The organism is Photobacterium sp. CCB-ST2H9 (assembly GCF_023151555.2).
In the GTDB taxonomy this organism is placed as follows: domain Bacteria; phylum Pseudomonadota; class Gammaproteobacteria; order Enterobacterales; family Vibrionaceae; genus Photobacterium.
Map to the genome: position 1 here is coordinate 230,685 of NZ_CP100425.1, position 57,488 is coordinate 288,172.

The following is a 57,488-nucleotide window of genomic DNA, read 5'->3' on the forward strand; positions in this document are numbered from 1 at the left end:
GGTACAGGATACGAGGGTAATGGTCAGTAGCGAAAAAATGATTTGGCGCAAGTTGCGCTTTTTTTGTACCAGCACCAGAGCGAAAGAACTCAGGATAAAGGCAGTAATTAAAGCCAGCCACACCTGACGGGATTGGGTCACAATCACGCCGATGATGCCCAGTGTGAAAAAGATTGAGGACAGAGTAACCCGAAGTACAAACCGAGATGATCCTTTGCTGGGAAACAGGCCGATGATAAAGCTGGCCAGAACCATCAGACCGAATACCATGCCGGTGTGTTGGGCATTGCGAATGCCAAAATCGACCCGGCGGCCATCAAAGGCACGCAGAAGCTCTGTAAAGCCACCGCCATTCATTGCACAGCCAATCAAAAAGCCGACAAAAGTGATCAGGAGAAGCTGGGTGATACGCTGCTCGCGTCCCGCTAGCCACCAGGCAATGGGGATAAACAAAAACAGTTTTGTCAGCCGGTCAATTTTAGGCCCGCCGGGTGAATACTCTGGCGCTAAATAATATACGGAAATCCACGTCGCTACCGAAGACGTAATCATTAGAATCAGAATGATGACCAAGGGTTCGCGTCGTATGTTTTCCGGATTTTTTATCAGCAGATAAACGGAGGCAAGAGATAAGATCCCTTTAGCAAAATCTGTGAGAGCTGATGCAAAGAAATTCGTGCTGGCGTACAGGACGATTGTGAACAGCATGAACCCCTGAAAGTAACGCTTATTGGAGAGAATATTCGTCATAAGTTAAAAGGGTATCTGTAAATACTTATATGGATTCGGCTCTTGGTTTGGCCGGGTTTTTAACAGACGTAGGTTCCACATGTACTGTGTCGGATACGGAGAGACCATGTTTTCTAAAGCCTCTGCTAACAGAGTCGCATCCAATTGCTGATCGCCAGTTGGAAGCGCATCAATCGGCGGATGAATGTGGATTTCAAATTTGCCAGTCGTTGCATTATAAACCGGCATCATCGGCAAAATTGTTGCACTGGTGATACGGGCAATTTTTCCTAAACCGGAAAATGTTGCTTTTTTTGTCGCAAAAAAGTCAGTAAATTGGCTCTGCTCCGGACCAAAATCTTCATCTGGCAGATAATAGCCCAGATATCCTTCCTTAATCGCTTTAATATATGGCTTGAGCCCTTCTTGGCGTGTGTAGCAGGCACCGCCGTATTGCAAACGTTGTTTGCTGATCAGCCAGTCGTAGATTGGTTGTCGGTGTTGGGGTTTGATCATGCCAACGATGGGTAAATTGACAGAAGCCAGATAAATCGCAGGAAAATCAATTGCCCAGCAGTGCGGCACTAACAGGATAATTTTCTTATCCTGTTCCAGCAGGCGATTGAGATGATTTTCGCCAAAAACTTGCGTACGTTTCTGTAAGTGACGCCGGCTTTTGAGGCTGAGCTCACCCATACCAAGGACGACCTGAGCAGCAACGGCAAACATGTCATCAATCATGGTCTCACGTTCTGCAGGTGTTTGTTCTGGAAAACATAATGTCAGGTTGACCTGAGCTCTCTGCCGCGCTTTTTTTGCAATCCGTCCAATCTGACGGCCGAGAAAAGCTGCAATTGGATCGCGAACTCGCCACGGCAGCAGGGCAAATAACAATAAAAAACCGGTGGCCAGCCAGGTGCCCCAGTGCTTAGGATGCAGGAAATGCCACTGAAACTGTGGATCGTAACCGGAAGGTGGCCGAGGGTCTAATACTCGCAAGGGTATCACCGAATGTTCTCATGCTGTTGCACAACTGCAGCTTGTGCTGCAGTTGTTGATAGGGGAAAGTGGCAATGCACTTTCATTTAGGATTGCTTGGCCAGAATCGCCATATACTCGGCTACGCCTTCAGCGACGGTCTTGAATTCTTCCTGATAGCCGGCTGCCCGGACTTTCGAAAGATCTGCCTGAGTATATGTCTGGTAGCGGCCTTTCAGGTGTTCCGGGAAAGGCACAGTTTCAACATTACCCTGGCCGTGGTGTTTGATGACTGCATCCGCGACGGCCTGGAAGCTTTCCGCACGACCGGTACCACAATTGTAAATACCGGACACACCGTTTTGCCAGAACCACAGGTTCATTTTGCAGACGTCGCCGACATAAACGAAGTCACGCTTGAAGGTTTCAGAACCTTCAAACAGTTTAGGACTTTCGCCTTTTGACAGTTGCTCATTGAGGTGGAACGCAACGGATGCCATGCTGCCTTTGTGCTGCTCACGCGGGCCATAGACGTTGAAATAACGGAAGCCGGTAATTTGCGAAAGAGTTTCACCATGGGCCTCGGCATCCTGCCACAGACGACGGACATAGTTGTCAAACAGCTGCTTGGAATAACCGTAAACGTTCAGGGCACCTTCGTAATTTTTTTCTTCAATGAAATCACGGTCACGGCCGCCATAGGTGGCTGCAGAAGACGCGTACAGGAACGGAATCTCGCGTTCCAGACAGTAGTGCAGCAACTCTTTGGAATACTCGTAGTTGTTGAGCATCATGTATTTGCCGTCCCACTCGGTGGTGGCTGAGCAGGCACCTTCGTGGAAAACGGCTTCAATCGGACCGAACTCATCACCGGCCATGATTTGCGTGATGAAGTCTTCTTTGTCCATGTAGTCGGCAATATCTAAATCCACCAGGTTCGCAAATTTAGTTCCGTCTTTGAGGTTGTCGACGACAAGAATGTCACGATAGCCTTGCTCGTTGAGCGCTTTTACAATGTTGCTGCCGATCATGCCGGCGCCACCAGTCACTATAATCATGGCACTTCCAGTTTTCTGTCAGATAAACTCAGTGGTCAGAGCTCTGCAACATAGCAGAGGAACCGCACCACCGCGTCAATAATTCGTCAATAGATATGATAACATCATCGGGGTTTGTTGATCTTGATTTTGACCCCACAACGTTAACAAACCATGACTGCCAAGGGTGATGCAAGTGAGAGGCCTATGAAAACCCGCGATAAAATTATCCATGCCGCATTGGAACTTTTTAATGAAAATGGTGAACCGAATATCACCACCAACCACATTGCGGCACATATGGGCATCAGCCCCGGCAATCTGTATTACCACTTCCGAAATAAGGAAGAGATTATACACAGTATTTTTGATGAATACGCCCAGGAGTTGCGTGTTCGTTTTCAGCCCCGGGAAGAGGCTGCGCTGTCCTCGGACAGTCTGCTGCAATACCTGGATGCGGTCTTTATGCTGATGTGGCGGTACCGGTTTTTCTACGCCAATTTGCCGGATATCCTGAGCCGGGACCCGGGATTGCAGCATAAGTATCTGCAGGCGCAGGAGAATCTCCATCAGGACATTATGGTGGTGATGCGTCATTTCCGGACCTTGGGTCTGGTTACGCTGGATGATGAGGAACTGCAAAGTCTGGCCAACACCCTCAAACTGGTGGCAAGCACCTGGATTTGTTATCAGACAGCTCAAGCGCCACAGGCCAAAATCACCAAGACTGTTATCTATCAGGGGGTGCTGCAGATTCTCAGTATTATAAGACCTCTGACCAGTGCTCAGGGACGGGAAGTCGTTCTCCAACTTGAATCACATTATTGTGATCAAGTAAGACGGGATGTTTCATAGTTGTCGACGATACAGAGTTTAGCTCTTAAAATTTGGATAACTTTGTAACATTGTAGCGATTAACGGCTAAATTTTTAGTATGTTGTTCGTCGAAATTGGCAAAAACGCCTTTACAAGTTTGGAGAGCAAAATGTCAGCTGCCTTTTATCAACAGATCGCCGATCAAATTCAGGAAGTGAAAGCGGAAGGATTATACAAAAGCGAGCGTGTGATCACTTCAGCACAGCAAGCCGATATTGAGATCACCTCAGGTGATCACGTATTGAACTTCTGTGCCAACAACTATCTGGGTCTGGCGAACCACCCGGCGTTGATTGAGGCTGCCAAACAAGGCATGGATGAGCACGGTTTTGGTATGGCTTCAGTGCGTTTTATCTGTGGTACGCAGGACGCACATAAAGAGCTGGAGAGTAAGTTGTCAGCCTTCTTAGGCACGGAAGACACCATTCTTTACTCTTCTTGTTTTGATGCAAATGCCGGTCTGTTTGAGACCATTCTGGGCCCTGAAGACGCCATTATTTCAGATGCGCTGAACCACGCGTCGATTATTGACGGTGTTCGTCTGTGTAAAGCGAAGCGTTTCCGCTACGGCAATAACGATATGGCAGAGCTGGAGCAACAGCTGATTGCTGCAAATGAAGCCGGCGTACGTCATAAACTGATTGTGACCGACGGTGTCTTCTCAATGGACGGTGTGGTGGCAAACCTGCCTGCAATCTGCGATCTGGCCGATAAATATGATGCCCTGGTGATGGTTGATGATTCCCATGCCGTGGGTTTCATGGGTGATAACGGTCGTGGTACGCACGAATATCATGATGTGATTGACCGCATTGATATTATCACCGGAACGCTGGGTAAAGCGCTGGGCGGAGCGTCCGGTGGTTATACCGCAGGTAAGAAAGAAGTGATTGACTGGCTGCGTCAGCGCTCACGTCCATATCTGTTCTCAAACTCCCTGGCACCAGCGATTGTATCGGCTTCGATTCGGGTGCTGGATCTGCTGGCTGAAAGCAGTGATTTACGTGCCCAGCTATGGAAAAATGCTGAGCATTTCCGTCGCCGTATGTCAGAAGCTGGTTTTACGCTGGCAGGCGCTGATCATGCAATCATCCCGATTATGCTGGGCGATGCCAAGCTGGCGGCAGAGTTTGCTGAGCGCGCACTGAAAGAAGGCATTTACGTGGTGGGCTTCTCTTACCCTGTGGTACCGAAAGGCCAGGCGCGCATCCGGACGCAAATGTCAGCGGCTCACAGCACAGAGCAGCTGGATCGCGCAATTGATGTCTTTATCCGTATCGGCCAAGATATGGAAATTATCTGAACAACAATGATTTTGCGGCAGAGGCGTGAGGGTACGCCTCTGAGCATCGAGTGGATAGCAAGATGAAAATTAAAGCACTTTCCAAACTGAAGCCCGAAGAAGGCATCTGGATGACCGAGGTCGAAAAGCCTGAAATTGGCCATAATGACCTGCTGATCAAAATCAGAAAAACTGCAATCTGTGGTACTGACGTTCATATCTACAACTGGGATGAGTGGTCCCAGAATACGATTCCTGTTCCGATGGTGGTCGGCCATGAATATGTGGGCGAAGTTGTGGCCATTGGCCAGGAAGTCCGCGGTTTTGAAATTGGTGATCGCGTTTCCGGCGAAGGCCACATTACCTGCGGTCACTGCCGTAACTGTCGTGGCGGCCGGACACACCTGTGCCGTAACACCATCGGTGTGGGCGTGAACCGTGAAGGTGCTTTTGCCGAGTATCTGGTAATCCCGGCGTTTAACGCGTTTAAGATCCCGGATAATATTTCCGACGATCTGGCATCCATCTTCGACCCGTTTGGTAATGCAGTGCACACGGCGCTGTCTTTCGACCTGGTAGGTGAAGATGTGCTGATCACCGGCGCCGGCCCGATTGGGATCATGGCTGCTGCAGTGGCGAAGCACGTCGGTGCCCGTCACGTAGTGATTACCGATGTTAACGAATACCGTCTGGAGCTGGCACGCAAAATGGGCGTGACCCGTGCGGTGAATGTGGCTGAGCAGAAGCTGGAAGATGTGATGGCCGAACTGGGCATGACAGAAGGTTTCGATGTCGGTCTGGAAATGTCTGGCGTACCTGCCGCCTTTAACAGCATGCTGTCGAGCATGAACCACGGCGGTAAGATTGCGATGCTGGGTATTCCGCCATCAAACATGGGGATTGACTGGACTCAGGTCATCTTCAAAGGCTTGGTGATCAAAGGCATCTACGGCCGTGAAATGTTTGAGACCTGGTATAAGATGGCCAGCCTGATCCAGTCTGGTTTGGATCTGACGCCAATCATTACTCACCACTACAGTGTGGATGATTTCCAGAAAGGCTTCGATGTGATGCGTTCCGGCCAGTCAGGTAAAGTGATTCTGAGCTGGGACTAACCCTGAGTTCGGAATGTTGAAGAAGCGGTGTGCGCAGGCACGCCGCTTTTTTTGTGCCTGTTATCCGGCTGGCGTAAAGAGTTCCGATAAACGGACCAGAGTGACCTCTTGCTGCATTTCCGGCAGCATGGCTGTAATGGTTGCTAAGGTCACCGGGTGAGGATGCCCGATGGCAATGACGGCGCCCTGTTTCTGGGCTTGCTGGATGGCGCGTCTGAGCTGACGGCGGATGAAGTCTTCTGTCGGGATATGATCAATGAAAACATGACGGCGAAGCGCCGGGATATGGGCGGCTTGCGCCTGGTGTTCAGCCACCGATTTGGGCGTGGTCCGGCTGTCGAGAAATCCCAGGTGCTGCTGTCTGAGCACTTCCATCACCCAGCGCATGGCTGTCGGATTTTCAGTCAGCAAGCTGCCCATATGATTGTTCATTCCAATCGCACCGGGCACCCGGGTCAGCGCATGACGCAGTCTGGCCTGCAGCTCATCTTTTTTCATCGCGGCGGTCAGTGTTGTCAGTTCGAGCGGTGCCGGGCGGCTTGGCTGCATTGGCATGTGGAGCAAGACATCCCTTTGTTCCTGTTGCGCCTGACGGGCCGTTTGCTGGTCGAAGGGCGTGTCCGGCAATACGGACACGCTGATTTGCGGCGGCAGGGCAGACAGAGGAGAGGGCATCAGCTGATAACCGAGGTCATCAATCACAATGGCCAGTCTGGCTGCCTGAACACCGCAGGGCAGTATCAGCAGCCAGATCAGACTGAAACGAACAAACCACTTCATGTGAACCATCCTTGTCCTCTTCGTGGAATAAACGACGTCAGTGGCCTCTCTGAAATTACCGGATCAGCCAGGGACGCGGGTTGGTGGGCGTTCCTTTTCGCCGGATTTCGAAATAGAGTCCCGGCGCTTCCTGTCCGCCACTGTCACCGACCAGTGCAATGGCTTCATTGGCCCGGACGGTATCGCCGACCTTTTTCAGCACTGTCTGGTTATAGCCGTAAAACGTCATATCGCCGTGTCCATGGTCAATGGCCACCATCAGACCGTAGCCGCGCAACCAGTCGGCAAAGACGATTTTTCCGTCGTGAACCGCTTTTACCTCACTGCCGATGGACTTACTGATCACCATGCCTTTCCATCGCAGCTCGCCTTTGAGCGGACTGCCGTAGCTGTGAACCACATTACCTTTCACCGGCCAGGGCAGTTTGCCTTTAAATGTGTTCAGGCCATTCATACTGACCCGGGTGCGACGCGCAGCTTCTTCTGCAGCTTTTCTGGCTTTGGCGATTTCACTGACCAGACGTGTTTCATTGTCTTTCAGCTCGGTCAGATAACGTTTATCAGCACTAAGCTGTCCTTGCAGTTGCCTCACGGTCCCCTTACGGGCCTGCTGACTGCTGAGCAGCGATGCGCGGTCTTTTTTCAGCTGACTGAGCAGGGTTTGCTGGGTATTGCGTTGTTCCGTGAGCTGATGTTTCTTGAGCTGGAGCTCGGTATCCGTTGCGGCCAGTTCATCCAGCGCCCGGCTGCGTGCCTGACTCAGACGGGCAGCATATTCAGCCATGCGCTCCATTTGTGATGCGTCATTTTCGCCCAGCAAGTTGGCCAGCGGCGATGACTTCCCCAGTTTATAGTGGCTGGTAATCAGGGCTTTCAGTTGTTCCCGCTGGCCGATCTGGCGCTGAAGCAGGGCTTGTTGTTCTTTTTCCAGATGGTCGATGGAGCGGGTCAGCGTGTCGACTTTCTGCTCCGTATGGTGAATGTTTCCGGCAGCTCTGGCAATCGCCAGTTCCTGCTGTTTCAGATTTTTCTGTACTTCATTCAGCTGCTGTTTTTTTTGGCTCAGTTGCTGTTGCTGACGGGCGATTTCCTGTTTCATGCCTTGCAGCTGATTTTGATTATCAGCCAGCACAGGAGTGTTAAACGCCAGACATAACAAAGCGCCAGTGCCGAAGGCACTGGCGCGCAGAGTACAGTAGGTACGATAAAATAATGCCCGCATGTCTGGGATTATTTCAGATCGTACAGCACCTGACCAGTCATCTCTGACGGGATTTGAAGCCCGGTCAAGGACAGCATGGTTGGTGCCAGATCTGACAACTTGCCGCCTTCTTTCAGGGTAATTGCTTTGTCACCGACGTAAATCAACGGCACAGGCAGGTTGGTGTGTGCTGTGTGCACGCCGCCGGTTTCCGGGTTGATCATCATTTCTGCATTCCCGTGGTCGGCAGTGATCAGCAGCTGGCCGCCGGCTTCGCGAATTGCTTCAACGACGCGGCCGATGCTTTCATCAATGGCCTCACAGGCTTTCACTGCGGCATCGTATACGCCGGTGTGACCAACCATGTCACCATTCGGGTAGTTACAGATGATCATGTCGAACTCGCCGCCTTTGATCGCAGCAACCAGTTTGTCGGTCAGCTCAGGTGCGCTCATTTCAGGTTGCAGGTCGTAAGTTGCAACTTTTGGTGAGGCGACCAGCGCGCGAGATTCACCGTCAAACTCGTTTTCTACACCGCCATTGAAGAAGAAGGTGACGTGCGCATATTTCTCCGTTTCAGAAATACGCAGTTGTGTCTTGCCTTGCTTCGCCAGCCACTCACCCAGCGTGTTTTCCAGACTTTCCGGCGGGAAAGCTGAAGGCAGGTTAATGTCTGCCGCATATTGGGTCAGCATGACGAAGTGCAGTGCAGGGAACTGCTGACGGGCAAAGCCAGTGAACTCCGGCAGGAAAGCACGGGTGATCTGACGGGCACGGTCTGCACGGAAGTTCATGAAGATCAAGGCATCGCCATCTTGCATCGCAGCATCCGGCTGGCCTTCCGCACGAAGTACGGTCGCTTTCACGAATTCATCGTTTTCTTCGCGGGCATAAGCGGCCTGCAGGCCTTCCACTGCAGAAGCTGCGGTAAAGTCACCTTTGGCTGCAGTCAGCAGATTGTAAGCGGATTCAACGCGTTCCCAGTTGTTGTCCCGGTCCATCGCGTAATAACGGCCAACCAGAGAGGCGGTGCGGCCTTTGCCCAGTTGAGCAAACAGGGCATCAAAGCGCTCCAGCGAAGCCTGTGCACTGCGTGGCGGCGTATCACGGCCATCCAGGAAGCAATGCAGATAGATGTGCTCAGCACCACGCTCAGCAGCCATTTTCACAGCGGCTTCAATGTGATCTTCATGGCTGTGAACACCGCCCGGTGACATCAGACCCATGATGTGAACAGCTTTTCCGGCAGAAATTGCGCTGTCCATCGCTTTGACCAGGTTTGGGTTGTCCTGGAATTCACCGTCGGAGATCGCTTTGGCAATCCGGGTCAGATCCTGATACACCACACGGCCTGCGCCGATATTGGTGTGGCCGACTTCTGAGTTCCCCATCTGACCATCCGGCAGGCCGACGTCCAGACCTGAGGCAGAAATTAACGTGTTGGCTTCGTTTGCCATCAGGTTATCCAGAACCGGGGTATTGGCGTTGGCGATCGCGTTGTTGGCTGTATCTTCGCGATAACCCCAACCGTCGAGAATTACCAGAGCCAGTGGCTTCTTAGCAGACATATGCTGTCCTCTCCATCAATATGAACAATCTGAAAAATGTAGACCAATTACCTCAACAACCGGTGTTGTCCGTCTACCAGGGCGCTCAGGTAAGGAGTCAGGTCGGTAATTTTACTACAAAAGAACCGACATTTTGTAGTTCAGATCAAACATCGCTGTAAATGGTTTGTTATCTTTACGACATAAAATATATTCAATTTGGTCCTCTGGTGTAAGAGCACAGCCTGCGTTTTTTACTATTCCAGCGATAGGTATGGCCTTGCGACACCGGGATGACGATACAGAAAGCAGTGAGCCGTGACGCGTAAATGCGGCGGGCGGGTGTACTTCATTTCGGCCGGAGGTATACTCAGTTTCCTTAATTTTGGTTGAATCTTGCCGCTGGCCGTTTTCCGGACAGTCGGTGAAGGTGGATAGAGCGAAAATCATGCAGCAATTCATAGAGTTTGTTACGAGTAATCCGATGTTGTCTCTGGTCTGGGTTGGTCTGGTTGTGGCCCTGATCTCTTCAATGGTGAAGCAGAAAACAGCGGGTTATACCGTGGTCACCCCGAACCAGGCGACAGTGATGGTCAATCGTGAAGACGGCATTTTTGTCGACATTCGAAACAAAGATGAGTTTCAGCGTGGCCATATTGCTGGTGCACTTCACATTTTGCCAAGCGAAATCAAAGCCCAGAACCTGGGACCGCTTGAAAAGTATAAGTCAGCCCCCATCATTGTGGTGTGCAAAACAGGTCAGACGGCGCAGGAAAGTGCCAACCTGTTACATAAAGCGGGTTTCAGCAATGTGAAACTGCTGAAAGACGGTTTGATTTCCTGGAACGAGGCCAACATGCCTCTGGTGACAGGAAAGAAGTAAAGTTTTGAACTCTCGGGGAGCCGGATGATCCGGCTGCTATTTTTATTCAGGCCGGGCGGCTCCCGGCACAATGACAGATTTCCTAGCGCGAAATCCTCAGAAAAAGGACAATATCATGGCTGAAGCAGCGAACCACGAAGCGCAACAGAACTTCCAAATCCAACGCATTTTCCTGAAAGATGTCTCTTTCGAAGCTCCGAACTCTCCGGAAATGTTCCAGAAAGAATGGAACCCGGAAGTGAAGCTGGATCTGGATACGCAAAGTCGTGAGCTGGCAGAAGGCGTTTATGAAGTCGTTCTGCGTCTGACCGTGACTGTGAACAATGACGCGGACTCTGCTTTCCTGTGTGAAGTGCAGCAGGGTGGTATTTTCTCTGTTTCAGGTATGGAAGCTCCTCAGCTGGCACATTGCCTGGGTGCTTTCTGTCCGAACATCCTGTTCCCGTACGCGCGTGAAACGATCTCCAGCCTGGTCGTGAAAGGGACTTTCCCGCAACTGAACCTGGCACCGGTCAACTTTGACGCGCTGTTTATGAATTACCTGCAAAGTCAGGCTGAAGGTAACCAGGAAAGCTCTGAAGCCTGATTGGCGGGAACGCATGACTTCAACCACTGAAAACGCAATTTCGATGTCAGTCCTGGGTGCCGGTTCTTACGGCACCTCACTGGCGATTTCACTGGCCCGGAATGGTGCCAATGTGATTTTGTGGGGCCACAATCCGGTCCATATCGCACAGCTGGAAACCGACCGGGCCAACGAGGCGTTTTTGCCGGGTGTGGCTTTTCCAGAGTCGTTGATTCTGACTGCCGACCTGGAAGCTGCGGTGAAAGCCAGCCGGGATTTACTGCTGGTGGTGCCGAGCCATGCTTTTGCGGATGTGCTGAAACAGATGAAGCCATTCCTGCGCGATGACTCCCGGATCTGCTGGGCCACCAAAGGTCTGGAGCCGGAGACTGGCCGTTTGCTGCAGGACGTCGCCCATGAAATTCTGGGTGACAACATCCCGCTGGCTGTTTTGTCCGGACCGACGTTTGCGAAAGAACTGGCTGCTGGCCTGCCGACTGCAATTTCGGTTTCCTCTCCGGATTCCGGTTTCGTGAAGGATCTGCAGGATAAAATCCACTGTGATAAAAGCTTTCGGGTTTACAGCAACAGCGATTTTATCGGTATGCAGCTTGGCGGCGCAGTGAAGAACGTGATTGCGATTGGCGCAGGGATGTCTGATGGCATCGGCTACGGAGCGAACGCCCGAACTGCACTGATCACCCGGGGACTGGCAGAAATGTGTCGCCTTGGGGCAGCGCTGGGTGCACAGCCGGAAACCTTTATGGGAATGGCCGGACTGGGCGATTTAGTGCTGACCTGCACCGATAACCAGTCCCGGAACCGTCGTTTTGGTCTGGCGCTGGGTCAGGGTAAAGCCGTAGATGAAGCACAGCAGAATATCGGCCAGGTGGTGGAAGGATACCGCAACACCAAGGAAGTCTGGGTACTTGCGCAGCGCTATGGTGTGGATATGCCGATTACCGAACAGATTTATCAGGTGCTTTATCAGGGCAAAGATGCCCGGGAAGCCGCCAGGGATCTGCTGGCCAGGGCGAAGAAAGACGAATAACGTCCTCCAGGTAATTGAATGAAAATGAAACAGCGCGGGCAAGAAAGCCCGCGTTGTTTTTTTTGCTGAGAAGTTTAAAGTTATACCCATACTCACTGTCAATCAGCCGGACATTGGACGGAGGCAGTAAAATGGTGCATACACATGAAGGATATACAGGGGACGACGTGAGGGAGTGTCAACAGAAAGCCGTCTGGAAAACTATCAAGCAGGAAGCCATCGTGCTGACGGAACAGGAACCGATGCTGGCCAGCTTTTACCATGCCACGATTATCAAACACGATAATCTGGGGGCCGCGCTCAGTTATATTCTGGCCAATAAGCTGGCGACGCCGTCGATGCCTGCGATGGCTGTGCGTGAGGTGATTGAAGAAGCGTATGCAGCAGACCGGATGATTACAGAGTCCGCCGCCTGTGATATCCGGGCCGTCGTGGAACGGGACCCGGCGATCAACAAGTTCTCTGTCCCCTTACTGTATCTGAAGGGCTACCACGCCTTGCAGGGCTATCGGGTGGCCAACTGGCTGTGGAAGCAGAACCGGGAAGCACTGGCGGTTTATCTCCAGAATCAGATTTCCGTCAGCTGTCAGGTGGATGTTCATCCGGCGGCCCGGATTGGACAGGGGATCATGTTTGACCATGCCACAGGTATTGTGATTGGTGAAACGGCCGTGATCGAAAATGATGTGTCGATTCTGCAGGATGTGACTCTGGGTGGTACGGGTAAGGAATGTGGCGATCGTCACCCGAAAATCCGTGAAGGGGTTATGATCGGGGCCGGTGCGAAAGTCCTGGGCAATATCGAGGTCGGTGAAGGTGCCAAGATTGGCTCCGGTTCAGTTGTGCTGTCGCCGGTGCCGGCACATACGACGGTTGCCGGGGTTCCCGCGAAAATTGTCGGTCGCCCGAGCTCGGATAAGCCATCCATGGATATGGATCAGCAGTTCAACGGTGTGTATCAGACTTTCATTGCCGGTGATGGCATCTGACAAAATGTCATCGCCAGAGCGGAAAGGGGCCAGAAGGCCCCTTTCGTGTTTTCAGCCGGGGTTATCTGGCTCCGGCAAAATCAAACTGGCGCCAGGCTTCATACGCAATAATGGCCGCGGCATTGGACAGGTTCAGACTGCGGCTTTCCGGATGCATGGGAATGCGCAGGCGTTGTTCCATGGGTAAGCTTTCAATGACTGTCATGGGCAGGCCCCGGGTTTCCGGGCCAAACAACAGAATATCCCCTTCCTGAAAACGGGCTTGTGTGTGGTACTGGGTTGCCTTGGTTGTACAGGCAAACAGGCGTCGTCCGGCAGTCGCCGTCAGAAAGGCTCCGAAATCTGCGTGGCGATGGACATGGGTCAGATCGCGGTAATCCAGTCCGGCACGGCGCAGTTTTTTCTCTTCCAGATCAAATCCCAGCGGCTCAATCAGATGCAGGTTTGCGCCGCAATTGGCACACAGGCGGATAATGTTGCCCGTATTGGGCGCAATTTCAGGTTCGTACAGGGCGATATCAAACATGCTCAGACTTCACAACGGCAAAAGCGTTATTGTAGCCTGTCTGGAGGCGGGCAAACCAGTCTGGTAATCAGTAGCGTGACGATTGGAAAGGCCGCCCCCGGATTGTTTCAGGGGGAGGCCGTCTGTGATTATGCGGGTTCAGGGGAAACTTGTGGTTGCCCATGGGGAGCCAGCGGCAGGATCAGTGTGACCTTCAGGCCGCCCAGCGGGCTGCGACTGGCCGTGATGCTGCCATTGTGCTGGCGGATGGCATTTTCCGTGATAGCCAGTCCGAGCCCGGTACCGCCGCTGTGACGATCTCTGGCTGTAGATACCCGGTAAAAAGGCCGGAAGATATCTTTTAACTCTTCATCCGGCACCCCGCTGCCGTTGTCATCAACGGTGATGGTCAGGTTATGGTCATTGGCACTGAACTGGACGTCGACCCGGTCTTTGCCATAGTAGATGGCATTTCGGACCACGTTCTCCAGCGCACTGATCAGCAGTTCGGCATTTCCGGTCAACGGCCAGGGCAGCAGAGGACCACAGGTCAGCGACTTCTGGTGCTGGCTGGCTTCGAACTCAGCATCATCCAGCATATCTTGCCACAGGCTGATTGCATCACTCTGTTCCCGGGCTTCCTGACCATGGATCTGCATGCGTGACAGTTCCAGCAGCTTGGCGATCATGGCTTCGAGTCGTTCGGCTTCGGTGTCAATCCGGTCGAGCTCCGGACTGCCGCCCTGCTTGCGCTGGGCCAGCGCCGTGGCCATCCGAAGCCGGGTCAGCGGCGAGCGCAGTTCGTGGGAGATGTCTGACAGCAGCCGCTGCTGACCATTGATCATCTGGTTCACTGAACTCACCATCTGGTTAAAGCTGGCCCCGGCCTGACGAAATTCCTGCGGCCCGGAGGTTTCCAATGTCGGGTCCTGCGTGAACTGTCCGCTGGCAACACGTTGCGCGGCATGCTGGAGCTTTCGGGCCGGGCGGCTCAGCGCCCAGGCTAACCACAGCAATAACGGAGTGCTGACCAGCATTGTCAGCAGTAACAGATGAAACGGCTGGTCGAGAATGCGCAGGAAAAACGGCGGTGGGCGGTGAGTCACCCGACCGACATACATCAGTGCGTTCTGTCTCTGATCGCCGACCAGAAATGGCCCGGCAACCATCCAGCGGCCATAGAGTTTCTGTCTTGGGTTATCCGGACTGTCGGCACTGGTGATGAAGTTGCGCAGGGCTTTGGTCCGCTCATGCGGAGTCAGCAGTTCGCCTTCGAGACTGGTGAAATAGAGTTGCATGCCTTTGTGGCGTTTCGGATCGGCCAGCGGCAGCAGCTTTTCTTCCAGACGACCTGGCCGACGGCTCAGGCGTTCGGATATTCGTTCAGCCGCGGCCTGATAGCGATCCAGTTCCGGTCGGGGAATGGTGTGCTGCGCCCTGGGATCCAGGTGGGGCAATAACAACAGCACCAGGACTACCAACATCAGGGTCAGCCAGAAAATCGCGAAGATCCGGCTGGACAGCCGGTTGAGTACCGGCAGCTTCATCCGGCCTCCACGAAGAGGTAACCCTTGCCGCGCAGAGTTTTGATCCGTGGTTTACCGTCTTCTCTTGGCGGCAGTTTTTTGCGCAGATTCGATACATGCATATCAATAGCACGGTCAAAGGGGGCCAGGCGTTTGCCCAGAACTTCCAGACTGAGTGTATGTTTGGTCACAACCGTGCCCGGGTGGCGGATCAGGTGGCTCAGCAGGGCAAGCTCGGTCGCCGTCATTTCTACCAGTTCACCGTTACAGGTTACTTCCTGGCGGCCGGGAAAAATGGTCAGGTCGAGATAAGTGATACAGTCGGATTCCAGTGGGGTGTCCTGTACCAGACGGGCGCGACGCAGGATTGCACGCATCCTTGCCAGCAGCTCGCGGTCACTGAATGGTTTGGGCAGATAGTCGTCTGCACCCAGCTCTAATCCTAACACCCGGTCAATCTCTTCGCCTTTCGCTGTCAGCATGAGCACCGGGGTACTGCGGGTTTCACGGAGTTTTCGCAGCATTTCAATGCCGTTCATTGCCGGCATCATGACATCAAGCAGGATCAGATCGGTATCGTCGTCAGCCATCTGCAGGCCCTGCTCGCCATTATGAGCGATCCGGACGGAGAATCCTTCCAGCTGAAGAATGTCGCTGAGCAGTGCCGTCAATTCGTTGTCGTCATCGACTAAAAGTATATTTGCCATACCAATCTTCGTGTCAGTTCACTATAAGTTTAAGTATCTCTTATGGCCGTATGCAGGCCAAGCAGGATAACAGTGCTTTACCCAGCTTTACGTTTTCACGACAACCCTTTACCTGATGAGGCGTAGACTCAGCGGTAACAGAGACCAACAGAGTGAGACAAATGATGAACAAGATGATGAGCAAAACAATGAAACGTAGTGTCGCGATTGTCCTTGCAATGCCTTTGATGCTGGGGTCTGTGTATGCGATGGCTGATAATCACAAAGGTCATCACGGAGACCGTGATGATTGCGGAGGTCCGCGCGCAGATCACGGTATATTCCGTTCGCTTGACCTGACTGATGCCCAGAAAGAAAAGATGCGCAGCTTACGTGAGAGTAACAGAGATACCATGCGTGAGCAGATGATGCAGGGCCGTGAGGCAATGCAGGCAAACCACGACAAAATGCAGGCACTGATGCTGGCAGATAATTTTGATGAAAATGCCGTACGGGAACTGGCGAAACAAATGTCGGATCAGCAGATTGATCGCCGGGTGGCCATGATGAAGAAACGTCATGACATGCTGAATATTCTGACGCCGGAACAAAAAACTCAGTACAAGAAATTAAAGGCTGAGAGACAAGCAGAATGCATGGCGAAATGGAAAGAAAAAAGCGGTGAATAATTCTGTTTTTATTGAATGAAGCAGCAGCCACAACTTTATGTTGTGGCTTTTTTTGTTGTCATTCCATGCTGAACTTGTCAATTTTGTTATTAAATTTCATCATAAAACCGCTATACTGCGGATAAGATTTATCTGGCCATGTGGCTGAAAACAGCCATTTTCAGGGAATCCGGTGACGGAGCGGCTGAGATTGCAAACTGAGGATATACTTAGTGGCATAAAGCTTGGCTGCGTCTTCCCGTACAAAATGAACGATGGATTCCAGTCTGCGGAAAAGTCTCTCGGCGCATGGCAAGTTAACGTGATATGAATCAATACATCATTTTTCTAAATTGTAATACTCCTACATTAGTAGGAAAGTTACAGTTTACGCGAGCCGTAGCCCAGAGGGTGCGTGGCGGAGTCGGTGACTAAGGCCAGCTCGTGCAGGAAAGGATTTTTCATTTCCCAAAGTCAGAGGGTAACCATGATTAAAAAGATTGGTGTTTTGACCAGTGGCGGTGACGCCCCAGGTATGAACGCAGCGATTCGCGGTGTAGTGCGTGCCGGTTTATCGGAAGGTCTGGAAGTCTACGGTGTATACGACGGTTATCAGGGCTTGCACCAGAACCGTATCGAAAAGCTGAGCCGTTCCAGTGTATCTGACGTGATCAACAGGGGTGGTACCTTCCTTGGGTCTGCACGCTTCCCTGAATTCCGTGACGAGAAGGTCCGGGCTCAGGCGATCGAGAACCTGAAAGTTCATGGCATTGATGCGCTGGTGGTGATCGGCGGTGACGGTTCTTACATGGGGGCGAAGAAACTGACCGAAATGGGTTACCCATGCATTGGTCTGCCTGGCACCATTGACAATGATGTCGCGGGTACGGATTACACCATTGGCTTCATGACCGCGCTGAATACTGTGATTGATGCGATTGACCGTCTGCGTGACACATCGTCTTCTCATCAGCGTATTTCTATTGTGGAAGTGATGGGCCGCCACTGTGGCGACCTGACACTGATGGCGTCGATTGCCGGTGGCTGTGAATACATCATCACACCGGAAACCGGTCTGCACAAAGAAGAACTGCTGGCCAAGATTAAAGAAGGCATCTACAAAGGGAAGAAGCACGCGATTGTCGCGATTACCGAGCTGATGACCGATGTGAATCAACTGGCGAAGTACATTGAATCTGAAACCGGCCGCGAAACCCGCGCGACGGTTCTGGGTCACATCCAGCGTGGTGGTCAGCCAACGGCATTTGACCGGATTTTGGCTTCGCGCATGGGTGCTTACGCGGTGGATCTGCTGATTCAGGGCGAGGGTGGTCGTTGCGTGGGTGTTCAGAACGAGAAGCTGGTGCACCACGATATTATCGATGCGATCGAGAACATGAAGCGTCCGGTCCGCAAAGATCTGTATGCGGTTGCAGACAAGCTGTTCTGATATCACAGAACTGAAGCTGAACTAAAAAAGCCGACTTGAAGTCGGCTTTTTTGTATTCGCAGTGTGACATCAGATGCAGCAACGGCCGCACCTGATGGCAGATGTCTTATTTCTTCGCTTCAGCAGCTGCTTTTGCAATTGCAGCAAAACCTTCTGCATCCAGCGCTGCGCCGCCAACCAGAGCACCGTCGATGTCTGGCATCGCGAACAGCTCAGCAGCATTGCCAGCTTTCACTGAACCACCGTACTGGATCACAACGTGCTTCGCGACGTCTTCGCTGAAAGAAGCGATGTGCGCACGGATCGCTGCGTGGATTTCCTGTGCTTGTTGTGCTGTTGCAGCTTTACCTGTACCGATCGCCCAGATTGGTTCGTAAGCGATGATGGCACCGTTCAGCGCTTCAACGCCCTGAGTTTTGATCACTGCATCCAGCTGGCGGGCACAAACGGCAACGGTTTCACCGGCTTCGTTTTGCGCTTCGGACTCACCGATACACAGGACAGGTGTCAGGCCGTACTCTTTCAGGAAAGCGAATTTTTTCGCAACAAACTCATCAGATTCGTTGTGGTATTCACGACGCTCAGAGTGGCCGATGATGATGTGGCTGGCACCGAAATCTTTCAGCATTTCCGGAGAGATATCACCGGTGAATGCGCCGCTGGCGTTCACATCAACATTTTGAGCACCCAGAATGATTTTGCTCTTGCTCTGGCTGATCAGACGCTCTGCCAGATCCAGATACATCACAGGTGGCGCCACGGCCACGTCAACTCCCTCAACGCCAGCCAGCGCGGCATCCAGACCTGTCAGCAGGTTGGTGACCATCTCTTTGCTGCCGTTTAGTTTCCAGTTACCCATAACTACAGGATGACGCATACGATTTTCTCCATATCTATGTGATGTCTAAAGTCAGACTAAACTGAGCACACCACTACCGTGCTCAGCAGTGTGTTCAGTGTAGTCTGCCTGTCAGGGACGTCCTGATGCCGATGGCAAAAACGTCCTCAGTATACGTCGGATAGACGTAAACTTCCTTAATCTTGAGCAAGGCTATGGCTGTTTGTACCGATTTCAGGGCCAAAAGTGAACTCTGAGCTGTAACTTTTTTTCATTCCCGGAATAGATGCGTGAGTTGATTCCAATGGGAAAAGTGATCCGCAGAGGATTTCAGAACAGTCCGGTCGCCTGGGGCAGTAAAATCAGCTAATTTAGGCTGGTATTCAAGGAAATGACAGGCCGGGCCTGTTGAGCAAGGAGAGTTGTATGCCACACCTGAAACTGGAATTTGCCGATCCTGTCGCAGAGCGGGTGAATGTCGCTGCACTGCTGGAGGATCTGCATCAGTCGTTACTGACGTGCGGGGTTTTTGAGCCTGCATCGGTGAAATCCCGAGCTTACCCATGTCACCAATGGCAGGTTGGGGAAGGGGGCGACGCCCGGAATTTTATCCATGTGGAGCTGGCATTGTTGTCCGGTCGTGACAATGACTGTAAGCGCGGACTGGCAGAGCGTCTGATGCCGCTGCTGGAGCAGCATGCCGCGACCATTGACAGTCTGACGATTGAAATTCGGGATATGGCAAGTGAGACTTATCTCAAGGCAAAACGCTGACGGTGTAATCACGCCGGATGACAAATACAAACGGGCCGTCAGATGACGGCCCGTTTGTGTCTGAAGACAAGACTATGCCTGACGCCGGAAAGGCATAATCTCTGCCTGCTGTTCGGTCAGCGTTTCCGGTGCAGTCAGTGACTGGGCGAAGCGCTGAAGCTGTTGTTGTAATTCGGCCCTGAGCAACATGTTGGTGTGAATCGGATTTTTGCCACGGGCGATGATCTGGTTGATATGGCTCAGCTGTGCCCGCAGCCTTGGCTGCATGGCCGGACTCGCATTCCGGATGACTTCTTCGCTCATTCTCAGTCGTAAGGCTTCCAGCTCTTCCGGAGCGGTTTCTGCCAGTTTTTTGAGCTCATCAAACGGTGGTAAAGTTTGCATAACCCATTCCCCTTACAGCCAAAAAGGCCAAAACTGTGACATCCTTAACACTAGATGGCGGGGAAATAAAAAAGCGTCTCATTGATGAGACGCTCAACAATTGGGTAAACCCGGCTGTCCGGAAAGTCAGGCGAATTACCAGTAATGCTCGACGGTGATCTGACCGGGTTTTCGGCGCAGGTTTTTAATAAAGCCGCGTGCTTCAAGCACGGCTTTGGTATCTTTGACCATGGCCGGGTTACCGCACAGCATCAGCTGGCAGGTTTCAGGATGGAGCGGGATCCCGACATGGCGCTCCAGCATGCCATCGGCAATGGCTTGCGGAATCCGTCCGGTAAGTGCCAGCGGTGCGGGTTCACGGCTGACAAAGGGCTGGACAATCAGCTGCTCGGGATATTTGGCCTTGAGTTCATTAATTTCGGCCTGATAACTGAGGTCGGCGGCGAAGCGGACCGCATGAACCAGGACAATTTTACGAAATCGTTTCCAGGCGAGCTCCTCACGCAGAATCGACAGATAAGGTCCCAGCGCCGTGCCGGTTGACAGCAGCCAGAGGACTTCGCCTTCAGGCACTTCATCTAACGTAAAGAAGCCATTGGCACGGGCCGTGATAAACACTTCATCCCCTTCTTCCAGCACATGCAGCCGAGGTGAGAGCAGGCCGTCGGCGACCCGGGTGGCATAGATTTCAATCTGATCGCTGGTGGGCGGGTTGACGAAGGAGTATGCACGCTGGACCATTTTGCCGTCGCATTCCAGCGCCAGCTTGGTAAATTGCCCGGCTTTGAAGGGTTCAATATTTGCCGTCAGCGTCAGACTGAACAGTTCGCTGTTCCAGTGACGGTTTTTGATAACCTTGGCAGGGATCCAGTCGGCCATTGTGCTCTCCTTTTACATAATCAGATTCTCAGGTCGGATATATCCGGTAGCTGCAGCGACGCTGACCCGCAATGATGTGTTCGCTGCGCTCAATCGCTACCCCGTCGCCCAGCAGACGCTGGAAAACGGCCAGTTCAGATCGACATAAAGAGGGGCAGCGTTTGGCGGCATGGCAGATGGGGCAATGGTTCTCGATGAGAATGAAGCCGTTGTCATCCGACTCCAGCTGTGCCATGTAACCTTCCTTTTCCCTCAGTGTAGTCAGGATCTGAAGTTTTTCTTTTAAATCTTCTGCCTTTGCGATGGCCTGTCGGTACTGACTGAGCGTGTTTTCTTCACGCTGATTCAGTATTTTTTGCAGTCCTTCCTGACCGAACAGATTTTCCACCGAATCCAGCATCTGGATGATGAGATCACCATGGCGGTCGGCAAACTGCTCATGCCCTTTGGCCGTCAGGTGCCAGTGACGGGTCGGCCGGCCGACTTTGGCTTTGATATCTTCAAAGCCCACCAGGCCATCATCTTCCAGCCCTTGAAGGTGCTGGCGGACGCCCATGGTGGTCAGTTTCAGCTCTTCGGACAGTACTTTGGCGGTGACCGGTCCGTCCTGCTTCATGCGGTGGAGAATTTTATCTATGGTTTTCATGGTTGTATTGCTTGTGTTCATTCGGTCTATTATGTCGCCGACTCAGTATATAAAGCAACGGCTTTACTAAATAGCATAGTCCAGTTTGCGAGAGAATACCGTGAAAGTCTGATGATGATCAGGGTGTTATCTCCCGGCCTCCGGGGAACTCAGGCCGGGAAACAGGCAGGGTTTATAAGATGTGAGGCAAAATTGCCGGATCTTTGCGGTCGAGATAGTGAATCGATTTAATGCGACGGATGGTCCGGCATTTTCCCCGGATTAACAGGGTTTCCGTGGTGGCAATATTGCCTTTGCGGCTGATGCCATCGAGCAAATCGCCTTTAGTGATGCCTGTGCCGGCAAAGATGACGTTATCGCTTTTTGCCATCTGTTCCAGTGGCAGTACCTGATTGGGCTCGATGCCCATTTCACGGCAGCGATCCATTTCTAACTGACCCATACGATAGTTATCGTCACTGCCGCCTTTGACCAGAAAACGCGGCAGCAACCGGCCCTGCATGTCACCGCCCAGCGCACGGATGGCGGCCGCAGAGACCACGCCTTCCGGCGCACCACCGATGCAGTACATCACGTCGACTTCGCTGTCCGGCATACAGGTCAGAATCGAAGCGGCCACATCACCATCCGGCACGGCATACACCCGGATTCCCAGCCCCTGCATGCGGGTAATCACTTCGTCGTGACGGGGTTTGGCCAGCGTGATGACGACCAGTGTCTCCAGCGTTTTGCCCAGTGCGGCCGCGATATTGTTCAGGTTTTCTTCCAGCGGCAGGCTGAGATCGATATGCCCTTTGGCTGCCGGGCCGACCACCAGTTTTTCCATGTACATATCCGGCGCTTTGAGAAAAGCACCTTTCTCTCCCGCAGCGAGAACAGCCAGGGCATTGTTCTGACCCATCGCGGTCATTCGGGTGCCTTCAATCGGATCGACGGCGATATCTACGGCGTCACCGCCGGCACCGACCTTTTCACCAATATAAAGCATCGGCGCTTCGTCGATTTCGCCTTCGCCGATCACAATCTCACCGTCAATTTCAGTTTGATTGAGCAGGGTACGCATTACCGCTACCGCAGCGCCGTCTGCGGCGTTTTTATCGCCCCGGCCCAGCCATTGATAACCAGCCAGTGCGGCACCTTCGGTGACACGGGAAAAAGCCATCGCCAAATCGCGTTTCATGGGAACTCCAGAATCAGACAACTACAGATGATGAAAATCTGCGCAATTGTAACACAAACAGCAGGAAATCGTTTTCCTGTTGTGAACATCAGAGAATAAGCATTGAAAGAAACAAGCCTGCCGGAAGGGCAGGCTTGTTTGTCAGTCGAGCGATAGGACGTTGAGATTACTCTTCTTCGTCGATAGCCCAGCCTTTCGCACACTCAACAGCACGTTTCCAGCCGTTGTAGCGGCGGGTGCGCTTGCTGTCATCCGTGCATGGCGTGAAGCTGCGATCCAGTACGGCTTTGTCTTTCAGCTCATCAATGCTGTCCCAGAAGCCCACGGCCAGGCCCGCCAGATAACCAGCACCCAGTGCGGTAACTTCAGTGATCACCGGACGGTGCACTTCAGTGTTCAGCAGGTCGGACTGGAACTGCATCAGGAAGTTGTTGGCAACGGCACCGCCGTCGACTTTCAGGGCAGCCAGGTGGATACCGGAATCTGCCTGCATTGCATCCAGCACATCGCGGGTCTGGTAGGCGATACTTTCCAGCGTGGCACGGATCAGGTGGTTGCTGTTCACACCACGGGTCAGGCCGACAATCGCGCCGCGGGCATACGGATCCCAGTAAGGGGCACCCAGACCGGTGAAGGCCGGTACAACGTAAACGCCGTTGGCACTGCCGACTTTCTCGGCAAAGTATTCAGAATCTTTGGCATCGCCCAGCAGTTTCAGTTCGTCACGCAGCCATTGAATGGATGCACCTGCCATGAACACCGCACCTTCCAGCGCGTAGGCCGGTTCGCCTTTCGGGCCGCAGGCGAGGGTTGTCAGCAGGCCGTTTTGCGAGGTGACTTTTTCTTTGCCGGTATTCATCAGCAGGAAGCAGCCAGTGCCGTAGGTGTTTTTCGCCTGACCGGCTTCCACACACATCTGACCGAACAGTGCAGCCTGCTGGTCACCGGCAATCCCGGCGATTGGCACACGGGTGCCGCCTTTACCGCCGATGTTAGTCTGACCGTAGACTTCAGAAGAGGCTTTGACTTCCGGCATCATTGACAGCGGGATATCCATGGCTTTCAGCAGTTTTTCATCCCACTCCAGAGAGTTGATGTTAAACAGCATGGTCCGGGAAGCGTTGGTGTAGTCGGTGACGTGCACACGGCCCTGGGTCAGTTTCCAGATCAGCCAGGTATCGACAGTACCGAACAGCAGGTTACCGGCCTCAGCCTGTTCGCGGGCGCCTTCAACGTTGTCCAGAATCCACTTGATTTTGGTCCCGGAGAAATACGGGTCCACCACCAGACCGGTGTTCTCGCGGATATAGTCTTCCAGTCCTTGCTCTTTCAGCTGCTGGCAGATATCGGCGGTACGGCGGCATTGCCAGACAATGGCGTTGTAAACCGGCTTGCCGGTATTTTTGTCCCAGACAATGGTAGTTTCACGCTGGTTGGTGATCCCAATGCCGGCGAGCTGGTCGGTGCGGATGCCGACTTTCGCGAGCGCTTCGACCATCGTCGAGCTCTGGGTGGCCCAGATTTCCATTGGGTCGTGTTCAACCCAGCCGGCTTTCGGATAGATTTGGGTGAATTCGCGCTGCGCGGTGCAGACGATGTTGGCGTCGTGATCCATGATCACGGCGCGTGAGCTGGTGGTTCCCTGATCGAGTGCGACGATGTACTTTTGTTCTGTGGTCATCTGAGTGTCCTCTTATCTCTGATAATTATAGGTATATCGGGGAGTCGCGCCGCAATCAGGCTTGCGCGGTTTCTTTTTCTTCATCACTTTCACATTGGTTCGGCAGGGTACAGCGGTTACCCGGCAGATAAACGGCAATGGCTTTCGGGTACAGCCAGGCACCGAAGCAAGCGCCGGCAATCGGTGCAAGAATCGGGATGATGAAATACGGAATATCCTTACCGCCAGTCAGGGCCATGTCACCCCAGCCTGCCAGATAAGCAAAGAATTTCGGGCCGAAGTCGCGGGCCGGGTTCATGGCAAAGCCGGTCAGCGGACCTAAGGATGCGCCGATCACTGCAATCAGCACACCAATCAGAACCGGGCCCAGCGGACCACGTGGTGCGCCATTTTGCTCATCCCCAATCGCCAGAATGGCAAACATCAGGACCGCAGTAATCACAAACTCCACTGCAAAAGCTCCTGAAAATGAAAGACTTGGGTTTGGATAGGTTGAGAAGATCCCTGCAGTGGCCAGACTCTCTACGCTGCCGCGCAGAATGCCATGCGCGTTTTCGAAATCGACGAACAGGTTGCTGTAAAGACTGTAAACCAGCGCCGCGGAGCAGAAAGCGCCCGCCAGCTGGGAAAGAATGTAAGGCACAACCTTGGCCTTATCGAAACCATGGAACAGGGCCAGCGCAATGGTGACTGCCGGGTTAATGTGAGCGCCGGAAACGCCTGCCGTACAGTAGATCGCAATGGTGACACCCAGACCCCAGGTCAGGCTGATTTCCCATTGTCCAAAGTTAGCACCTGCTAACACTAAAGCAGCTACACAGCCTACACCAAAGAAAATCAGCAGTCCGGTGCCAATAAATTCTGCCAGGCATTCACCGAGCAGCGTTGGGGGTTGTCGTTTGGTCATTTGCCAGTCCTTTTGTCGAGTCGTAGGTAAGTAAGATGTTATCGTGATGTAATCAAAAAATACTCGAATGATGATTTTCTGGAAAGTTAATCGAATAAAAAATGTGCGTTCGAGCATGTTATTTGTGTTTATGGTCAATATCGAAGGTCAAACGACAAGGGTGTGTTGAGCAAAAACTCTACTTTTCCCGGCGCTGGCGCGAACACTAGCATGCACTTTTTTCCACCGCAAAATCCGGAACGGAAATCTGAGCGGTTGCTAACAGTTCAGGCCCGGACTGCACTGAAACGGCGCGTGCTTTCGTAAAATTTTGTGGAAGTTTGCATAATTTTTACCCGTTTGTGATAAAGCGTGGTATTTGTAGATGCCAGACGTATAAGGCCTAGTTAGAATAGGGCCACATTGGATTTGTAATTTGCCTGGTAGTCGCGGTGATATCCCCGAACGAATTGGTGTTGCAATGAAGCGGTATGTGGAAATCAGGAACAGCGTGGCTTATCGGTACGATGTGATTGAACGAGCGTTCGCCGTCAACTGTTGTAACTCAAGAAGGAAGGGATGCTGTGGTCTTGCGCAGGTGCTGATAGGGTGAAAACTATGTCTTTAGAGATGCTGGAACAGCTGGAAGCCAAAGTGCAGATGGCCGTCGACACCATTTCCCTGCTGCAGATGGAAGTGGAAGAACTGAAAGAGAAAAACGAGAACCTGGCGAATCTGGCTCAGGAACTGCGTGCGGATCGTGAATCACTGGTTCAGGACAACGAAAAGCTGCGTCATGATCATCAGGCATGGCAGGAGCGCGTTCGCGCACTGCTGGGCAAGATGGACACGGTAGAATAAATCTGCTGCGTGCACCGGAAACGAAAACAGAGCCTACAGGCTCTGTTTTTGTATCTGGCGAATGAGAACACGCGAAAGGGTTATTCGATATCCAGCGGTTCTGGTGACAGAATAACTCCCGTATTGTCGGCATACAGGTGATCTTCCGGCAGGAAAGTGACGCCACCAAAATTCACCGCAACATCCACTTCGCCGCTGCCTTGTCTGTCGGCCCCGACGGGAATTGAGGCCATGGCCTGAATCCCGATATCCAGTTCATCCAGATCATCGACATGGCGGACACAGCCGTAGACAATAATGCCTTCCCATTCGTTCTGTACCGCGAGCTGAGCCAGCTCAGCATCGATCAGCGCCCGGCGCAGCGAGCCGCCGCCATCAATCAACAATACCCGGCCAACGCCGGATTCTGCCAGTACAGTGTGAAGCAAACCGTTATCTTCAAAGCATTTCACTGTGGTGATCTGCCCCCCGAAAGAGCTGCGTCCCCCGTATGAGCTGAACATTGGCTCAACCACATCGACCTGGTCGAGATAAATATCACAGAGTTCAGAGGTATTGTATTCCATAAGTTCGCTTCTTTGTTGGCAAGTAAAAGTGTCCAGCCTGAACCAGATGCCGACCCGTACGCCAGAGGTGTGACAACCGATGATGGGTTCCCTTGGCGCAGTACCTGACCGGATAAATCTGTCATCTGTGCTGATAACTTGCTGAAAGTATAACCAGCTCAGGCGGCATTGCAATCCCGATGCAATGCTTTAGCGGTCTGCAATCAGTCCGATGGCAAACAGCAGATTCGTCAGCATTGCGGCCCGGATCAGCGAGGCAAACATGGGACGCAGGGCTCTTCCGTCCGCTGCCGCCAGCACCTGAGCCCCATGGGTCAGCAGAAACGGTGCCGCCAGCAGGAAAAGCCAGCGCCATGCCGACTCAGGAGTGAGTAAGCTGTAACACGCAAAGCCAAGCAGGCTGGCAATCAGAAGACCCAGATGATACCAGCGTCCTCCTGTCGGGCCGAGCCGGGCAGCGAGAGTGATTTTGCCGCAGGCACGGTCGTTGTCGATATCCCGCAGATTGTTGAGGTTGAGCACCGCGACAGCCAGAAGCCCGCTGGCGGTGGCCGGCAGTAAGATCGTGAGCGAGAACTGGTGGCTCTGCAAATAGTAGCTGCCACCGACCGCAACCCAGCCGAAGAATATCAGGACCGCCGGATCACCCAGACCGCGATAGCCGTAAGGCCGGGTGCCCAGCGTATAGGCCAGAGCAGCGATGATTGAAGCGATCCCCAGACCGATGAAGGTCAGCAAAACGGTCAGGGAAGGCTGAGCAATCAGAAGCAGAGCGATTCCGCTGATGGTGGTGAGCAGCAGGGTCAGCGTGATGGCCGAGCGCATGGCGGTCAGCGTGATGGCGCCGCTCTGCAAGCCTCTGACCGGTCCCAGTCGTTGGGGGTTATCTGTGCCTTTTTTGACATCGCCATAGTCGTTTGCAAGATTCGAGAGAATTTGCAGAAGCAGGGCGGTCACTAGCGCCAGCAGGGCGACTGCCGGTGAAAAATGGCCTTGTTCGGCAGCAAGTGCGTTACCACACAGCAAAGCTGCAATGGCCAGAAGCAGGGTTTTGGGTCGAGTGGCATCAAGCCAGACAGAGCGATGAGATAACAGCATGGTTGCCCGCAATGTGAATAAGAATGAATACATTATGGCAGCGGGGCGGAGAAGAACTTTGTTTTGGCGCAAAAGGAAGGGAAAAACGGGATACCTGTCATAAACAGGTATCCCGGGAAGAGATTACAGAATGAAGCGGCTGAGATCTTCGTCTTCGACCAGTTCGTCCAGATGGGCCTGAACGTAGGCTTTGTCGATCACCTGCGCTTTGCCACCTTGCTCGGAAGCGTCATAAGACAGTTCTTCCATCAGGCGTTCCATGACAGTGTGCAGGCGGCGTGCACCGATATTTTCGGTCCGCTCATTGACCTGCCAGGCCGCGTCAGCAATCTGGGCGATCCCGTCTTCGGTAAAGCTGATGTTCACGTTTTCTGTCGCCATCAGTGCGCAGTACTGTTCCGTCAGTGAAGCATTCGGCTCCGTCAGAATACGCTTGAAGTCCTCACTGGTCAGGGCTTCAAGCTCAACCCGGATTGGCAGACGGCCCTGCAGTTCAGGGATCAGATCGGACGGACGTGACACCTGGAAGGCGCCGGATGCAATGAACAGGATGTGGTCGGTTCTGACCATGCCGTGTTTCGTCGAGACCGTAGAGCCTTCGACCAGCGGCAGCAGGTCACGCTGAACACCTTCACGGGAGACATCCGGGCCGGACGTTTCACCGCGCTTACAGATTTTGTCGATTTCGTCGATGAATACGATACCGTTGTTTTCAACCGCGTGAATTGCCTGCTCTTTCAGCTCTTCCTGGTTGACCAGCTTGGCTGCTTCTTCTTCAGTCACCGCTTTCAGCGCATCTTTGATTTTCATCTTGCGCTTTTTGGTGGTGTTGCCGGCCAGGTTCTGGAACATGCCCTGCAGCTGGTTGGTCATTTCTTCCATGCCAGGAGGAGCCATGATTTCCACGCCCATTTGCGGTGCCGCAACATCAATTTCGATGTCTTTGTCGTCCAGCTGGCCTTCGCGCAGCTTCTTACGGAAGGACTGACGGGTCGTTGAGTTGTTATCGCTTTCTTCGTTCTGGCCCCAGGCATCGCGTGCTGGTGGCAGCAGGACGTCCAGGATGCGGTCTTCAGCCAGCTCTTCAGCACGGAAACGGACTTTTTCCATCGCCTGCTGATGCGTCATTTTCACGGCAACATCGGTCAGATCGCGGATAATAGTTTCCACTTCTTTACCCACATAACCCACTTCGGTGAACTTGGTCGCTTCGACCTTGATGAACGGGGCATTTGCCAGTTTGGCCAGACGGCGGGCAATTTCCGTTTTACCGACCCCGGTCGGACCGATCATCAGAATGTTCTTCGGCGTGACTTCGACACGCAGCTCTTCCGGCAGTTGCATCCGGCGCCAGCGGTTACGCAGGGCGATCGCAACAGCGCGTTTAGCCTTGTCCTGGCCAATAATATGGCGGTTCAGTTCATGAACGATTTCGCGAGGAGTCATTTCAGACATGGGGAATCCTTACTGGGTATCGAGTTCTTCAACAGTCTGGAAGTCGTTGGTGTAAACACAGATATCACCAGCAATTTTAAGCGACTTCTCAGCAATGGTGCGAGCATCCAGCTCGGTATTTTCCAGCAGCGCACGGGCTGCTGACAGGGCAAAGTTACCACCGGAGCCGATGGCAATCAGGTCGTTTTCCGGCTGTACCACATCCCCGTTGCCTGTGATGATCAGGGACGCTGTTTCATCCGCAACGGCCAGTAAGGCTTCCAGCCGGCGCAGGCTGCGGTCAGTTCGCCAGTCTTTTGCCAGCTCAACGGCGGCTTTCATCAGGTGACCCTGGTGCATTTCCAGCTTGCGCTCGAAACGCTCGAATAGAGTAAAGGCATCTGCCGTACCGCCGGCAAAACCAGCCAGCACCTGATTGTTATACAGACGGCGGACTTTACGGGCATTGCCCTTCATCACGGTGTTGCCCAGTGAGACCTGGCCATCACCTGCGATGACGACTTTTCCGTTGCGACGTACAGAGACTATAGTTGTCACGGTATTACCTCTTAGCATCAATCCGGCTTGTCAGCCGGTATGGGTATTACGCAGATCTGGGGATGGTGGTACCGGATTTCAAGGCAAAGGGAACATCTGCGTGCGTACAGGGAATAAAAAAGGATGCCGATGGCATCCTTGGGTCAATTGAGACGGCTTCTGTCAGTGTAGCAGCCTGTTACCGGCTGCCAAACGGTCAGGATTCCCAGTACCAGATCGCACAGGGTTCGATGCCTGCTCGGCGCAGCATGTTGCGGTCGCTCTCGGCTTTTCGTTTTTGCGGGTAAGGGCCCAGCACCACGCGGTACCAGCTGCCTTTGTCGCCCTGCGAAACTTTGATCTGACTGCTCAGCCCCTGGAAGGCGATCATTGCCTTGCGTTCCTCGGCCTGTGCCGGTGTCCGGTAAGCGCCGCACTGCATCAGATACGGCCGGTTGGGCGTGTCCGGTACTTTCTTGGCTTCAACCTGAACTTCTTTGTTTTCCAGCTCTTCAATATAGCGCCACTTCTCGGCAGGCTTCGGCGGCAGTTTTTCCTGCGGTTTCGTCGTCGTGACCGGTTTCGGCTCAGTCTTGGGTACCGGTTCGGTTTTGGGTTTGACGGCCGGTTTCGGGCTCTCTCTCTGAACCGGCTTAACCGGCTGCTCAGGAACTGGCGTCGCAGGTTTGGGAGTGCTGGACAGGAAATAGAGGCCGTATCCCATGCCGACAACCAAGCACAAAGCAATCAGTGCCCATTTTATCGGGAACTGTCCTTGAGGCTGGCTGCTGCGGGAACGGGTTTTTCTGGCCGGTTTCTTCGTCGCCCGGCCTCGCTTGACGTAATCTTTGGTTGCCACAATTTTTGATTATTGCTGAACGATTGGACGGATATGGTACAAAGAAGTGTTCGGACTGGCTAGTGTCGGGAAGCCTCAGCCAGTGTCGGTGAGTGTGCTTCCCGATGATTCTGTGACCTTTTGCTCAATATTTCACCGCGTTGCCGCGTCAATACTTGTTGGCTGGCGGCGCGGCACTTTCGCGGATCACCAGTTTGGCATCCAGCAGTCGTGAGCCGGCGGTAATGTCTTTGCCCTGCAGAATTTCCAGCAGCATCAGCATCGACTGACGGCCAATCTCGTAACGCGGCTGAGACACCGTTGTCAGCGGAGGATCGCAGTATTCCGCAAACTGAATGTCATCGAAACCGACAATCGACAGATCCTGCGGCACCTTGATACCCAGACGTTTGGCCTGCTGCATGGCACCGATAGCCATGACATCGTTGTGGCACAGCAGGGCGGTGGGCGGCTCGGGCAGCGACAGCAGCGTGGTGACGGCACGGGCGCCGCCGGCAAAAGTGAAGTCGCTTTTAACCGTATAAGCAGGGTTCAGCTCGATTCCGGCGCGGCGCAGGGCCTGTTGGTAACCCTGAGCCCGGAACTGGCAGAGCATGGCGCTGTCCGGTCCGGTGACCTGCGCAATGTGCTTGTGCCCCATCTGGGTCAGATAGTTCACGGCTTCGAATGCGGCGGTCAGGTTGTCTATGTGAACGGTCGGCAGCTCCAGTTCAGGCGCAAATTCACAGGCCATGACCATCGGCGGCAGGTTTTTCTGTTCAGGCTTACTGATGTCAAACGGTAAATCCGTGCCCAGCAGTAGCATGCCGTCAGCCTGTTTGGTGAAGACCAGGTTGACGAAAGAGTTTTCCCGGCTTTTCTGCTGGCCGCTGTCGCCCAGCAATACCAGATAGCCGTGCTCCATTGCGGCTTCTTCAATACCGCGGATAATTTCGGTGAAATAGGGATCGCAGATGTCCGGCACAATTGCGACAATGGTTTTCGATTCATTGCGTCGCAGGTTTCGCGCCAGGGAGTTGGGGGAATAGCCAGCGTCCATGACAGCCTGTTCGACTTTTTTACGAGTCGAGGCCGACACTTTTTCCGGGTTCATCAGCGCGCGCGATACCGTCGCGGTTGAAACTCCGGCCAGCTGGGCAACATCCTTCATTGTCGCCATAAGTTGTTCCTCTCTAGATATTTCTCTCAATAATGCTGGAGGATCGTGTCAAATCGGGACAGAAACCTGATCCAGCAAGCCTGTTATTGTAGGCACTTTGAGCAGGTTTAAACATGTGCGCAATAGCATAAATTACATTGGGCTTGTGATCCAATTCGCATTATTTATTTTATCTTCATCCCAAATCCTGAGGCTCAACATCCAGTGACCAGCGAACTTTTCGGGCCAGCGGCAACAGCTGAATTGCCGGACGGGCAACCGTCAGCAGTTGTTGCAGAGTCTTGCGGTCCGAAGCCTGGAGCAGCAGTTGCCAGCGATAGCGGCCGGCCCGGCGTGAGAGGGGAGCCGGGTTTGGGCCCATGACCATTGTCTGGTCGCTGAACAGCGGGCTGGCTTCGAGAATGCCCCGGACCTGGAGCAGAAACTGCTCGGTAACATCGCTTTGCTGGGCTTCAGCCCGGAATAAAGCCAAATAGGTGTAGGGCGGCAGCATCGCCTGCCGGCGCTCCGTCAGTGCCTGACCGGCAAAATGGTCATACCCCTGATACAGCAGGGCCTGAAGCAGGCTGTGCTCCGGATGGTGCGTTTGCAACAGCACTTCGCCCGGTTTGCTGGCCCGTCCGGCCCGTCCGGCAACCTGAATGAAAAGTTGTGCCAGCCGTTCGGGCGCCCGGAAATCGTTGCTGAACAGGGCACTGTCAACGTCGACCAGTGCGACCAGGGTGACATCCGGAAAATGATGTCCTTTGGCCAGCATCTGAGTCCCGATCAGGATCTGATATTCCTTGTTGCGGATGGCTTCCAGATAAGTGTCCAGGCTGCCCTTACGCCGGGTGCTGTCACGGTCGATGCGCACGGTTTTGAATTCGGGGAACAACTCGGCCAGCTGATGTTCCAGCTGTTCGGTGCCGACTCCGACGGTCTGAAGCTGGGTTGAACCACATTGCAGGCACTGCGGCATCACCGGCCGCTGGGTCTGGCAGTGGTGACAACGCAGCTCTCCGGAATGCTGATGATAGGTATAGTAGGCATCGCAGCGTTTACACTCGGCGAGCCAGCCGCACTCGTGACACATCAGGGCCGGGGCGAAACCGCGCCGGTTCAGAAACAGCATCACCTGATTTCCCGCACTCAGATGCTGGCGCATCCGGGCGATCAGCGGTGCGGAAAGCCCCGCATCCAGATACAGGCCTTTTACGTCCAGCACACCGTGGCGAGCAGCCTGAGCATTGCCGGCGCGGCGGGTCAGGTGCAGGTGATGGTATTTGCCGGTGCGGGCATTGTGCAGGGTTTCCAGAGCCGGCGTTGCTGAGCCGAGCACGATCGGAATATTTTCCTTATTTGCCCTGAGCACGGCCATATCCCGGGCGTGGTAGCGCAGGCTGTCCTGTTGTTTGTAGGATGCGTCATGCTCTTCGTCGACGATAATGATGCCCAGACTGGCAAACGGCGTGAACAGGGCAGAACGGGTTCCGATGATGATCCCGGCCTGATTGTCGCGCCCGGCCAGCCAGGCGCTCAGGCGCTCGGTATCATTCAGGCCGGAGTGGATGGTGTACAGCGGCACATTGAAACGGCGCTGGAAGCGGTTAATGGTCTGCGGCGTCAGGCCGATTTCCGGCACCAGCACCAGCGCCTGCTTACCTGCGGCCAGCACAGGTTCCAGCAGGTTGAGGTAAACTTCGGTTTTACCTGAACCGGTCACGCCCTGTAGTAAATAGCAGCCGTAGCCGGGATTGGCGTTGACACTGGCAATCGCCAGGGCCTGTTCCTCATTCAGCCGGGGCTTGTCTTCGGTAATCGCAAATTCATTCTGCCAGCGCAGGCTCTGAGGGACGGCTTGATAGCTGTGGATCCAGCCTTTCTCCGTCAGGGTTTTCAGGGTTGTGCTGCTGACGTCTTCTTCTAATAAAGCTTCGTGGCTGAGTTCACCGTTGCGCAGCAGAGTCAGGATGCTGGCTTGTTTGGGGGCTCGCTTCAGGGCGGATAAAGGCTGCTCTTTTCCTTTTTCTGTCAGTTGCCAGAAACGAATCTCGGCATTGGCCGGTCTGCCTTTACGCAGGGCTGACGGTAATGCATTGGCCAGGGTATCGCCGAGCGGGTACTGGTAGTAGCGACTAGTCCATTCCAGCAACTGAAACAGCGGCGGCTGCCACAGGGGTTCACTGTCCAGCACGGCTCTGAGGGGCTTGAGTTGCTCAAGAGGAAAATCCGAAGTGTCTGTGAGGGCGATGACGATACCGGTGAGCTGCTGACGGCCAAACGGGACACGGACCCGACCACCTATGACAGGCTGTGTACCGGCCGGGATCAGATAGTCAAAAGTTTTGTCCAGCGGAACAGGCAGGGCAACCCGGGCGATGGTGGCAGTCATAGGCTTCACTTATACTTACAGATACATGGCAGTGTACCCTGCACAATGAACAAGGCAAAGCGGGAAGGCTCGGTGATTGCTGTTGATCTGAGTGAGCTGATTGATTATCATACGCCGCCTGTTTGTCCGGAGCTGTTGGCCCGGCATTATTTATTAACCACGTGTGGTGCCCGGCTTTGGATCGGGAGAGCGACACGGCCTTAGCTATGAGGTTTCCCCATGAAACAAGGTATCCACCCAGAATACACTGCTGTAAACGCTCGTTGTTCTTGCGGCAACACTTTCGTCTTCAACTCAACTCTGAGTAAAGACGACATCAACCTGGATGTGTGCGACAAATGTCACCCATTCTACACTGGTAAGCAGCGTCAAGTGAGCACCGGTGGCCGTATCGACAAATTCAACAAGCGTTTCGGCGCTCTGTCTAGCAAGTAATTGCTCGAAGACACTGTCGAGAAAAGGGACGCTGCGGCGTCCCTTTTTGCATTTATGCGCCCCGTTTCTTAATCATTTCCCCCTCAGTTCCCGCCTCCGTCACTGCCCGGCATTTTTCCGGCCCGCATCCGTGATTCCCTTGGTATTACCAGCTTGCGCGAACTAGGATTTTGTGCTGCTATCGAATATGATCCATTGTTCAATACCGAACCGAACATCCATCCATTCAGGATTCTAATAACTATGTCTGAAGATTTTCGTCAACAAGCACTTCATTACCATGCTTACCCTGTCCCCGGGAAAATTTCGGTTGAACTGAGCAAGCCTGCCAACACAGTAGAAGATCTCGCCCTGGCGTACAGCCCGGGTGTGGCCGAACCTGTGCGGGAGATCGCCCAGAACGCAGAAAATGTTTATAAGTACACTGGTAAAGGCAATATGGTTGCCGTGATCACCAATGGTACGGCCATTCTTGGTCTGGGTAATCTCGGCCCGCTGGCATCCAAACCAGTGATGGAAGGCAAGGCGCTGCTGTTCAAGCGTTTCGCGGGCCTGGATTCGATTGATATCGAAGTTAAACACCGCACCATCGACGAGTTCGTCGATACGGTCGCAAACATTGCCGACACCTTCGGCGGGATCAACCTGGAAGATATCAAAGCACCTGACTGTTTTGAGATTGAAAAGCGTCTGATTGAACGTTGCCAGGTGCCGGTCTTCCATGATGACCAGCACGGTACCGCAATTGTAACTGCAGCCGGGATGCTCAATGCACTGGAACTGCAGGGCAAAGATATCAATGAAGCGGTGATCGTCTGTCTGGGTGCGGGCGCGGCGGCAGTTGCCTGTATGGAACTGCTGATTAAGTGTGGTGCCCAGCGTGAAAAGATCTACATGCTGGACCGTAAAGGTGTGATCCACACCCGTCGTGACGACATTAACGAATACAAGCAGCTGTTTGCTAACAATACCGACAAGCGTACTCTGGAAGACGTGATTGAGGGTGCCGACATTTTTGTGGGCGTGTCTGGTCCGGATCTGCTGTCTGCTGAAGCACTGAAGCTGATGGCTGAAAAGCCTGTTGTGTTTGCCTGTTCTAACCCGGATCCGGAAATTAAGCCGGAGCTGGCTCATGCCGTGCGTGATGATCTCATCATGGGGACCGGCCGTTCGGATTATCCGAACCAGGTGAACAACGTGATTTGTTTCCCGTTCATTTTCCGCGGTGCGTTGGATGTGCGTGCCAGCGAGATTAATGACGAGATGAAACTGGCTGCGGTTCATGCCATCCGTGAACTGGCGAAAGAAAAGGTTCCGGCGGAAGTGGCCAAGGCGGCTGGTGTTGAGAAATTGGAGTTCGGTCCTGACTATATTATTCCTAAGCCAATGGATCCGCGTTTGCTGCCTCGCGTTGCGAAAGCGGTCGCTGTTGCTGCGGTAGAGTCAGGCGTTGCCCGCATCGAAATGCCTGTGGGTTACATGGAAGTGTAAAGAGACATCATTTTGCGTTTTGCATTGAAAACCAGCCGTCAGGCTGGTTTTTTTTTACTTCGGCCGACTATCTTTTTTATTCGTTAATGTCTTCGTATTCGATGCCTAGGCTTTCCATGATGGCCTTCGCTTCTGCAGGCAGATCGTCTGGACGGTCCTTCCGGATGTCGTCATCGGTTGGTAATGGCTGACCGGTATAAGCATGGAGAAATGCTTCACACAGCAGTTCGCTGTTGGTGGCATGCCGCAGGTTGTTCACCTGACGACGGGTGCGTTCATCCGTGAGGATCTTCAGAACCTTTAATGGGATAGAGACAGTGATTTTTTTGACCTGCTCATTTTTCTTGCCATGTTCCGCATAAGGGCTGATGTACTCACCGTTCCACTTTGCCATTGTTTACCTTCTCAGCGATATAGGGTTTTGAAATATTGTATGGGGGAATTTTAGCGGGATTTACTGCCACAAGCAAAGACATATAGACGTCTGGAAGTGTTGACGTCTTTTTTAAATATAGCTAAGGTTGTGGGAATTTGATGACCGTCGGCCCCGGCCACCCCAAGGAACAAGGAAGCTAGAAGATGAGCGACAAGAAAACAGCAACAATCGCTGTACGCAGCGGCATTGAAACGGATCAGCCTTTTCGCGCAGTGGTCCCACCGATTTACTTGACCTCAACCTATGGCTTTCCTGAACTCGGGACGTTGCCCCAGTACGATTATTCCCGCTCGGGCAATCCGACCCGAAACCTGCTGGCGGATACGCTGGCGGAGCTGGAAGGCGGTGCCGGGGCCGTGGTGACCAGTTGCGGGACTGCGGCCATCAACCTGCTGGCGACCGCCCAACTGGGACCGGAAGATCTGGTTGTGGCACCGCATGACTGCTACGGCGGGACTTACCGCTTGTTTAATACCCGGGCCGGTAAAGGGGATTTCAAGGTGCAGTTTGTCGATCAGGGCGACGCCCAGGCGCTGGCTGCGGCACTGGCAAAAAAACCGAAGCTGGTCTGGGTTGAAACACCTTCTAACCCTTTGCTGCGTGTGGTGGATGTGGCTCAGTTATGTGAGCAGGCCCATGCGGTTGGCGCGCTGGTCGCCGTCGATAACACTTTCCTGTCTCCGGCCCTGCAACAGCCGATTGCGCTGGGCGCGGACTTCGTCGTGCATTCGACAACCAAGTACATCAATGGTCACTCCGATGTTGTGGGCGGGGTGCTGATTGCCAAAGACAGCGAGCATGCTGAAAAACTGTCCTGGTGGGCGAACTGTATCGGTGCCACCGGCGCGCCGTTTGATGCGTATCTGACCCTGCGCGGGGTCCGGACTCTGGTGCCTCGGATGCGCATGCATGAGGAAAACTCAGCCCGTTTGCTGGCCTATCTGCAGACCCAGCCGCTGGTGGGTAAGATTTATCATCCGAGTCTCGCGGATCATCCGGGGCATGACATTGCGGCGAAGCAACAGGCGGGTTTTGGCTCTATGCTGAGTTTCGAACTGGCGGGCAGTATGGAGCAGCTGAAAGTCTTTGTGGCTGCGCTGGAATGTTTCTCGCTGGCGGAATCGCTGGGGGGAACGGAAAGTCTGATTGCCCACCCGGCCAGCATGACCCACCGGGCGATGTCTGATGAAGCTCAGCTGGAGGCTGGCCTGCTGCCGTCTCTGCTGCGTTTGTCAGTGGGACTGGAAGATGCGGAAGATCTGATTGCCGATCTGGCGCAGGCCTTTGCTAAAGCTGCGGAGATCAGCGCATGACCCAGGGACGGCAGTTACACAAATTCGGCGGCAGCAGTCTGGCGGATGCCGGTTGCTTCTGGAATGTTGCTGACATTTTGCTGCAGTATTCTGATGCAGAAGATCTGATTGTGGTCTCGGCGGCCGGGAAAACGACGAACCGGCTCATTCAGTGGCTGTCGCTGCTGAATCAGGATGGTCGTCTGGCGCATGAGAGCCTGCAGGACTTGCGAAATTTTCAGCAGCATCTGGTTGAAGAGCTGCTGGATGGCGGGGAAGCTGATGAGCTCCTGACAGCCCTGCATCTGGAATTCAGTGCACTGGGCCAGCTTTCCGGCAGTGATATGACCCCGGCCAGACAGGCCTGGGTACTGGGTCACGGCGAGCTGTGGTCATCACGGTTGCTGGCTGCGTTGTTGTCTCAGAAAGCAATGGCGGCACGGGCACTGGACTCACGACTGTTCCTTCGGGCCGAACGGGCAGCTCAGCCGGAGGTTGATCGCGGCCGTTCCCTGCCGCTGCTTCAGAATGAACTGGCGCAGCACAGCGGTCACCGTCTGGTGATGACAGGATTCATGGCCGCGAATCAGGGCGGGGAGACCGTACTGCTGGGCCGAAACGGCTCTGACTATTCTGCGACTGTCATCGGTGCGCTGGCGGGTGTCTGCCGGGTGACAATCTGGAGTGACGTCGCCGGGGTATACAGTGCCGATCCGCGCGTAGTCAACGATGCCTGTCTGCTGCCATTACTGCGTCTGGATGAAGCGGATGAACTGGCCCGGCTGGCTGCGCCGGTTCTGCACAGCCGTACGTTGCAGCCTGTGGCTCAGAGTGCGATTGACCTGACGTTACGCTGCAGCCAGCAACCTGAATCCGGTTCGACCCGGGTTGAGCGGGTGCTGGCTTCCGGCCGCGGGGCCAAAATTATTACCTCTCTGGATGACGTCTGTCTGCTCGAGTTGTCGGTGAGCGGTGCCCGGTCGTTGACTCAGCTGACGCAAACGCTGGCAAGGCTGTTACCTCAGGAGCAGGCACTGCCGCTGGCACAGCATGTTGAAACGGATACCGGGCGGATCCAGCTGGCTTATACCGCCGAGGTTGCCAATGGCGTGCTGCTGCTGTTACAGGACAGTGGTATTCATGCCGAGATCCGCCTCCGGGATGGCTTTACCATGGTTGCCGCCGTGGGAGCTGGTGTGGTGAATAATCCGGTCCACTGCCATGGCTTCCAGCAACAGCTGAAAGGGCAGCCGGTTGAATTCGTTACTGAGGCTGAATCCGGTCTCAGTCTGATTGCTGTGCTGCGTCAGGCCGACACTCAGGCACTGGTTCAGCAGATCCACCAGAGTCTGTTTCAGGCTCAGAAGCGTATTGGTCTGATCCTTTGCGGTAAGGGCAATATCGGCAGCCGGTGGCTGGAACTGTTCGGGGAAGAGAAGGCGACGCTGGAAAAGCGTCATGGCATGAGTTTTACCCTGATCGGGGTCGCCGACAGCCGGCGTTTCTGGATTGACCTGCAAGGTATTCCGACAGAGCGTGCGCTGACCCAGTTTGACAACGAAGCTACCGATGGCAGCGACTGGTTGCCTGCGTTGGGTCAGCATGATTACGACGAGCTGGTGGTCCTGGATGTGACGGCCAGCAAGGCGCTGTCTGAACGGTATTCTGACTTTGCCAGCAGTGGCCTGCATTTGATCTCAGCCAATAAAGTGGCCGGCTCCGCACCGGGAGACGTCTATTGTGCCGTGGTCGATGCCTTTGAGAAAAGCAGCCGTCACTGGCTGTATAACGCGACGGTCGGGGCCGGGTTACCGGTGAACCATACGGTGAAAGACCTGCGTGACAGCGGCGATACTATTATTGCCGTGTCGGGGATTTTCTCCGGGACCCTGTCCTGGCTGTTCCAGCAATTTGACGGCAGTCTGCCGTTCAGTCAGTTACTGGAGCAGGCCTGGCAGCAGGGGCTGACGGAGCCGGATCCCCGGCATGATCTGGATGGCAGTGATGTCATGCGGAAGCTGGTGATTCTGGCGCGAGAGTCCGGTCTGGCACTGGAGCCTGAACAGGTGAAAGTGGAATCACTGGTGCCGGAGGAATTGGCCGGTCTGAGTCTGGATGCCTTCTTTGAGCAGGGGCCTGTTCTGGATGAACGGCTGCAGGCTCGCCTGACCAAAGCTCAACGGGAAGGGAAGGTGCTGCGTTATGTGGCCCGGCTGGATAAAAATGGCCAGGCCGCTGTGGGACTGGATGCACTGGAGCCGGAGCATGCCCTGGCCAACCTGCTGCCTTGTGACAATATTTTTGCCATTGAAAGCCGCTGGTACCGCGAGAATCCGCTGGTGATCCGCGGCCCGGGCGCAGGGCGTGACGTGACGGCCGGTGCCTTGCTGTCCGATCTGAATCGTCTGGCGAACCTGTTGTAAGATTTTCGGGTGATGAGATAGATCGAAAGGGCAGTTTTCCGCTGCCCTTTGTTGTATTTGCTATCTTCACAATACAGTGAGTACGCGGGCTGAACGGGAGCCTAAGGTGCTAAATTCCGAACTTGAAGAAAGTGGGATTTGATGTTGAGAAAAATTCATGTTTATGCGGTTGACATTAAATTGGTTACAAGACATTCTGTGGACATATAGACGTCTAAATGGTTATTCGGCGTCAGAGTTTACAGGGAAGGCCGCAGGCCATCAGCAGGAAGGTTTCAATTATGGGTTACTCTTACGCCAATCATCTGGATGCTTTAAATCAGAACATCGCCGATCTGAACGGTGCGATCAATGTGTCATTTGAATTCTTCCCGCCAAGTACGCCTGCGATGGAGGAAACCCTGTGGTCCTCGATTCATCGTCTGAAAACGCTGAAACCCAAGTTTGTCTCGGTCACTTATGGTGCCAACTCCGGTGAGCGGGATCGGACTCACTCGATCATCAAAGATATCAAAGATCAGACCGGTCTGATTGCAGCCCCCCATCTGACCTGTATTGATGCTTCCCGTGATGAGTTACGTTCCATTGCCCGTGATTACTGGAAAAACGGGATTCGAAACATTGTGGCCCTGCGTGGCGACCTGCCACCGAACGGCGGGAAGCCGGATATGTATGCCGTTGATCTGGTGGAACTGCTGCGAGCAGAAGCCGATTTCGACATTTCGGTGGCGGCTTACCCTGAAGTGCATCCGGAAGCGAAAAGTGCGCAGGCTGATCTGATTAACCTGAAGCGTAAAGTGGATGCTGGTGCAAACCGTGCGATTACTCAGTTCTTCTTTGATGTGGAGAGCTACCTGCGCTTCCGCGACCGTTGTGTGGCTGCCGGCATTGATGTTGAGATTGTGCCGGGGATCCTGCCTGTGGTGAACATGAAGCAGGCAAAGCGATTTGCCCAGACCAATAACGTGAAAATTCCGAACTGGCTGGAGAAGCAGTATCAGGGACTGGACGATGATTTGCTGAGTCGCCAGATGGTCGGCGCCAGTAATGCGATTGATATGGTTCGTGTACTGAGCCGTGAAGGCGTGAAGGATTTCCATTTCTACACCCTGAACCGCGCAGAGCTGACCTATGCAATCTGCCATACGCTGGGTGTCCGCGCTGAAGCGGAAGCGGCCGTCTGAGCAAGCCTCGGGGAACCTGACAGAGACCAAAAAGAAAAAGCCGCGAAAGCGGCTTTTTTGATGAAAAGATGATGGTGTACCTGTTTATGGCGGTACATCACGGACTCCCGGTCCGGGAGTCGTGGTCTTTACTCAGCGCTCAGAGCAACGCTGCTTTCAGAGCTGTCCATATCTTTCAGTTCTGCCAGTACTTCTTCTGCCCAGTCAATCCAGGCCTGGCGGTTGTGGATGCCACGACGCAGGGTCAGGCGATCCAGACGAGATTGGCGATCCATGTCTTTGTAGTTGGCGAAATGGACTTTCTCCAGCTCATGGTAATGGTTCATCAGTGTGTGAGATTCTTCGATCAGTGCTTCCAGCTGTTGCTGCATTGGCTGCGAGTTGTGTACGCCGCAGACCAGCAGTTTGGCAGAAAACTCATCACGGATGGTTGGATTACGAGCGGGTTCCTGGAACCACTCAAACAGCGCTTGCCGGCCCAGATCGGTAATGGAATATACCTTACGATCCGGTTTACCCTCCTGAGGTTCAAGTTTACAGGTAACCTGATTGTTGGTGGCCATTTTGTTCAACTCGCGGTATACCTGCTGATGACTGGCTTTCCAGAAATAGCCGATACTGTGAGAGAACTCTTTCGTAATGTCGTAGCCGGTCGCATCACGCGAACTCAGCACGGTCAAAATGACGTGTGGTAGTGACATCTCTTCTATCCGTTAAAATACTACAAAAAAAATAAATCGACCGGGTGTTACGTTACCCATCCGCTCTTAGGCGTTTTTATAATCGTATTGTTGCAGTGCCCGGCCGAGATCACATAGGATATCATCAATTGAATCACTGCAACCAGCAGAAGCATAAATATTCTGTGGTGAACAGTGAGCAATTAGTTATCTTGTGACGTTTGTCCAATTATGCGGACTGCATGCAGTGCACAAAGTTTCCTTCATGTTGATTCACTGCACGTATATAGACCATAGCTGAAATTCGGAATTTCGTATTGTCTTAATTGCGAACAAAAAACAGGCCACCCCGAAGGTGGCCTGTTTTGATTTGGAAATGCGGGATTTAGCCGGTGTTGCGCATACCGGCAGCGATGCCGGCAATCGTGACCATCAGGGCTTCTTCCAGCATTGGCGAGACTGTTTCCTGCTGACGGGTCCGGTGCAACAGCTCAGCCTGAAGCATGTTCAGCGGCTCAACATAAACATTACGCAGGCGGATAGATTCAGCACCCCAAGGGTCTTGTTCCATCAGGTGATCGCTGTTCTCGACGTTCAGGACGACCTTGATATCGCGCTGTAACTGGTCGCGGAGTTCTTGTCCCAGCGGCCACAGACTTTCGTCGGTCAGGCGCTGATCGTAATACTCTGCAATCTGAATATTGGTCTTGCTGTAAACCATTTCCAGCATACCCAGTCGGGTAGAGAAGAATGGCCATTCACGGCACATATCTTCCAGAAGTGATGCTTTCCCCTGATCAATCACATGCTGAATTGCTTTTCCTGCACCCAGCCATGCTGGCAGCAGCAGGCGGTTCTGACTCCAGGCGAAGATCCATGGAATTGCACGTAAACTTTCAACACCGCCTTTCGGATTCCGCTTCGACGGACGGGAGCCCAGTGGCAGTTTACCCAGCTCCATTTCCGGCGTGGCAGCACGGAAGTAAGGGACAAAAGATTCATGACCACGAACCACAGCGCGGTAAGCGCCGCATGAGATATCAGACAGATTGTCCATGACATCCCGCCACTCCTGCTTTGGTGCCGGAGGCGGCAGCAGGTTGGCTTCCAGGATCGCGCTGGCATAGAGATTCAGGCTGTTGACTGCCACATCCGGCAGACCCAGTTTGAAGCGAATCATTTCGCCCTGCTCCGTGACACGCAGGCCGCCTTTCAGGCTGCGTGGCGGCTGAGACAGCAGGGCAGCGTGAGCCGGCGCACCACCACGGCCGATACTACCGCCACGACCGTGGAACAGCGTCAGTTCAACACCGGCGTCATCGCAGACATTCACCAGGGCTTCCATGGCGCGGTACTGTGCCCAGCCAGCCGCGGTCACACCGGCATCTTTGGCGGAGTCGGAATAGCCAATCATGACCATCTGGTGGTTCTGAATAAAACCGCGGTACCAGTCGATATTCATCAGCTGGGTGATGACAGATTCCGCGTTGTTTAGATCGTCCAGGGTTTCAAACAGCGGACAGACATCCAGGCGGAAAGGACATCCGGCTTCTTTGAGCAGCAGGTGAACAGCCAGAACATCGGAAGCTGTCCGGGCCATGGAAATCACATAGGCACCCAGCGCCTGTCGGGATTGCTCAGCAATGACGCGACAGGTGTCCAGAACTTCCTGAACTGGCTCTGAGGGTTGCCAGTCACGAGGCAGCAGTGGGCGTTTTGAAGCCAGCTCGCGGACCAGGAAAGCCACTTTGTCCTGTTCACTCCACTGGTCGTAATCTCCCAGTCCCAGATAGCGGGTCAGTTCTGAAATCGCATTGGAGTGACGGGTACTTTCCTGACGGATATCCAGACGTACCAGATGGACGCCAAAACACTGGACGCGACGCAGCGTATCCAGCAGCAGGCCATCAGCAATGATGCCCATGCCGCATTCGTGCAAAGACTGGTAACAGGCATGTAGTGGTGCCCAAAGCTGCTCGACATCTTCCAGAATCGCAACTTTCGGCACATCATGGCCTTTGATTTTTGCATCCAGCACGTCACGGGTCTGGGTCAGCAACGTGCGAAGTCCTTTGACGATTTCACGATACGGTTCATGGGCGCCATGAGCCAGCTCTCGGACTTCGTCATTACAGGCAACCATTGACAGCTCACTGACCAGTTCCTGGATATCGTTCAGGTACAGATCTGCTGCTTTCCAGCGTGAAAGCAGCAATACCTCACGGGTGATCTTGGCAGTGACGAACGGGTTCCCGTCACGGTCTCCCCCCATCCAGGAAGAGAATTTCACAGGCGCGGCGTCCAGCGGCAGGCTTTCACCCAGGTGCTGATGCAGCTTTTCATCAAACTGGCGCAGGAACTCCGGGACGGCTTCCCATAATGAGTTCTCAACGACGGCAAAACCCCACTTGGCTTCATCGAGCGGGCTGGGGCGTTGCTTACGGATCACATCGGAGTGCCAGGCCTGAGCAATCAGTTGCTCCAGACGGCGTTCTGCTCTCTGGCGCTCCCGGTGAGACAGCTCGTTCAATTCAAGCTGGGACAGACATTTATTGATTTGCACCAGCTTGTGAATCATGGTGCGACGGGCGATTTCCGTCGGGTGTGCGGTGAGCACCAGTTCGATGTTGAGTTCACGAACAGCCTGCAGCGAGTCCAGCTCAGTGATGCTTTCATCTTTGAGCTTGGCAAAAAGACTGTCCATTTCATCCGGACTGCATACCAGATCTTCGCAATGGCGGGAAATCGTGTGGTATTGCTCGGCGATGTTGGTCAGGTTCAGGAACTGACTGAACGCATGGGTAACAGGCAGCAGTTGATCATCTGGCAGGTTCTGCAGCTCGGTAATCAGTTTTTCCCGATCGTCACTGTTCCCGGCGCAGGCCGATTTTGACAGTTTTCGAATGGTTTCAACTTTATCCAGCAGTTCGCTGCCGTGGACATCCTTGATGGTGTTACCCAGCAAGTGGCCAAGCATACTGACATTGCTTTTTAACGCACTGTACTTTTCGTTCATATCGCATCCATATCGTAATTTTGTTACATCCAATCGCCAAGGCGTTGCCAACAATCTAGCCTTCATTGGGGCGAAAGGTCAATAAGTAGGCCCTTTTTAGACAAAAATCCTATCAAACGACGTGCATGAATCCTGCGGACTCTATCTGTTCTGTAATTTACTTTCTTTATTTTTACAGCCAGAGCATGACGTATCACCGTGCAGCCGTCACGAAGCATACTTTTTTCTGCCGTCTGGCTTGACATAAAAAACCGAAAAGGGTAAATATAAAAATTCATAATTAATGAATAAAAATCTGTTTATTTGGTTTGTATGTGAATAACAAAACAAGTTTGATGTCATGCAGCAAACAGATAAACGGTATGTCGCAAGACGTCTTTTATGATCAACCAGAGGCCATCAGCAGCAGTATGAACCAGGCGATGAACCACAAGCAGCATTCCTTCCGACGACGCTAAGTCTCTATCGCCCGGTGTCTCTGGCACCTTCCATGACGCGCCTGCCTGGCGTCACGCGCTGAAACATACAGCAGTTATATTTTCTTGATAGTGAATTTCACAACGATGACAACAGGATCTTATATGTTGAATACCTCTATCATTGGTGCCAGCGGCTATACCGGTGCGGAACTGGCAGCCATGGTACTGAAACATCCGCATTTGCAGCTGGCCGGTCTCTATGTGTCTGAAAACAGTCTGGATGCCGGTAAAGCCATCAGCGAACTGCACGGGCAATTACGCGGACTGGTCGATTTACCACTTCAGCCGCTGACTGATGCAGCTGCGGTCGCTAACTCTTCCGATATCGTGCTGCTGGCCACGGCGCATGAGGTGAGCCATGACCTGGCTCCGATTTTCCTGGAAGCTGGCTGTCAGGTCTTTGATCTGTCCGGGGCTTTCCGGGTGAAAGGCGATGATTTTTATACCCGCTATTATGGATTTTCACATCAGCATGCCCAATGGCTGGACGAAGCGGTCTACGGTCTGGCTGAGTGGAACGGCGATGCTATTCGCCAGGCGCAGCTCGTTGCTGTTCCCGGGTGTTATCCGACAGCTTCTCAGCTGGCCCTGAAACCATTGCTGGCAGCCGGGCTGCTGGATACTCAGCAATGGCCGGTAATCAATGCCGTGAGTGGTGTCTCCGGCGCCGGACGCAAAGCCAGCATGACCAACAGTTTCTGCGAAGTCAGCCTGCAGGCCTACGGTGTGTTTACCCACCGTCATCAGCCTGAAATTTCGGCGCATCTGGGAACTGACGTCATCTTTACCCCGCATCTCGGCAATTTTAAGCGCGGCATCCTGGCCACAATCACGGCCAGACTGGCTCCGGGGGTGACCCCCGAAGCCGTCTCGGCGGCGATGTCAGCAGCTTATCACCAGTCTGGCGAACAGGCGGTGCGTCTGCTGGGCAATCAGGCAGCACGTTTGCAGGATGTGGTAAATACTTGCTTCTGTGACATCGGTTGGCAGGTGCAGGGGCAGTACGTCATCCTGACCTCAGCCATCGACAATTTACTGAAAGGTGCATCGTCTCAGGCGATGCAATGTATCAATATTCGTAATGGTTTTGCGCCGTTGACTGCGCTGGTTGGCTAAGTCTGGCTGTTGAAAGGAGAAGCGGGATGGAACAGTCGCCGTTAGTGATCAAATTGGGTGGAGCCGTATTGTCGTGCAGCGACACGCTCGAGAAAGTCTTTGGAGCCATCAGTGCATATCAGGCGAAGGCGAATCGTCCTTTGCTCCTGGTACATGGCGGCGGTTATCTGGTGGATGACCTGATGAAAAAGCTCAATCTGCCAACGGTGAAGAAGCAGGGGCTGCGGGTGACCCCGGTGGATCAGATTGGCGTGATTGCGGGCGCACTGGCAGGGACTGCCAATAAGATGCTGCAGGGCCATGCGATAAAGTGCGGTGTGAAAGCGGTCGGTCTGGGGCTGGCTGATGGTGGTCTGTGCCAGGTGACTGAGCTGGACCCGGAACTGGGTGCTGTCGGTAAAGCCGCACCGGGTGACAGCAGTCTGGTGGCCGGTCTGATGGCATCGGGTTACCTGCCGATTATCAGTTCAATTGGCCTGACAGCTGACGGTGAACTGATGAATGTCAATGCCGATCAGGCCGCCGTGGCCGTCGCCGCTGCACTGGATGCTGAGCTGGTCCTGCTGTCAGATGTCAGTGGCGTGCTGGATGGCAAAGGCCATCTGATTGAATCGCTGACTGAAGTTAAAGCGGATGCGCTGATCCAGCAAGCGGTGATTACCGACGGCATGATTGTAAAAGTGAAAGCAGCGTTTGAGGCCGCCAAAGGTTTAGGACGTCCGGTCGAAATTGCGGGCTGGCGTTATCCGGACAAACTTCTGGCGCTGTTTGAAGGGGAACAAATCGGAACCCGATTTGTGCTCTGAGTCAGCAGATTTGCATCCGGACGCTGGCGCAAAATCCGGGTTCGGATATAAAAATTAACCCAATTGAATTTGTCGTTTCAAACATCAAGATTGATACCGCCTGAACGGGATGACCGTCGCGCAGGCAACGAAGGAGAGTAACAATGAGCAAGGTAAACAAAGTCGTATTAGCTTATTCCGGCGGTCTGGATACTTCGGCCATCATTCCATGGTTGAAAGAAAACTATGACTGTGAAGTCGTCGCCTTTGTGGCCGATGTGGGTCAGGGTGAAGCTGAGCTGGAAGGCATTGAAGAAAAAGCACTGGCCTCGGGTGCATCTGCCTGCTACATCGCAGACCTGAAAGAAGAGATGGTCAAAGATTACATCTACCCAAGTCTGAAAACCGGTGCGGTATACGAAGGCAAATACCTGCTGGGCACGTCGATGGCGCGTCCGATTATCGCGAAAGCTCAGGTAGAGTGTGCGCTGGAAGTGGGTGCCGATGCCCTGTGTCACGGTTGTACCGGTAAGGGGAACGACCAGGTCCGTTTCGAAAGTGCTTATGCAGCGCTGGCACCTCAGCTGACTGTGATTGCGCCTTGGCGTGAGTGGGACCTGCGCAGTCGTGAAGCCCTGCTGGATTATCTGGCAGAGCGTAAAATTCCGACCACAGCGACCTTAGAAAAAATCTACTCCCGTGACGCCAATGCTTGGCACATCTCGACCGAAGGCGGTGTACTGGAAAATACATGGAATCAGCCAAATGAGCTGTGCTGGGTCTGGACCAAGGATCCGGAAGATGCCCCGAATACGCCGGAGCAGGTATCGGTCAAAATTGAAAAAGGCGAGATTGTCGCGGTTGATGGCAAAGCCATGTCACCTTATGAAGCTCTGGTGTATCTGAACGCGAAAGGTGCTGAGCACGGTGTCGGTCGGATCGATATCGTAGAAAACCGTCTGGTTGGGATTAAATCCCGCGGCTGTTATGAAACCCCGGGAGGCACCATCATGATGGAAGCCCTGCGTGCGGTGGAACAGCTGGTACTGGATAAAGATTCCTTTGAGTTCCGTGAAAGCCTCGCGCTGAAAGCTTCACATCTGATTTACGATGGCCGTTGGTTTACGCCGCTGTGCCGTTCATTGCTGGCTGCGGCTGATGAGCTGGCGCAGGACGTCAATGGCGAAGTGGTCCTGAAGCTGTACAAAGGCCAGGTCACCGCAGTTCAGAAGCGCTCACCAAACAGTCTGTACTCAGAAGAGTTTGCGACCTTCGGTGAAGATGAAGTGTACGATCACAGCCATGCCGGTGGCTTTATCCGCCTGTACTCGCTGGCCAGCCGTATCCGTGCACTGAACGAGCAAAAAAAATAATTCTATCAGCGTAAAGCGCATTACCAATCAAGATATGTGAGCAAAGTCGGTCGTACCGGAAAGGAGAAGTACCATGGCACTATGGGGCGGACGTTTTAGTCAGGCAGCAGATACTCGGTTCAAGCAGTTCAATGATTCCCTGCGATTTGATTACCGCCTGGCGGAGCAGGACATCGTTGGCTCGGTGGCCTGGTCGAAAGCGCTGCGTCAGGTCGGGGTACTGACCGAGGCGGAACAGCAGAAGCTGGAACTGGCTCTGAATGAGCTGAAGCTGGCGGTGATGGAGGATCCGCAACAGATTCTCCAGTCCGACGCTGAAGACATTCACAGCTGGGTGGAGCAACAGCTGATCCACCGGGTGGGTGATCTGGGCAAGAAATTGCATACCGGCCGTTCCCGGAACGATCAGGTGGCGACCGACCTCAAGCTGTGGTGCCGTCAGCAGGGACACCAGTTGCTGATGATGCTGGATCATCTGCAGAGTCAGCTGACAACGGTTGCCCGTGAGCATCAGACCACGGTGCTGCCGGGCTATACCCACCTGCAGCGTGCGCAGCCGGTGACTTTTGCCCACTGGTGTCTGGCGTATGTCGAGATGTTCGAGCGGGACCACTCGCGTCTGAGTGACGCACTGCACCGGCTGGACACCTGTCCGCTCGGCTCGGGTGCGCTGGCCGGTACGGCTTATCCGATTGACCGGGAAGCGCTGGCACACAGCCTGGGTTTTCACCGGGCGACTCGCAACAGCCTGGATTCAGTTTCGGACCGGGACCATGTGATGGAACTGCTGTCGACGGCGTCGATTTCCATGCTTCATCTGTCTCGTCTCGCGGAAGATATGATTTTTTATAACTCCGGTGAGTCGAATTTCATTGAACTGGCCGATACCGTGACGTCGGGCTCTTCCCTGATGCCGCAGAAAAAGAACCCGGATGCGTTGGAGCTGATCCGGGGTAAGTGCGGCCGTGTCTACGGTTCGCTGGCCGGGATGATGATGACGGTCAAGGCCCTGCCGCTGGCGTACAACAAAGACATGCAGGAAGACAAAGAAGGGTTGTTTGACGCGCTCGACACCTGGCATGAATGTATGGAAATGGCGGCGCTGTGCTTTGATGGTATCAAGGTCAATAAAGACCGGACGCTGGAAGCGGCAATGCAGGGCTACTCCAATGCGACCGAGCTGGCCGATTATCTGGTGGCGAAAGGGATTCCGTTCCGTGAAGCGCACCATATCGTCGGGGTGGCCGTGGTGGCTGCCATTGAGAAGGGCTGTGCGCTGGAGGAGTTGTCACTGGCCGAAATGCAGGCTTTCTCACCGGAGATCGACGCAGATGTCTATCCAATTCTGACCATTGAATCCTGTCTGGAGAAACGCTGTGCCCTTGGCGGGGTTGCGCCGAATCAGGTGGATCATGCGATCGCTCAGGCTGAAAAACGGCTGTCAAAACGTCATGCGCCGGGTGTGAAAGTGCGGGGTGCCCGTCTGACCGATTTGGATGCGATTGAAGGAATGGTAGCTTACTGGGCCGGACTGGGCGAGAACCTGCCGCGTCCGCGGAACGAACTGGTGCGAGATATCGGCTCATTTGCTGTTGCCGAGACTCAGGGGATCGTGACTGGTTGTGCATCGCTTTATGTCTATGACTCGGGTCTGGCGGAAATTCGCTCTCTGGGCATTGAAGCGGGCTGGCAGCATCAGGGGCAGGGTAAGGCACTGGTGCAGCATCTGCTGGAAAAAGCCGGTCAGATGGCGATTAAGCGCGTGTTTGTGCTGACTCGTGTGCCGGAGTTCTTCATGAAGCAGGACTTTATTCCGACCTCGAAAACCCTGCTGCCGGAGAAAGTCATGAAAGACTGCGATATGTGTCCGCGTCAGCATGCCTGTGACGAAGTGGCACTGGAAGTGCGGCTGGATCAACAGCATGTGATTCCCAGTGTGAACGTTGCCTGATTTTCTGGTTTATCCCAATCTGGTTTTCCCAATAAAAAAGCGCCGGTTACCCGGCGCTTTTGCTTTCCCGTTTATCATCGAAGGCTGATTAACAGCCCGGACCGCAGTCCAGACAGTGTTTGATCATTTCCGGCCCCAGATGCAGTTTGGCGTTCAGATCCCGTAGTGCTGTCCGGACACCTTCTTCAATCACCGGATGATAGAACGGCATATCCAGCATCTGCGCGATGGTCATCTGATTCTGATGCGCCCAGCTCAGTAGGTGCGCCAGGTGCTCTGCATTCGGGCCAATCATCTCGGCGCCCAGAAAACGACCGGTGCCGTGTTCACCATAGACATTCAGAATGCCCTGATTGCGCAGCATCACCCGGGAACGGCCCTGGTTTTCAAAGGATACAGTGCCCACTTCGTAACAGCCGCAGTTCCCCAGACGCTGAGTGATTTCCCGGCGGCTTTCGCCGACCATGGCGATCTGCGGCTCGGTGAAGACCACAGAAATCTTCGAGCGGCGCAGTCCGGCACGGATATCCGGGAAACGACCTGCATTGTCTCCTGCAATCCGGCCCTGATCGGCCGCTTCGTGCAGCAGCGGCAGCTGGTTGCTGGCATCTCCGGCGATAAAAATCGTGTCAACCGAGGTCTGCAGCGTAAAGTGGTCGGCCACAGGCACCCCGCGTTCATCCAGCGTCAGACTGGTGTTTTCAATCGCCAGTTTGTCGACGTTCGGGCGACGTCCGGTTGCGGCCAGAACATAGCTGAAGTATTGCGTCTCCAGTTTGCCGGTTTGGTTGATGAACTGAATTTCGACTTCATCGCCAACCCGCTTCATGCTCTCGACTTTGACATCGGCATCCAGGTACAGCTCGTCATTGAAAGTCTTGTTGGCATACGCCATGACTTCATCGTCAGTCAGCGGACCCACCTGGCCCCCCAGACCGAAGATTTTCACGTCAACGCCGAGGCGGTGCAGTGCCTGACCCAGTTCCAGTCCGATCACGCCCGGACCAAAGACGGCGACAGATGCCGGTAAGTCGTCCCAGTCAAAGACATCATCATTGATCACCAGACGATCACCCAGCTCATGCCATGCTGCCGGATAGGCAGGACGGGAGCCGGTGGCGATTACAATCCGCTTGGCTTCGATGCGGGTGTGGCCGTCGACTTCGAGTGTGGTGTCATTGATAAATTTTGCAAAACCGCTGATTTTATCTTCAGCTGGGATTTCATCCACGCTTTCCAACACGAAGCCGACAAAGCGGTCACGCTCGCGCTTCACGCGATCCATCACTTCTCGGCCGTTGATGCGAATCTCACCCTGAGGATGAATGCCGAAGGCTGGTGCTTTTTCAATGTTGTGCACACTTTCGGCAGCGGCAATTAACAGCTTGGAAGGCATGCAGCCGACACGGGCGCAGGTGGTGCCATAAGGGCCGCCTTCAATCATGACAACACTGTCGGTATGTGCTTTGGCTGCCCGGTAAGCTCCCAGGCCAGCCGTACCGCCGCCGATGACAGCAACTTCAACGGTCAAGGTTTTCATTCTACTTCTCCAATGACATTCAGTTCAGGGCGTGGTGGAGGGCAGGGCTGTCGCCCTGCCTTGAGTCGGGAATTAGCCCAGGTAGGTTTCCAGTGCTTCACTGCCGCCGATATGACGACCGCCGATAAAGACCTGTGGCACGGTGCTCTGGCCAGTGATGGCACGCAGACTGACGCTGGTGGCATCTTTGCCCAGAACCACTTCCTCAAACTGCAGACCTTTGTCGATCAGATTCTGTTTCGCTTTGGCACAGAATGGACAGCCTGGTTTGGTGAACACAGTGATCGATTCCTGCAACTGATAGTCAGGGGCGATGTAGCTCAGCATCGTATCGGCGTCGGAAACCTTGAACGGGTCGCCCGGTTCGTCGTTTTCAATAAACATTTTGGTCACGATGCCGTTTTTCACCAGCATGCTGTAGCGCCATGAACGTTCACCGAAGCCCAGATCGTGTTTCTCAACCAGCATGTCCATGCCCTTGGTGAACTCACCGTTACCGTCCGGGATGAACGTGATATTTTCTGCTTCCTGATCGGCTTTCCACGCGTTCATCACGAAGGTGTCATTGACGGACACACACAGAATGTCGTCTACACCATGCTCTGCAAAAACAGACGCCAGTTCGTTGTATCGTGGCAGGTGGCTTGAAGAGCAGGTCGGGGTAAATGCACCCGGCAGGCTGAAGACCACGACGGTTTTGTCCTGAAACAGTTCATCTGTAGTGACGTTGACCCACTGATCGCCCTGACGGGTCGGGAAAGTGACTTGCGGGATGGCCTGGCCTTCTTTTGATGTAAACATATTGCGCTCCTGTTGGAAGTTTTTCATTTCATATAACTGTGGGACTTTTTTGTGTTGTCCCTGTCGATGGATGTAGTATCCGAAATACAGATTGATAGCTCCAATCGTTTACTGTTATCTTATTAATCGTTTATTTCTATTAAATATTTTGGGAGCGCATGCATGAACATCCGGGATCTTGAATATCTGGTGGCACTGTCTGAGCACCGGCATTTCAGGAAAGCCGCTGAAGCCTGCTATGTCAGTCAGCCGACGCTGAGCGGGCAGATCCGTAAACTGGAGACTGAGCTGGGGGTATCGTTGCTGGAACGCACCAGCCGCAAAGTTCTGTTTACCGATGTCGGACTGAATCTGGTCAGCCAGGCGAAAAAAGTGCTGCACGAGGTCAAGGTGCTGTCGGAGATGGCCAGTCAGCAGGGGGAGAGTATGGCCGGGCCGCTGCATGTCGGTTTTATTCCGACGGTCGGGCCTTATCTGCTGCCCTTGATTATTCCGGCGCTCAAGCGGGCGTTTCCTCAACTTGAACTGTACTTGCATGAAGCACAGACGCATGTGCTGGCGCAACAGCTGGAAGAAGGCAAGCTGGACTGCATCATTCTGGCGGCGGTGAAGGAAAGCGAGCATTTCAAGGAACTGGCGTTGTATCACGAACCGATGATGGTGGCTGTACCGGAAGCGCACCCCTGGTCGGATCGGCATGAGCTGCCTATGTCTGAGCTGAAAGGGCAGACCCTGCTGATGCTGGGAGACGGGCATTGTCTGCGAGATCAGGCGATGGGCTTTTGTTTTGCTGCGGGCGCGAAGGAAGACGGCAGTTTTAAAGCGACCAGTCTGGAAACACTGCGGAATATGGTGGCAGCCGGGAGCGGAATTACCCTGCTGCCGAAACTGGCCACTCCCAATACGTCCCGGCGGGACGGGGTGTGTTACCTCAAGGCCTGCGATCCCGAACCCAGCCGTCTGATTACGTTGGCATACCGCCCGGGCTCACCCCTGAAAGGGCGTTACGAGCAGTTGGCCGAGCAGATCCGGCAAAGTATTACGCCGCATCTGGAGCACGGATAATCGAGAGAAAAAAAGCGCGCCTGAGGCGCGCTTTTTAATTGAAGTTCAGTGACTGAAGTCGGTATTGCTGAAATCAGAACAGCTCATCTGAACTGTCGGCTTCGAAGATGCCGCTGTCTGTACCGCCTTCGCCCGCATAGTCTTTCGGTTCTGTGCCCTGAATGAAGTACTCGAACATGGAGGTGTAGTCGGTCTTCCGGGTCAGCTTGCCGGTATCGCGGTCAATACGGACCTGTACAATGCGCGGCGGCAGCTGCTTGCGTTGTTCCGGCACATCTTCAAGCGCTTTTTCCATAAAGCCAATCCAGGCCGGCTGAGCGGTTTTCGCGCCGGCTTCTGCCCCGGCAGTCTGGTCTTTATCCAGATTCGGGTTGTAGCTGGTGCGGCCCAGTTCACGGCTGTGATCATCAAATCCGACCCAGGCTGTTGCAACAACACCGGGACCGAATCCGGTATACCAGGCATCTTTGGAGTCATTGGTGGTGCCGGTTTTCCCGCCGACATCGCGGCGTTTCAGAGCCTGGCCACGCCAGCCGGTACCGTTCCAGCCGGTTTTGTGTGCCCAGTCACCACCGCCCCAGATGTTACTTTCCAGCATCTCACGAACCAGGAAAGCGTTCTGCTCAGAGATCACCTGAGGTGCGAGGCGAATGGTCTGCTGGTCAGTTTCGGTCGCGCTGCCTGTTGGCCCCAGCTCTTCCTCACTGATGGCGATATCGTGCATGACCGCGCGGCTGGCAGCAATCTGGTTGCCGGCCAGTTGTTCTTTACGCTGACAGTCTTCATCGCAGACCACATTCGGATGGGCCTGATAGACCAGATTGCCGTAGGCATCTTCCACGCGTTCAATGAAATACGGTTCCACAAAGTAACCGCCGTTGGCAAAAACGGAGAAGCCCTGCACCATTTCCAGCGGGGTCAGGCTGCCTGCACCCAGTGCGATGGCTTCGGCACGCGGCAGATCTTTACGCTTAAAGCCAAAGCGGGTCAGGTAACTGATGGTGTCATCCAGGCCGACATCCTGCAGTACCCGAACTGCCATCACGTTTTTCGACTGAGCCAGGCCACGACGCAGACGGGTCCAGCCGTCATAAACCGGTGGTGAGTTTTTCGGACGCCAGGCTGTTCCCATGCTGTGATCCCGGCTGTCGATCGGGGCGTCGTTGACCAGGGTTGCCAGTGTCATGCCCGAATCCAGACCGGCGGAATAGATAAATGGCTTGATGCTGGAGCCGACCTGACGGATGGACTGCGTCGCACGGTTAAACTTGCTGTGGACGAAGTTGAAGCCGCCCACCATGGCCTGTACGGCGCCGTTATATGGGGAAATGGCAACAAAAGCAGTGTTGGCATCAGGCACCTGGCTCAGCACCCATTGTTCACCTTTCTGCTGGACCCAGATTTGCTGACCCGGGGTCAGAATATCAGCGGCCACGTTTGGCGACGGACCCTGACTGGAATCGGTGATAAAGCGGCGGGCCCACTTCATGCCATCCCAGCTCAGTGTCTGGTGCTGGCCGTCACGCAGGATTACTTCCGCGTCTTTCTGACCGACACCAACCACCACTGCCGGTTCCAGCTCTCCGTAACTTGGTTGTTTCGCCAGATGATCCAGAATTTTCTTTTCTTCCCAGACGGCCTGCTCCGGCATCCACAAGGTCGCAACCGCACCACGGAAACCGTGTCGCTGGTCATAATCCAGCAGGTTCTGAACAGAAGCCTGCTGTGCGGCACGCTGAAGTTTCGGATTGACCGTGGTGTAGACTTTCATGCCCGAGGTGTAGGCATCCTCGCCGTAGCGGTCAATCATCCATGCACGGGCCCGCTCAGCGAAATAAGGGGCGTTGAGCTGGATTTCCGCACCGTGGTAACGGGAAATAATCGGTTCGGCTTTAGCTTGTTCGAACTCGGTACGGGTAATGTAGCCTTCGTCCAGCATCCGGCTCAGAACCACGTTACGACGGGTGGTTGCGCGATCCAGTGAGTAGAGCGGGTTCATCGTTGACGGAGCTTTCGGCAGGCCGCCAATGACAGCGATTTCGCCCAGCGTCAGCTGGCTGATGTCTTTGCCGAAATAGACCTGCGCGGCAGCACCGACACCGTAAGCACGGTAGCCCAGGTAGATTTTATTCAGATAAAGCTCAAGGATTTCATCCTTGGTCAGCAATTGCTCGATATGAACGGCAATGAAAATCTCTTTGACCTTCCGCATGATCTTTTTCTCATTGCTGAGGAAAAAGTTCCGGGCAAGCTGCTGAGTGATCGTACTGGCCCCTTGCTTGGCGGAGCCTGAAACGGCGACGACAACGGCAGCACGGATGATACCGATCGGGTCAATACCGGGATGCTCATAAAAGCGGCTGTCCTCGGTGGCGATCACCGCATGGATCATCTGCGGCGGGATCTGGTCCATTGTCAGCGGGATACGGCGCTTTTCACCAAACTGGGAAATCAGTTCGCCGTCTGCGCTGTACACCTGCATAGGTGTTTGTAATTCAACGTTTTTAAGTGTTGCGACATCAGGGAGATCCGGTTTCACGTAAAGATAGAAACCAAAAATCGTACTGACTCCAAGAATGATGCAAATAATTGCAAAGATAAATAATCGCTTTATGAACTTCACTTGAGAATTCCCGTTACACCTTCGTCCGGCCATCCGCGCTACTTCAGTCAGTAGTATAAAGATAACTCAAATAAATTTAACGCCGTCAAAGGTGTTTATTCGAATAATTTTGTCTTGTCGTTACCAGGGGGAGCATACCACGCTATGTTGCACAAGCCAGTTTGGACCGGAATCGATATCGGTCGTCAAAGTGTAAAGGCGGTCGTGCTCAAGCAAAATAAAGGGCGATTCACTTTGTCTGCTTATGCGGAGGTTGCTCTGACCCTGGAAAACGAAGCCGGACAGTTGTCAGGCACAGGGCCTCTTCAGGATAGCGTTTTCCAGGCAGATCAGTTGTCAGCCTTGCGTCAATTACGGACCTTGCTTCCAAAGCGGACCGGGGCATGTGTGTTGTCACTGCCCGACAGTGAGGTCGTTCAGCGGGATATCGGGCTGGAACGGCGTTGGGGGCAGGATGTGGCATCCGCGCTTGCGCAGCAATTGGCTCATCTGCTGGCTGTGGATCCGCAGTCGCTCAGCCTCGACTTTCATCGCTTACAGGATGCAGAAACACCCGGTCATGAGACGGAAATGTACCGGGTTTTCGCCGCGAAATCGGCGGCGGTGGAGCAGAAAGTCCGGCTGGCGAGAGAGGCCGGATTTCGTCCGGCAGTGATGGAGCTGCAGGCGCGCACCCTGTTGTGGCTGTTACGGTATCTTGAGCAAAATTCCGGCGGGGCGTCCGGCGCTGCATCGGCGATTGTTTGTCAGCATGACTCGGGCTGGGATCTGGCG

Annotated in this window: 51 protein-coding genes (2 of these 51 cut by a window edge); 22 read left to right on the forward strand and 29 right to left on the reverse strand. The window is 53.8% G+C overall.

The features are described from left to right. The 3 genes from L4174_RS00975 to rfaD all read right to left on the reverse strand — a co-directional run. On the reverse strand, window positions 1-708 hold the 5' portion of the coding sequence (locus L4174_RS00975) for an O-antigen ligase (RefSeq protein WP_248144464.1). 534 nt of this gene lie to the left of the window's left edge; the window shows 708 of its 1,242 coding nt (coding positions 1-708); the start codon lies at window positions 706-708; the stop codon falls past the left edge of the window. Window positions 709-753: 45 nt separating this feature from the next. Continuing rightward, complete coding sequence (gene lpxM / locus L4174_RS00980; RefSeq protein ID WP_254589110.1) at window positions 754-1,737, reverse strand: lauroyl-Kdo(2)-lipid IV(A) myristoyltransferase; 984 nt, start codon at window positions 1,735-1,737, stop codon at window positions 754-756. Window positions 1,738-1,814: 77 nt separating this feature from the next. Continuing rightward, on the reverse strand, window positions 1,815-2,765 hold the full coding sequence (gene rfaD, locus L4174_RS00985) for an ADP-glyceromanno-heptose 6-epimerase (protein ID WP_248144462.1): 951 nt from the start codon (window positions 2,763-2,765) through the stop codon (window positions 1,815-1,817). 186 nt (window positions 2,766-2,951) lie between these two features. Here rfaD and L4174_RS00990 point away from each other — a divergent pair, with 186 nt between their 5' ends. From L4174_RS00990 to tdh, 3 genes are all read left to right on the forward strand, one after another. Continuing rightward, on the forward strand, window positions 2,952-3,599 hold the full coding sequence (locus L4174_RS00990) for a TetR/AcrR family transcriptional regulator (RefSeq protein ID WP_248144461.1): 648 nt from the start codon (window positions 2,952-2,954) through the stop codon (window positions 3,597-3,599). A gap of 130 nt (window positions 3,600-3,729) precedes the next feature. After that, window positions 3,730-4,923: a glycine C-acetyltransferase gene (locus L4174_RS00995; protein ID WP_248144460.1), complete on the forward strand. Its 1,194-nt coding sequence runs from the start codon at window positions 3,730-3,732 to the stop codon at window positions 4,921-4,923. 62 nt (window positions 4,924-4,985) lie between these two features. Beyond that, window positions 4,986-6,017 (forward strand): L-threonine 3-dehydrogenase, encoded by a 1,032-nt coding sequence (gene tdh, locus L4174_RS01000; RefSeq protein ID WP_248144459.1) that lies wholly within the window; start codon window positions 4,986-4,988, stop codon window positions 6,015-6,017. A 60-nt stretch (window positions 6,018-6,077) separates the two neighbouring features. On the opposite strand, the gene L4174_RS01005 is transcribed toward tdh, so the two are convergent. Genes L4174_RS01005 through gpmM form a run of 3 tightly spaced genes read right to left on the reverse strand, consistent with a single transcriptional unit; the run spans window position 6,078 to window position 9,566 of the window. After that, a complete protein-coding gene (locus tag L4174_RS01005; protein ID WP_248144458.1) occupies window positions 6,078-6,797 on the reverse strand; it encodes a divergent polysaccharide deacetylase family protein in 720 nt (239 codons plus the stop codon). Window positions 6,798-6,852: 55 nt separating this feature from the next. After that, a complete protein-coding gene (locus tag L4174_RS01010; RefSeq protein ID WP_248144457.1) occupies window positions 6,853-8,019 on the reverse strand; it encodes a peptidoglycan DD-metalloendopeptidase family protein in 1,167 nt (388 codons plus the stop codon). An 8-nt stretch (window positions 8,020-8,027) separates the two neighbouring features. Next, window positions 8,028-9,566, reverse strand: coding sequence for a 2,3-bisphosphoglycerate-independent phosphoglycerate mutase (gpmM, locus tag L4174_RS01015; protein ID WP_248144456.1), 1,539 nt, complete (start codon window positions 9,564-9,566; stop codon window positions 8,028-8,030). A gap of 427 nt (window positions 9,567-9,993) precedes the next feature. Here gpmM and L4174_RS01020 point away from each other — a divergent pair, with 427 nt between their 5' ends. The 4 genes from L4174_RS01020 (at window position 9,994) to cysE (ending at window position 13,033) form a co-directional block, all read left to right on the forward strand. Next, a complete protein-coding gene (locus L4174_RS01020) occupies window positions 9,994-10,428 on the forward strand; it encodes a rhodanese-like domain-containing protein (RefSeq protein WP_248144455.1) in 435 nt (144 codons plus the stop codon). A gap of 115 nt (window positions 10,429-10,543) precedes the next feature. After that, window positions 10,544-11,014: a protein-export chaperone SecB gene (gene secB, locus L4174_RS01025; RefSeq protein ID WP_248144454.1), complete on the forward strand. Its 471-nt coding sequence runs from the start codon at window positions 10,544-10,546 to the stop codon at window positions 11,012-11,014. Between the two features lie 13 nt (window positions 11,015-11,027). Beyond that, window positions 11,028-12,044, forward strand: coding sequence for an NAD(P)H-dependent glycerol-3-phosphate dehydrogenase (gpsA, locus tag L4174_RS01030; protein WP_248144453.1), 1,017 nt, complete (start codon window positions 11,028-11,030; stop codon window positions 12,042-12,044). Window positions 12,045-12,175: 131 nt separating this feature from the next. Further along, window positions 12,176-13,033, forward strand: coding sequence for a serine O-acetyltransferase (gene cysE / locus L4174_RS01035; RefSeq protein ID WP_371929365.1), 858 nt, complete (start codon window positions 12,176-12,178; stop codon window positions 13,031-13,033). 61 nt (window positions 13,034-13,094) lie between these two features. On the opposite strand, the gene trmL is transcribed toward cysE, so the two are convergent. The 3 genes from trmL to L4174_RS01050 all read right to left on the reverse strand — a co-directional run bounded on the left by trmL (window position 13,095) and on the right by L4174_RS01050 (window position 15,771). After that, window positions 13,095-13,559 carry a tRNA (uridine(34)/cytosine(34)/5-carboxymethylaminomethyluridine(34)-2'-O)-methyltransferase TrmL gene (gene trmL, locus L4174_RS01040; RefSeq protein ID WP_248144452.1) on the reverse strand — a complete coding sequence of 155 codons (465 nt, stop codon included), beginning with the start codon at window positions 13,557-13,559 and terminating at the stop codon, window positions 13,095-13,097. 128 nt (window positions 13,560-13,687) lie between these two features. Then, complete coding sequence (gene cpxA / locus L4174_RS01045) at window positions 13,688-15,085, reverse strand: envelope stress sensor histidine kinase CpxA (protein WP_248144451.1); 1,398 nt, start codon at window positions 15,083-15,085, stop codon at window positions 13,688-13,690. Then, window positions 15,082-15,771 carry a response regulator gene (locus L4174_RS01050; protein ID WP_248144450.1) on the reverse strand — a complete coding sequence of 230 codons (690 nt, stop codon included), beginning with the start codon at window positions 15,769-15,771 and terminating at the stop codon, window positions 15,082-15,084. The genes cpxA and L4174_RS01050 overlap by 4 nt, the downstream gene beginning before the upstream one ends. Before the next feature lie 188 nt (window positions 15,772-15,959). On the opposite strand from L4174_RS01050, the gene L4174_RS01055 reads away from it, so the two are divergent. Both L4174_RS01055 and pfkA read left to right on the forward strand, forming a co-directional pair. Then, the gene (locus L4174_RS01055; RefSeq protein ID WP_248144449.1) at window positions 15,960-16,439 is read left to right on the forward strand and encodes a CpxP family protein; all 480 of its coding nucleotides are present in this window, start codon (window positions 15,960-15,962) and stop codon (window positions 16,437-16,439) included. A gap of 466 nt (window positions 16,440-16,905) precedes the next feature. Continuing rightward, the gene (gene pfkA / locus L4174_RS01060) at window positions 16,906-17,868 is read left to right on the forward strand and encodes a 6-phosphofructokinase (protein ID WP_248144448.1); all 963 of its coding nucleotides are present in this window, start codon (window positions 16,906-16,908) and stop codon (window positions 17,866-17,868) included. Between the two features lie 106 nt (window positions 17,869-17,974). Here the strand turns inward: pfkA and tpiA are convergent, their stop codons facing one another. Continuing rightward, complete coding sequence (tpiA, locus tag L4174_RS01065; RefSeq protein WP_248144447.1) at window positions 17,975-18,745, reverse strand: triose-phosphate isomerase; 771 nt, start codon at window positions 18,743-18,745, stop codon at window positions 17,975-17,977. Between the two features lie 387 nt (window positions 18,746-19,132). Here tpiA and L4174_RS01070 point away from each other — a divergent pair, with 387 nt between their 5' ends. Beyond that, a complete protein-coding gene (locus tag L4174_RS01070) occupies window positions 19,133-19,480 on the forward strand; it encodes a 5-carboxymethyl-2-hydroxymuconate Delta-isomerase (RefSeq protein WP_248144446.1) in 348 nt (115 codons plus the stop codon). A gap of 72 nt (window positions 19,481-19,552) precedes the next feature. Here L4174_RS01070 and L4174_RS01075 read toward each other — a convergent pair whose 3' ends face one another. The 6 genes from L4174_RS01075 to L4174_RS01100 form a co-directional block, all read right to left on the reverse strand. Then, window positions 19,553-19,864: a DUF3135 domain-containing protein gene (locus tag L4174_RS01075; protein WP_248144445.1), complete on the reverse strand. Its 312-nt coding sequence runs from the start codon at window positions 19,862-19,864 to the stop codon at window positions 19,553-19,555. A gap of 135 nt (window positions 19,865-19,999) precedes the next feature. Beyond that, window positions 20,000-20,743, reverse strand: a complete 744-nt coding sequence (locus L4174_RS01080) for a ferredoxin--NADP reductase (RefSeq protein ID WP_248144444.1) — start codon at window positions 20,741-20,743, stop codon at window positions 20,000-20,002. Between the two features lie 28 nt (window positions 20,744-20,771). Next, on the reverse strand, window positions 20,772-21,389 hold the full coding sequence (locus L4174_RS01085; protein ID WP_248144443.1) for a metalloregulator ArsR/SmtB family transcription factor: 618 nt from the start codon (window positions 21,387-21,389) through the stop codon (window positions 20,772-20,774). 172 nt (window positions 21,390-21,561) lie between these two features. After that, a complete protein-coding gene (gene glpX / locus L4174_RS01090; RefSeq protein ID WP_248144442.1) occupies window positions 21,562-22,569 on the reverse strand; it encodes a class II fructose-bisphosphatase in 1,008 nt (335 codons plus the stop codon). A 166-nt stretch (window positions 22,570-22,735) separates the two neighbouring features. Next, entirely contained in the window at window positions 22,736-24,250 is a 1,515-nt protein-coding gene (glpK, locus tag L4174_RS01095) for a glycerol kinase GlpK (protein WP_248144441.1), read from the reverse strand. Window positions 24,251-24,305: 55 nt separating this feature from the next. Then, entirely contained in the window at window positions 24,306-25,157 is an 852-nt protein-coding gene (locus L4174_RS01100; RefSeq protein ID WP_248144440.1) for an MIP/aquaporin family protein, read from the reverse strand. A gap of 597 nt (window positions 25,158-25,754) precedes the next feature. Here L4174_RS01100 and zapB point away from each other — a divergent pair. Further along, entirely contained in the window at window positions 25,755-25,997 is a 243-nt protein-coding gene (gene zapB, locus L4174_RS01105) for a cell division protein ZapB (protein WP_036754671.1), read from the forward strand. A gap of 80 nt (window positions 25,998-26,077) precedes the next feature. On the opposite strand, the gene rraA is transcribed toward zapB, so the two are convergent. The 7 genes from rraA to priA all read right to left on the reverse strand — a co-directional run bounded on the left by rraA (window position 26,078) and on the right by priA (window position 34,024). Continuing rightward, window positions 26,078-26,563: a ribonuclease E activity regulator RraA gene (rraA, locus tag L4174_RS01110; protein WP_248144439.1), complete on the reverse strand. Its 486-nt coding sequence runs from the start codon at window positions 26,561-26,563 to the stop codon at window positions 26,078-26,080. A gap of 189 nt (window positions 26,564-26,752) precedes the next feature. Next, window positions 26,753-27,661 carry a 1,4-dihydroxy-2-naphthoate polyprenyltransferase gene (locus tag L4174_RS01115; protein ID WP_248144438.1) on the reverse strand — a complete coding sequence of 303 codons (909 nt, stop codon included), beginning with the start codon at window positions 27,659-27,661 and terminating at the stop codon, window positions 26,753-26,755. 123 nt (window positions 27,662-27,784) lie between these two features. After that, window positions 27,785-29,116: an HslU--HslV peptidase ATPase subunit gene (gene hslU / locus L4174_RS01120; RefSeq protein ID WP_248144437.1), complete on the reverse strand. Its 1,332-nt coding sequence runs from the start codon at window positions 29,114-29,116 to the stop codon at window positions 27,785-27,787. A gap of 9 nt (window positions 29,117-29,125) precedes the next feature. Next, window positions 29,126-29,653, reverse strand: coding sequence for an ATP-dependent protease subunit HslV (gene hslV, locus L4174_RS01125; protein ID WP_254589111.1), 528 nt, complete (start codon window positions 29,651-29,653; stop codon window positions 29,126-29,128). A 196-nt stretch (window positions 29,654-29,849) separates the two neighbouring features. Continuing rightward, window positions 29,850-30,491 (reverse strand): SPOR domain-containing protein, encoded by a 642-nt coding sequence (locus L4174_RS01130; RefSeq protein ID WP_248144435.1) that lies wholly within the window; start codon window positions 30,489-30,491, stop codon window positions 29,850-29,852. A gap of 148 nt (window positions 30,492-30,639) precedes the next feature. After that, a complete protein-coding gene (gene cytR, locus L4174_RS01135) occupies window positions 30,640-31,671 on the reverse strand; it encodes a DNA-binding transcriptional regulator CytR (RefSeq protein WP_256549380.1) in 1,032 nt (343 codons plus the stop codon). A 154-nt stretch (window positions 31,672-31,825) separates the two neighbouring features. After that, window positions 31,826-34,024 (reverse strand): primosomal protein N', encoded by a 2,199-nt coding sequence (gene priA, locus L4174_RS01140; RefSeq protein WP_248144433.1) that lies wholly within the window; start codon window positions 34,022-34,024, stop codon window positions 31,826-31,828. A 219-nt stretch (window positions 34,025-34,243) separates the two neighbouring features. Here priA and rpmE point away from each other — a divergent pair, with 219 nt between their 5' ends. Beyond that, entirely contained in the window at window positions 34,244-34,459 is a 216-nt protein-coding gene (rpmE, locus tag L4174_RS01145) for a 50S ribosomal protein L31 (protein WP_211646471.1), read from the forward strand. Window positions 34,460-34,702: 243 nt separating this feature from the next. Further along, complete coding sequence (locus L4174_RS01150) at window positions 34,703-35,950, forward strand: malic enzyme-like NAD(P)-binding protein (RefSeq protein ID WP_248144432.1); 1,248 nt, start codon at window positions 34,703-34,705, stop codon at window positions 35,948-35,950. Between the two features lie 76 nt (window positions 35,951-36,026). Here the strand turns inward: L4174_RS01150 and metJ are convergent, their stop codons facing one another. Next, the gene (metJ, locus tag L4174_RS01155; RefSeq protein WP_248144431.1) at window positions 36,027-36,344 is read right to left on the reverse strand and encodes a met regulon transcriptional regulator MetJ; all 318 of its coding nucleotides are present in this window, start codon (window positions 36,342-36,344) and stop codon (window positions 36,027-36,029) included. A 185-nt stretch (window positions 36,345-36,529) separates the two neighbouring features. Between metJ and L4174_RS01160 the strand changes: the two genes are divergently transcribed. From L4174_RS01160 to metF, 3 genes are all read left to right on the forward strand, one after another. Next, window positions 36,530-37,699, forward strand: coding sequence for an O-succinylhomoserine (thiol)-lyase (locus tag L4174_RS01160; RefSeq protein ID WP_248144430.1), 1,170 nt, complete (start codon window positions 36,530-36,532; stop codon window positions 37,697-37,699). Next, window positions 37,696-40,101, forward strand: coding sequence for a bifunctional aspartate kinase/homoserine dehydrogenase II (locus L4174_RS01165; protein ID WP_248144429.1), 2,406 nt, complete (start codon window positions 37,696-37,698; stop codon window positions 40,099-40,101). The genes L4174_RS01160 and L4174_RS01165 overlap by 4 nt, the downstream gene beginning before the upstream one ends. A 281-nt stretch (window positions 40,102-40,382) precedes the next feature. After that, the gene (metF, locus tag L4174_RS01170; RefSeq protein WP_248144428.1) at window positions 40,383-41,285 is read left to right on the forward strand and encodes a methylenetetrahydrofolate reductase; all 903 of its coding nucleotides are present in this window, start codon (window positions 40,383-40,385) and stop codon (window positions 41,283-41,285) included. Between the two features lie 128 nt (window positions 41,286-41,413). Here metF and L4174_RS01175 read toward each other — a convergent pair whose 3' ends face one another. Together L4174_RS01175 and ppc are read right to left on the reverse strand one after the other, a co-directional pair. Beyond that, entirely contained in the window at window positions 41,414-41,986 is a 573-nt protein-coding gene (locus tag L4174_RS01175; RefSeq protein ID WP_248144427.1) for a PadR family transcriptional regulator, read from the reverse strand. Between the two features lie 364 nt (window positions 41,987-42,350). Then, window positions 42,351-44,981 carry a phosphoenolpyruvate carboxylase gene (ppc, locus tag L4174_RS01180; protein WP_248144426.1) on the reverse strand — a complete coding sequence of 877 codons (2,631 nt, stop codon included), beginning with the start codon at window positions 44,979-44,981 and terminating at the stop codon, window positions 42,351-42,353. A gap of 581 nt (window positions 44,982-45,562) precedes the next feature. Between ppc and argC the strand changes: the two genes are divergently transcribed. The 4 genes from argC (at window position 45,563) to argH (ending at window position 50,685) form a co-directional block, all read left to right on the forward strand. Continuing rightward, window positions 45,563-46,576 (forward strand): N-acetyl-gamma-glutamyl-phosphate reductase, encoded by a 1,014-nt coding sequence (gene argC / locus L4174_RS01185; RefSeq protein ID WP_248144425.1) that lies wholly within the window; start codon window positions 45,563-45,565, stop codon window positions 46,574-46,576. A gap of 26 nt (window positions 46,577-46,602) precedes the next feature. Beyond that, window positions 46,603-47,382 (forward strand): acetylglutamate kinase, encoded by a 780-nt coding sequence (gene argB / locus L4174_RS01190; protein ID WP_248144424.1) that lies wholly within the window; start codon window positions 46,603-46,605, stop codon window positions 47,380-47,382. Window positions 47,383-47,525: 143 nt separating this feature from the next. Beyond that, window positions 47,526-48,734 carry an argininosuccinate synthase gene (locus L4174_RS01195; RefSeq protein ID WP_248144423.1) on the forward strand — a complete coding sequence of 403 codons (1,209 nt, stop codon included), beginning with the start codon at window positions 47,526-47,528 and terminating at the stop codon, window positions 48,732-48,734. Between the two features lie 73 nt (window positions 48,735-48,807). Continuing rightward, complete coding sequence (gene argH / locus L4174_RS01200; protein ID WP_248144422.1) at window positions 48,808-50,685, forward strand: argininosuccinate lyase; 1,878 nt, start codon at window positions 48,808-48,810, stop codon at window positions 50,683-50,685. Window positions 50,686-50,773: 88 nt separating this feature from the next. Here argH and L4174_RS01205 read toward each other — a convergent pair whose 3' ends face one another. Together L4174_RS01205 and L4174_RS01210 are read right to left on the reverse strand one after the other, a co-directional pair. Continuing rightward, entirely contained in the window at window positions 50,774-52,225 is a 1,452-nt protein-coding gene (locus L4174_RS01205; protein WP_248144421.1) for a dihydrolipoyl dehydrogenase, read from the reverse strand. A gap of 72 nt (window positions 52,226-52,297) precedes the next feature. Continuing rightward, on the reverse strand, window positions 52,298-53,026 hold the full coding sequence (locus tag L4174_RS01210; RefSeq protein ID WP_248144420.1) for a glutathione peroxidase: 729 nt from the start codon (window positions 53,024-53,026) through the stop codon (window positions 52,298-52,300). Window positions 53,027-53,188: 162 nt separating this feature from the next. Here L4174_RS01210 and oxyR point away from each other — a divergent pair, with 162 nt between their 5' ends. Continuing rightward, window positions 53,189-54,091, forward strand: coding sequence for a DNA-binding transcriptional regulator OxyR (gene oxyR, locus L4174_RS01215; RefSeq protein ID WP_248144419.1), 903 nt, complete (start codon window positions 53,189-53,191; stop codon window positions 54,089-54,091). 73 nt (window positions 54,092-54,164) lie between these two features. On the opposite strand, the gene L4174_RS01220 is transcribed toward oxyR, so the two are convergent. Further along, window positions 54,165-56,714, reverse strand: coding sequence for a penicillin-binding protein 1A (locus tag L4174_RS01220; RefSeq protein WP_248144418.1), 2,550 nt, complete (start codon window positions 56,712-56,714; stop codon window positions 54,165-54,167). A gap of 144 nt (window positions 56,715-56,858) precedes the next feature. On the opposite strand from L4174_RS01220, the gene pilM reads away from it, so the two are divergent. Then, window positions 56,859-57,488, forward strand: the 5' portion of a protein-coding gene (gene pilM, locus L4174_RS01225; protein ID WP_248144417.1) for a type IV pilus biogenesis protein PilM. It continues 318 nt past the right edge of the window; the window shows 630 of its 948 coding nt (coding positions 1-630); its start codon is at window positions 56,859-56,861; its stop codon lies beyond the right edge, outside the window.

What these genes read in the sequence shown, in the direction of transcription:
- rfaD (WP_248144462.1), bottom strand. Translation starts at nt 2,765, where the DNA reads ATGATTATAGTGACTGGTGGCGCCGGCATGATCGGCAGCAACATTGTA.
- L4174_RS00990 (WP_248144461.1), top strand. Translation starts at nt 2,952, where the DNA reads ATGAAAACCCGCGATAAAATTATCCATGCCGCATTGGAACTTTTTAAT.
- L4174_RS00995 (WP_248144460.1), top strand. Translation starts at nt 3,730, where the DNA reads ATGTCAGCTGCCTTTTATCAACAGATCGCCGATCAAATTCAGGAAGTG.
- tdh (WP_248144459.1), top strand. Translation starts at nt 4,986, where the DNA reads ATGAAAATTAAAGCACTTTCCAAACTGAAGCCCGAAGAAGGCATCTGG.
- L4174_RS01005 (WP_248144458.1), bottom strand. Translation starts at nt 6,797, where the DNA reads ATGAAGTGGTTTGTTCGTTTCAGTCTGATCTGGCTGCTGATACTGCCC.
- L4174_RS01010 (WP_248144457.1), bottom strand. Translation starts at nt 8,019, where the DNA reads ATGCGGGCATTATTTTATCGTACCTACTGTACTCTGCGCGCCAGTGCC.
- gpmM (WP_248144456.1), bottom strand. Translation starts at nt 9,566, where the DNA reads ATGTCTGCTAAGAAGCCACTGGCTCTGGTAATTCTCGACGGTTGGGGT.
- L4174_RS01020 (WP_248144455.1), top strand. Translation starts at nt 9,994, where the DNA reads ATGCAGCAATTCATAGAGTTTGTTACGAGTAATCCGATGTTGTCTCTG.
- secB (WP_248144454.1), top strand. Translation starts at nt 10,544, where the DNA reads ATGGCTGAAGCAGCGAACCACGAAGCGCAACAGAACTTCCAAATCCAA.
- gpsA (WP_248144453.1), top strand. Translation starts at nt 11,028, where the DNA reads ATGACTTCAACCACTGAAAACGCAATTTCGATGTCAGTCCTGGGTGCC.
- cysE (WP_371929365.1), top strand. Translation starts at nt 12,176, where the DNA reads ATGGTGCATACACATGAAGGATATACAGGGGACGACGTGAGGGAGTGT.
- trmL (WP_248144452.1), bottom strand. Translation starts at nt 13,559, where the DNA reads ATGTTTGATATCGCCCTGTACGAACCTGAAATTGCGCCCAATACGGGC.
- cpxA (WP_248144451.1), bottom strand. Translation starts at nt 15,085, where the DNA reads ATGAAGCTGCCGGTACTCAACCGGCTGTCCAGCCGGATCTTCGCGATT.
- L4174_RS01050 (WP_248144450.1), bottom strand. Translation starts at nt 15,771, where the DNA reads ATGGCAAATATACTTTTAGTCGATGACGACAACGAATTGACGGCACTG.
- L4174_RS01055 (WP_248144449.1), top strand. Translation starts at nt 15,960, where the DNA reads ATGAAACGTAGTGTCGCGATTGTCCTTGCAATGCCTTTGATGCTGGGG.
- pfkA (WP_248144448.1), top strand. Translation starts at nt 16,906, where the DNA reads ATGATTAAAAAGATTGGTGTTTTGACCAGTGGCGGTGACGCCCCAGGT.
- tpiA (WP_248144447.1), bottom strand. Translation starts at nt 18,745, where the DNA reads ATGCGTCATCCTGTAGTTATGGGTAACTGGAAACTAAACGGCAGCAAA.
- L4174_RS01070 (WP_248144446.1), top strand. Translation starts at nt 19,133, where the DNA reads ATGCCACACCTGAAACTGGAATTTGCCGATCCTGTCGCAGAGCGGGTG.
- L4174_RS01075 (WP_248144445.1), bottom strand. Translation starts at nt 19,864, where the DNA reads ATGCAAACTTTACCACCGTTTGATGAGCTCAAAAAACTGGCAGAAACC.
- L4174_RS01080 (WP_248144444.1), bottom strand. Translation starts at nt 20,743, where the DNA reads ATGGCCGACTGGATCCCTGCCAAGGTTATCAAAAACCGTCACTGGAAC.
- L4174_RS01085 (WP_248144443.1), bottom strand. Translation starts at nt 21,389, where the DNA reads ATGAAAACCATAGATAAAATTCTCCACCGCATGAAGCAGGACGGACCG.
- glpX (WP_248144442.1), bottom strand. Translation starts at nt 22,569, where the DNA reads ATGAAACGCGATTTGGCGATGGCTTTTTCCCGTGTCACCGAAGGTGCC.
- glpK (WP_248144441.1), bottom strand. Translation starts at nt 24,250, where the DNA reads ATGACCACAGAACAAAAGTACATCGTCGCACTCGATCAGGGAACCACC.
- L4174_RS01100 (WP_248144440.1), bottom strand. Translation starts at nt 25,157, where the DNA reads ATGACCAAACGACAACCCCCAACGCTGCTCGGTGAATGCCTGGCAGAA.
- zapB (WP_036754671.1), top strand. Translation starts at nt 25,755, where the DNA reads ATGTCTTTAGAGATGCTGGAACAGCTGGAAGCCAAAGTGCAGATGGCC.
- rraA (WP_248144439.1), bottom strand. Translation starts at nt 26,563, where the DNA reads ATGGAATACAATACCTCTGAACTCTGTGATATTTATCTCGACCAGGTC.
- L4174_RS01115 (WP_248144438.1), bottom strand. Translation starts at nt 27,661, where the DNA reads ATGCTGTTATCTCATCGCTCTGTCTGGCTTGATGCCACTCGACCCAAA.
- hslU (WP_248144437.1), bottom strand. Translation starts at nt 29,116, where the DNA reads ATGTCTGAAATGACTCCTCGCGAAATCGTTCATGAACTGAACCGCCAT.
- priA (WP_248144433.1), bottom strand. Translation starts at nt 34,024, where the DNA reads ATGACTGCCACCATCGCCCGGGTTGCCCTGCCTGTTCCGCTGGACAAA.
- rpmE (WP_211646471.1), top strand. Translation starts at nt 34,244, where the DNA reads ATGAAACAAGGTATCCACCCAGAATACACTGCTGTAAACGCTCGTTGT.
- L4174_RS01150 (WP_248144432.1), top strand. Translation starts at nt 34,703, where the DNA reads ATGTCTGAAGATTTTCGTCAACAAGCACTTCATTACCATGCTTACCCT.
- metJ (WP_248144431.1), bottom strand. Translation starts at nt 36,344, where the DNA reads ATGGCAAAGTGGAACGGTGAGTACATCAGCCCTTATGCGGAACATGGC.
- L4174_RS01160 (WP_248144430.1), top strand. Translation starts at nt 36,530, where the DNA reads ATGAGCGACAAGAAAACAGCAACAATCGCTGTACGCAGCGGCATTGAA.
- L4174_RS01165 (WP_248144429.1), top strand. Translation starts at nt 37,696, where the DNA reads ATGACCCAGGGACGGCAGTTACACAAATTCGGCGGCAGCAGTCTGGCG.
- metF (WP_248144428.1), top strand. Translation starts at nt 40,383, where the DNA reads ATGGGTTACTCTTACGCCAATCATCTGGATGCTTTAAATCAGAACATC.
- L4174_RS01175 (WP_248144427.1), bottom strand. Translation starts at nt 41,986, where the DNA reads ATGTCACTACCACACGTCATTTTGACCGTGCTGAGTTCGCGTGATGCG.
- ppc (WP_248144426.1), bottom strand. Translation starts at nt 44,981, where the DNA reads ATGAACGAAAAGTACAGTGCGTTAAAAAGCAATGTCAGTATGCTTGGC.
- argC (WP_248144425.1), top strand. Translation starts at nt 45,563, where the DNA reads ATGTTGAATACCTCTATCATTGGTGCCAGCGGCTATACCGGTGCGGAA.
- argB (WP_248144424.1), top strand. Translation starts at nt 46,603, where the DNA reads ATGGAACAGTCGCCGTTAGTGATCAAATTGGGTGGAGCCGTATTGTCG.
- L4174_RS01195 (WP_248144423.1), top strand. Translation starts at nt 47,526, where the DNA reads ATGAGCAAGGTAAACAAAGTCGTATTAGCTTATTCCGGCGGTCTGGAT.
- argH (WP_248144422.1), top strand. Translation starts at nt 48,808, where the DNA reads ATGGCACTATGGGGCGGACGTTTTAGTCAGGCAGCAGATACTCGGTTC.
- L4174_RS01205 (WP_248144421.1), bottom strand. Translation starts at nt 52,225, where the DNA reads ATGAAAACCTTGACCGTTGAAGTTGCTGTCATCGGCGGCGGTACGGCT.
- L4174_RS01210 (WP_248144420.1), bottom strand. Translation starts at nt 53,026, where the DNA reads ATGTTTACATCAAAAGAAGGCCAGGCCATCCCGCAAGTCACTTTCCCG.
- oxyR (WP_248144419.1), top strand. Translation starts at nt 53,189, where the DNA reads ATGAACATCCGGGATCTTGAATATCTGGTGGCACTGTCTGAGCACCGG.